The 56,471-nt window shown below is 73.4% G+C and carries 34 protein-coding genes and 49 pseudogenes (1 of these 83 running past the window's edge); 33 read left to right on the forward strand and 50 right to left on the reverse strand.

Features of this window, described 5'->3' with window-relative positions; genetic code table 11:
- Positions 1–178: transposase (locus FF86_RS67085; protein WP_199865762.1), on the reverse strand; the 178-nt coding region annotated here is incomplete at its 3' end.
- A 119-nt stretch (positions 179–297) separates the two neighbouring features.
- Here FF86_RS67085 and FF86_RS36125 point away from each other — a divergent pair.
- The 5 genes and pseudogenes from FF86_RS36125 to FF86_RS52035 form a co-directional block, all read left to right on the forward strand.
- Positions 298–501 (forward strand): hypothetical protein (locus FF86_RS36125; protein WP_206778980.1); only part of this gene is annotated, 204 nt, incomplete at its 3' end.
- A 43-nt stretch (positions 502–544) separates the two neighbouring features.
- A pseudogene (locus tag FF86_RS52020) lies at positions 545–838 on the forward strand (aspartate aminotransferase family protein); the annotation flags it as partial.
- Between the two features lies 1 nt (position 839).
- Positions 840–974 (forward strand): annotated as a pseudogene (locus tag FF86_RS52025) (hypothetical protein); the annotation flags it as partial.
- 1 nt (position 975) lies between these two features.
- Positions 976–1,479 (forward strand): annotated as a pseudogene (locus FF86_RS52030) (aminotransferase class III-fold pyridoxal phosphate-dependent enzyme); the annotation flags it as partial.
- Between the two features lies 1 nt (position 1,480).
- Positions 1,481–1,898 (forward strand): annotated as a pseudogene (locus FF86_RS52035) (aspartate aminotransferase family protein); the annotation flags it as partial.
- Positions 1,899–2,267: 369 nt separating this feature from the next.
- Here the strand turns inward: FF86_RS52035 and FF86_RS18890 are convergent.
- Complete coding sequence (locus FF86_RS18890; protein ID WP_044885337.1) at positions 2,268–3,626, reverse strand: FAD-binding oxidoreductase; 1,359 nt, start codon at positions 3,624–3,626, stop codon at positions 2,268–2,270.
- A 189-nt stretch (positions 3,627–3,815) separates the two neighbouring features.
- On the opposite strand from FF86_RS18890, the gene FF86_RS52040 reads away from it, so the two are divergent.
- From FF86_RS52040 to FF86_RS18900, 5 genes and pseudogenes are all read left to right on the forward strand, one after another.
- On the forward strand, positions 3,816–3,953 hold a 138-nt coding region (locus tag FF86_RS52040), incomplete at its 3' end, for a hypothetical protein (protein ID WP_242419064.1).
- A gap of 1 nt (position 3,954) precedes the next feature.
- Positions 3,955–5,027: pseudogene (locus FF86_RS18895) on the forward strand (aldehyde dehydrogenase family protein); the annotation flags it as partial.
- Position 5,028: 1 nt separating this feature from the next.
- Positions 5,029–5,196: pseudogene (locus FF86_RS52045) on the forward strand (aldehyde dehydrogenase family protein); the annotation flags it as partial.
- Position 5,197: 1 nt separating this feature from the next.
- Positions 5,198–5,246, forward strand: a pseudogene (locus FF86_RS62740) (hypothetical protein); the annotation flags it as partial.
- A 12-nt stretch (positions 5,247–5,258) separates the two neighbouring features.
- Positions 5,259–6,251 (forward strand): annotated as a pseudogene (locus FF86_RS18900) (alpha/beta fold hydrolase); the annotation flags it as partial.
- Between the two features lie 1,178 nt (positions 6,252–7,429).
- Here FF86_RS18900 and FF86_RS18910 read toward each other — a convergent pair.
- The 6 genes and pseudogenes from FF86_RS18910 to aroA all read right to left on the reverse strand — a co-directional run bounded on the left by FF86_RS18910 (position 7,430) and on the right by aroA (position 11,597).
- Positions 7,430–8,149, reverse strand: coding sequence for a glycerophosphodiester phosphodiesterase (locus FF86_RS18910; protein WP_044885340.1), 720 nt, complete (start codon positions 8,147–8,149; stop codon positions 7,430–7,432).
- Between the two features lie 92 nt (positions 8,150–8,241).
- A partial coding sequence (locus FF86_RS52050) for an inositol monophosphatase family protein (RefSeq protein ID WP_304438160.1) occupies positions 8,242–8,667 on the reverse strand: 426 nt, incomplete at its 5' end.
- Between the two features lies 1 nt (position 8,668).
- Positions 8,669–9,081: pseudogene (locus FF86_RS52055) on the reverse strand (inositol monophosphatase family protein); the annotation flags it as partial.
- 99 nt (positions 9,082–9,180) lie between these two features.
- A partial coding sequence (gene rsgA / locus FF86_RS52060; protein ID WP_242419048.1) for a GTPase RsgA occupies positions 9,181–9,588 on the reverse strand: 408 nt, incomplete at its 5' end.
- A 1-nt stretch (position 9,589) separates the two neighbouring features.
- Positions 9,590–10,167 (reverse strand): annotated as a pseudogene (rsgA, locus tag FF86_RS52065) (GTPase RsgA); the annotation flags it as partial.
- A gap of 107 nt (positions 10,168–10,274) precedes the next feature.
- A complete protein-coding gene (aroA, locus tag FF86_RS18925; RefSeq protein ID WP_044885343.1) occupies positions 10,275–11,597 on the reverse strand; it encodes a 3-phosphoshikimate 1-carboxyvinyltransferase in 1,323 nt (440 codons plus the stop codon).
- Between the two features lie 54 nt (positions 11,598–11,651).
- Between aroA and FF86_RS18930 the strand changes: the two genes are divergently transcribed.
- A partial coding sequence (locus FF86_RS18930) for an amidase (RefSeq protein ID WP_242419049.1) occupies positions 11,652–12,888 on the forward strand: 1,237 nt, incomplete at its 3' end.
- A 49-nt stretch (positions 12,889–12,937) separates the two neighbouring features.
- On the opposite strand, the pseudogene FF86_RS52070 reads toward FF86_RS18930, so the two are convergent.
- Positions 12,938–13,289 (reverse strand): annotated as a pseudogene (locus FF86_RS52070) (methyltransferase type 11); the annotation flags it as partial.
- 1 nt (position 13,290) lies between these two features.
- Positions 13,291–13,726: pseudogene (locus tag FF86_RS52075) on the reverse strand (class I SAM-dependent methyltransferase); the annotation flags it as partial.
- Between the two features lie 179 nt (positions 13,727–13,905).
- Here FF86_RS52075 and FF86_RS52080 point away from each other — a divergent pair.
- The 5 genes and pseudogenes from FF86_RS52080 to FF86_RS52090 form a co-directional block, all read left to right on the forward strand.
- Positions 13,906–14,595, forward strand: a pseudogene (locus FF86_RS52080) (alpha/beta family hydrolase); the annotation flags it as partial.
- A gap of 41 nt (positions 14,596–14,636) precedes the next feature.
- On the forward strand, positions 14,637–15,446 hold the full coding sequence (locus FF86_RS18945; protein WP_242419050.1) for a sigma-70 family RNA polymerase sigma factor: 810 nt from the start codon (positions 14,637–14,639) through the stop codon (positions 15,444–15,446).
- A complete protein-coding gene (rsrA, locus tag FF86_RS18950; protein ID WP_044885346.1) occupies positions 15,443–15,727 on the forward strand; it encodes a mycothiol system anti-sigma-R factor in 285 nt (94 codons plus the stop codon). Before FF86_RS18945 ends, rsrA begins: the two co-directional genes overlap by 4 nt.
- Positions 15,728–15,891: 164 nt before the next feature.
- Positions 15,892–16,323: NAD-dependent epimerase/dehydratase family protein (locus tag FF86_RS52085; RefSeq protein ID WP_242419066.1), on the forward strand; the 432-nt coding region annotated here is incomplete at its 3' end.
- 1 nt (position 16,324) lies between these two features.
- Positions 16,325–16,845, forward strand: a pseudogene (locus FF86_RS52090) (NAD-dependent epimerase/dehydratase family protein); the annotation flags it as partial.
- A gap of 81 nt (positions 16,846–16,926) precedes the next feature.
- On the opposite strand, the gene FF86_RS67090 reads toward FF86_RS52090, so the two are convergent.
- From FF86_RS67090 to FF86_RS52100, 3 genes and pseudogenes are all read right to left on the reverse strand, one after another.
- Positions 16,927–17,001 (reverse strand): 50S ribosomal protein bL37, encoded by a 75-nt coding sequence (locus FF86_RS67090; protein WP_369299096.1) that lies wholly within the window; start codon positions 16,999–17,001, stop codon positions 16,927–16,929.
- 428 nt (positions 17,002–17,429) lie between these two features.
- A pseudogene (locus FF86_RS52095) lies at positions 17,430–17,638 on the reverse strand (DUF5317 family protein); the annotation flags it as partial.
- A 1-nt stretch (position 17,639) separates the two neighbouring features.
- Positions 17,640–18,035, reverse strand: a pseudogene (locus tag FF86_RS52100) (DUF5317 family protein); the annotation flags it as partial.
- Between the two features lie 138 nt (positions 18,036–18,173).
- Here FF86_RS52100 and FF86_RS18965 point away from each other — a divergent pair.
- Positions 18,174–18,387, forward strand: a pseudogene (locus tag FF86_RS18965) (biotin/lipoyl-binding carrier protein); the annotation flags it as partial.
- Positions 18,388–18,876: 489 nt separating this feature from the next.
- Here the strand turns inward: FF86_RS18965 and FF86_RS62745 are convergent.
- From FF86_RS62745 to FF86_RS18980, 8 genes and pseudogenes are all read right to left on the reverse strand, one after another.
- Positions 18,877–18,937: hypothetical protein (locus FF86_RS62745; RefSeq protein WP_255355843.1), on the reverse strand; the 61-nt coding region annotated here is incomplete at its 5' end.
- Position 18,938: 1 nt separating this feature from the next.
- Positions 18,939–19,041: pseudogene (locus tag FF86_RS52105) on the reverse strand (biotin synthase BioB); the annotation flags it as partial.
- Position 19,042: 1 nt separating this feature from the next.
- Positions 19,043–19,145: pseudogene (locus tag FF86_RS52110) on the reverse strand (biotin synthase BioB); the annotation flags it as partial.
- Between the two features lie 15 nt (positions 19,146–19,160).
- Positions 19,161–19,280 (reverse strand): annotated as a pseudogene (locus FF86_RS52120) (biotin synthase BioB); the annotation flags it as partial.
- 1 nt (position 19,281) lies between these two features.
- Positions 19,282–19,557, reverse strand: a pseudogene (locus FF86_RS52125) (radical SAM protein); the annotation flags it as partial.
- A 1-nt stretch (position 19,558) separates the two neighbouring features.
- Positions 19,559–19,944 (reverse strand): annotated as a pseudogene (locus tag FF86_RS52130) (biotin synthase BioB); the annotation flags it as partial.
- A 437-nt stretch (positions 19,945–20,381) separates the two neighbouring features.
- Positions 20,382–21,098, reverse strand: coding sequence for a dethiobiotin synthase (gene bioD, locus FF86_RS18975; protein ID WP_044885349.1), 717 nt, complete (start codon positions 21,096–21,098; stop codon positions 20,382–20,384).
- On the reverse strand, positions 21,095–22,164 hold a 1,070-nt coding region (locus FF86_RS18980), incomplete at its 5' end, for an 8-amino-7-oxononanoate synthase (RefSeq protein WP_242419051.1). The genes FF86_RS18980 and bioD, both read right to left, overlap by 4 nt.
- Positions 22,165–22,466: 302 nt before the next feature.
- Here FF86_RS18980 and FF86_RS52140 point away from each other — a divergent pair.
- The 5 genes and pseudogenes from FF86_RS52140 to FF86_RS52155 form a co-directional block, all read left to right on the forward strand.
- The coding region (locus tag FF86_RS52140; protein ID WP_242419067.1) for a histidine kinase N-terminal domain-containing protein at positions 22,467–22,734 on the forward strand (268 nt) is incomplete at its 3' end.
- A 1-nt stretch (position 22,735) separates the two neighbouring features.
- Positions 22,736–23,235, forward strand: a pseudogene (locus FF86_RS52145) (histidine kinase N-terminal domain-containing protein); the annotation flags it as partial.
- A gap of 1 nt (position 23,236) precedes the next feature.
- Positions 23,237–23,574 (forward strand): annotated as a pseudogene (locus FF86_RS62750) (histidine kinase dimerization/phosphoacceptor domain -containing protein); the annotation flags it as partial.
- A gap of 1 nt (position 23,575) precedes the next feature.
- Positions 23,576–23,640, forward strand: a pseudogene (locus tag FF86_RS67095) (hypothetical protein); the annotation flags it as partial.
- A gap of 1 nt (position 23,641) precedes the next feature.
- Positions 23,642–23,927 (forward strand): annotated as a pseudogene (locus FF86_RS52155) (ATP-binding protein); the annotation flags it as partial.
- 367 nt (positions 23,928–24,294) lie between these two features.
- On the opposite strand, the gene FF86_RS18990 reads toward FF86_RS52155, so the two are convergent.
- A partial coding sequence (locus FF86_RS18990; protein ID WP_242419052.1) for a WhiB family transcriptional regulator occupies positions 24,295–24,516 on the reverse strand: 222 nt, incomplete at its 5' end.
- Positions 24,517–25,090: 574 nt separating this feature from the next.
- On the opposite strand from FF86_RS18990, the gene FF86_RS18995 reads away from it, so the two are divergent.
- Complete coding sequence (locus FF86_RS18995) at positions 25,091–25,915, forward strand: glycerophosphodiester phosphodiesterase (protein WP_044885351.1); 825 nt, start codon at positions 25,091–25,093, stop codon at positions 25,913–25,915.
- Between the two features lie 386 nt (positions 25,916–26,301).
- Here FF86_RS18995 and FF86_RS19000 read toward each other — a convergent pair.
- A partial coding sequence (locus tag FF86_RS19000) for a diacylglycerol kinase family protein (protein WP_242419053.1) occupies positions 26,302–27,190 on the reverse strand: 889 nt, incomplete at its 5' end.
- Between the two features lies 1 nt (position 27,191).
- Positions 27,192–27,393: pseudogene (locus FF86_RS52160) on the reverse strand (diacylglycerol kinase); the annotation flags it as partial.
- 295 nt (positions 27,394–27,688) lie between these two features.
- Here FF86_RS52160 and FF86_RS19005 point away from each other — a divergent pair.
- Complete coding sequence (locus tag FF86_RS19005; RefSeq protein ID WP_044885353.1) at positions 27,689–28,216, forward strand: hypothetical protein; 528 nt, start codon at positions 27,689–27,691, stop codon at positions 28,214–28,216.
- Positions 28,217–28,322: 106 nt separating this feature from the next.
- Here FF86_RS19005 and FF86_RS19010 read toward each other — a convergent pair.
- The 15 genes and pseudogenes from FF86_RS19010 to FF86_RS19040 all read right to left on the reverse strand — a co-directional run.
- On the reverse strand, positions 28,323–29,169 hold an 847-nt coding region (locus FF86_RS19010; RefSeq protein WP_242419054.1), incomplete at its 5' end, for an RNA polymerase sigma factor SigF.
- 121 nt (positions 29,170–29,290) lie between these two features.
- Positions 29,291–29,499: pseudogene (locus tag FF86_RS52170) on the reverse strand (anti-sigma factor); the annotation flags it as partial.
- A 1-nt stretch (position 29,500) separates the two neighbouring features.
- Positions 29,501–29,612 (reverse strand): annotated as a pseudogene (locus FF86_RS52175) (anti-sigma factor); the annotation flags it as partial.
- 1 nt (position 29,613) lies between these two features.
- A pseudogene (locus FF86_RS52180) lies at positions 29,614–29,827 on the reverse strand (anti-sigma factor); the annotation flags it as partial.
- Positions 29,828–30,191: 364 nt separating this feature from the next.
- Positions 30,192–30,833, reverse strand: a complete 642-nt coding sequence (locus FF86_RS19020) for a GNAT family N-acetyltransferase (RefSeq protein WP_044885354.1) — start codon at positions 30,831–30,833, stop codon at positions 30,192–30,194.
- Positions 30,830–30,912, reverse strand: a pseudogene (locus tag FF86_RS67100) (dTDP-4-dehydrorhamnose 3,5-epimerase); the annotation flags it as partial. The pseudogene FF86_RS67100 and the gene FF86_RS19020, both read right to left, overlap by 4 nt.
- A gap of 1 nt (position 30,913) precedes the next feature.
- Positions 30,914–31,401 (reverse strand): annotated as a pseudogene (locus tag FF86_RS19025) (dTDP-4-dehydrorhamnose 3,5-epimerase family protein); the annotation flags it as partial.
- A gap of 1 nt (position 31,402) precedes the next feature.
- A pseudogene (locus tag FF86_RS62755) lies at positions 31,403–31,456 on the reverse strand (hypothetical protein); the annotation flags it as partial.
- A 180-nt stretch (positions 31,457–31,636) separates the two neighbouring features.
- A complete protein-coding gene (locus FF86_RS19030) occupies positions 31,637–32,389 on the reverse strand; it encodes an amino acid ABC transporter ATP-binding protein (protein ID WP_082121893.1) in 753 nt (250 codons plus the stop codon).
- A gap of 17 nt (positions 32,390–32,406) precedes the next feature.
- Positions 32,407–32,673 (reverse strand): annotated as a pseudogene (locus FF86_RS52190) (amino acid ABC transporter permease); the annotation flags it as partial.
- A 1-nt stretch (position 32,674) separates the two neighbouring features.
- A pseudogene (locus FF86_RS52195) lies at positions 32,675–32,727 on the reverse strand (hypothetical protein); the annotation flags it as partial.
- A 1-nt stretch (position 32,728) separates the two neighbouring features.
- Positions 32,729–33,408: pseudogene (locus FF86_RS52200) on the reverse strand (ABC transporter permease subunit); the annotation flags it as partial.
- Positions 33,405–33,505, reverse strand: a pseudogene (locus FF86_RS62760) (ABC transporter substrate-binding protein); the annotation flags it as partial. The pseudogenes FF86_RS62760 and FF86_RS52200, both read right to left, overlap by 4 nt.
- Positions 33,506–33,538: 33 nt before the next feature.
- Positions 33,539–33,650: pseudogene (locus FF86_RS52210) on the reverse strand (ABC transporter substrate-binding protein); the annotation flags it as partial.
- A 7-nt stretch (positions 33,651–33,657) separates the two neighbouring features.
- Positions 33,658–34,388 (reverse strand): annotated as a pseudogene (locus FF86_RS19040) (ABC transporter substrate-binding protein); the annotation flags it as partial.
- Positions 34,389–34,759: 371 nt separating this feature from the next.
- Here FF86_RS19040 and FF86_RS19045 point away from each other — a divergent pair.
- A complete protein-coding gene (locus FF86_RS19045; RefSeq protein WP_236706482.1) occupies positions 34,760–35,938 on the forward strand; it encodes an NADP-dependent malic enzyme in 1,179 nt (392 codons plus the stop codon).
- 72 nt (positions 35,939–36,010) lie between these two features.
- On the opposite strand, the gene FF86_RS19050 is transcribed toward FF86_RS19045, so the two are convergent.
- On the reverse strand, positions 36,011–36,253 hold the full coding sequence (locus FF86_RS19050; RefSeq protein ID WP_236706479.1) for a hypothetical protein: 243 nt from the start codon (positions 36,251–36,253) through the stop codon (positions 36,011–36,013).
- 182 nt (positions 36,254–36,435) lie between these two features.
- Between FF86_RS19050 and FF86_RS19055 the strand changes: the two genes are divergently transcribed.
- Positions 36,436–37,410: a zinc-binding dehydrogenase gene (locus FF86_RS19055; RefSeq protein ID WP_044885359.1), complete on the forward strand. Its 975-nt coding sequence runs from the start codon at positions 36,436–36,438 to the stop codon at positions 37,408–37,410.
- A 13-nt stretch (positions 37,411–37,423) separates the two neighbouring features.
- Here the strand turns inward: FF86_RS19055 and FF86_RS19060 are convergent, their stop codons facing one another.
- The 7 genes and pseudogenes from FF86_RS19060 to FF86_RS19070 form a co-directional block, all read right to left on the reverse strand.
- A complete protein-coding gene (locus FF86_RS19060; RefSeq protein ID WP_009742177.1) occupies positions 37,424–37,603 on the reverse strand; it encodes a DUF6104 family protein in 180 nt (59 codons plus the stop codon).
- A gap of 127 nt (positions 37,604–37,730) precedes the next feature.
- A pseudogene (kgd, locus tag FF86_RS52215) lies at positions 37,731–38,217 on the reverse strand (multifunctional oxoglutarate decarboxylase/oxoglutarate dehydrogenase thiamine pyrophosphate-binding subunit/dihydrolipoyllysine-residue succinyltransferase subunit); the annotation flags it as partial.
- 1 nt (position 38,218) lies between these two features.
- A pseudogene (kgd, locus tag FF86_RS52220) lies at positions 38,219–38,780 on the reverse strand (multifunctional oxoglutarate decarboxylase/oxoglutarate dehydrogenase thiamine pyrophosphate-binding subunit/dihydrolipoyllysine-residue succinyltransferase subunit); the annotation flags it as partial.
- 1 nt (position 38,781) lies between these two features.
- Positions 38,782–40,212, reverse strand: a pseudogene (locus FF86_RS52225) (thiamine pyrophosphate-dependent enzyme); the annotation flags it as partial.
- Between the two features lies 1 nt (position 40,213).
- Positions 40,214–40,334 (reverse strand): annotated as a pseudogene (locus tag FF86_RS52230) (hypothetical protein); the annotation flags it as partial.
- 1 nt (position 40,335) lies between these two features.
- Positions 40,336–41,537, reverse strand: a pseudogene (locus FF86_RS52235) (2-oxo acid dehydrogenase subunit E2); the annotation flags it as partial.
- 544 nt (positions 41,538–42,081) lie between these two features.
- Positions 42,082–43,050, reverse strand: coding sequence for a thiamine-phosphate kinase (locus FF86_RS19070; protein ID WP_044885361.1), 969 nt, complete (start codon positions 43,048–43,050; stop codon positions 42,082–42,084).
- A gap of 322 nt (positions 43,051–43,372) precedes the next feature.
- Between FF86_RS19070 and FF86_RS52240 the strand changes: the two are divergent.
- The 3 genes and pseudogenes from FF86_RS52240 to FF86_RS19075 all read left to right on the forward strand — a co-directional run.
- Positions 43,373–43,587: pseudogene (locus tag FF86_RS52240) on the forward strand (acetamidase); the annotation flags it as partial.
- Between the two features lies 1 nt (position 43,588).
- Positions 43,589–43,898 (forward strand): annotated as a pseudogene (locus FF86_RS52245) (acetamidase/formamidase family protein); the annotation flags it as partial.
- A 77-nt stretch (positions 43,899–43,975) separates the two neighbouring features.
- Positions 43,976–44,896 (forward strand): acetamidase/formamidase family protein, encoded by a 921-nt coding sequence (locus FF86_RS19075; protein ID WP_396229947.1) that lies wholly within the window; start codon positions 43,976–43,978, stop codon positions 44,894–44,896.
- Position 44,897: 1 nt separating this feature from the next.
- On the opposite strand, the gene FF86_RS52250 is transcribed toward FF86_RS19075, so the two are convergent.
- A partial coding sequence (locus tag FF86_RS52250) for an AAA domain-containing protein (protein WP_242419055.1) occupies positions 44,898–47,357 on the reverse strand: 2,460 nt, incomplete at its 5' end.
- Position 47,358: 1 nt separating this feature from the next.
- A pseudogene (locus FF86_RS63715) lies at positions 47,359–48,977 on the reverse strand (AAA domain-containing protein); the annotation flags it as partial.
- Between the two features lie 1,195 nt (positions 48,978–50,172).
- On the opposite strand from FF86_RS63715, the gene FF86_RS52260 reads away from it, so the two are divergent.
- Positions 50,173–50,468, forward strand: a 296-nt coding sequence (locus tag FF86_RS52260; RefSeq protein WP_242419056.1) for an endonuclease Q family protein, incomplete at its 3' end; no start/stop codon positions are given.
- A 197-nt stretch (positions 50,469–50,665) separates the two neighbouring features.
- Positions 50,666–53,859: pseudogene (locus FF86_RS19085) on the forward strand (UvrD-helicase domain-containing protein); the annotation flags it as partial.
- A 190-nt stretch (positions 53,860–54,049) separates the two neighbouring features.
- Here the strand turns inward: FF86_RS19085 and FF86_RS19090 are convergent.
- A partial coding sequence (locus FF86_RS19090; protein WP_242419057.1) for a class I SAM-dependent methyltransferase occupies positions 54,050–54,781 on the reverse strand: 732 nt, incomplete at its 5' end.
- Between the two features lie 1,148 nt (positions 54,782–55,929).
- On the opposite strand from FF86_RS19090, the gene FF86_RS67105 reads away from it, so the two are divergent.
- Together FF86_RS67105 and FF86_RS52270 are read left to right on the forward strand one after the other, a co-directional pair.
- Positions 55,930–56,129: aminotransferase class I/II-fold pyridoxal phosphate-dependent enzyme (locus tag FF86_RS67105; protein ID WP_396229948.1), on the forward strand; the 200-nt coding region annotated here is incomplete at its 3' end.
- A gap of 1 nt (position 56,130) precedes the next feature.
- Positions 56,131–56,471: pseudogene (locus FF86_RS52270) on the forward strand (aminotransferase class I/II-fold pyridoxal phosphate-dependent enzyme) (its annotated part continues 280 nt past the right edge of the window); the annotation flags it as partial.

Consider the following 56,471-nt stretch of genomic DNA (forward strand, 5'->3'; position numbering starts at 1 on the left):
GCCACGAACACCCCGCTCCCAGCACGTACAGAATCGAGTCGATCACCAGGCGTCGGTCGTACTTCAACGGGGCACCACCGCGGCACGGGTCCCGCACGGGCAACAGCGGTCCGATCACCGCCCACTGCCCGTCCGTCAACGACGTGTCGTAGGCGGCCTTACACGAACAGACACACACCGGTCCGATCGTGNCCGGAANCTCCCCGCGGGCACCCCACGACACGCCATCCCACCANNACCATCACATTCCGAACATCCCCAGTTACCCAACACCCTCTGAGGCGGAGCGCTGGCCGGGTGTCCGTCGAGACCGCACCCGGCATCCTCCTCGTCTCGCCCGGCGGTGCGCCGGTCCGATCGCCGGCCGGGGCGTCGGGCCGCGCCGGCCCGGACCGCTCGGAGGGCGTCCCGTTGTCATCGTATGGCTACGAGCGAATGAACGGGGAAGCGATACCTGAATCCGCTTTTGTCTACGGATTCGCTCGCCCGATGGCCAGTCGANCTACGCTTTCGGTAGGCGCTTGGCTGAAGGGATGCGTGGACGGTGTCGAATCTGATCGTTACCGAGGCAAGTGTGACCCAGGCCGCACTTCACGCCAGGGCGGCGGAGCTCACCGATCGGGAGGAGGCCCGCCTGCAGAACCGGACCCGTGGTTCCGAACGGCTGCACGCGCGGGCGACGCGGTCGATGACGTCGGGGGTGCCCTCGTCCTACCAGGTCCGCGACCCGTGGCCGATCTACCTCACCCACGGGCGCGGTTCGCTCGTCTGGGATGTCGACGGCAACGAGTACGCCGACTTCCACAACGGCTTCGGCTCGATGGTCCAGGGCCACGCCNACCCCGCGATCGTGCGGGCGGTGACCGAGCGGGTCGCCCTCGGCACCCATTTCGCCATGCCGACCGAGGACTCGGTCATCGTCAGCGAGGAGCTCGCCCGCCGGTTCGGGCTGCCGCAGTGGCGCTACGTCAACTNCGGCTCCGAGGCGACGATGGACGCCATCCGCATCGCCCGCGGGGTCACCGGCCGCGACACGATCGTCAAGATCTTCGGCTCGTACCACGGCCACCACGACTACGTGATGGTGTCGATCGGCACGCCCTACGACGACATCGGTCCGGCCGACAACATGAACTCCCTCGGCTACGGCGCGGGCATCCCGCAGGCCGTCATCGACCTCACCGTGCCCGTCCCGTTCAACGACGCCGCCGCGATGGAGCGCCGGATCGAGGCCCTCGCCGCCGAGGGCCGCCTGCCCGCCTGCGTCATCATGGAGGCGGCGATGATGAACCTGGGCGTCATCCTGCCCGAGCCCGGCTACCTCGAGGCGGTCCGGGAGATCACCGCCCGGCACGGCATCATCCTGATCTTCGACGAGGTCAAGACCGGCCTGTGCGTCGCGGCCGGCGGCGCCACCGAGCGCTTCGGCGTGCGACCCGACATGATCACGCTGGCCAAGGCCCTCGGCGGCGGCCTGCCNTCGGGCGCCATCGGCGCGACCGCGGAGATCATGGAAGTCGTCGCCTCGGACAGGGTCAAGCAGGTCGGCACGTTCAACGGCAACCCGCTGACCATGGCCGCGGCCCGGGCGAGCCTGCTGGAGGTGCTCACCCCCGAGGCCTACGCGCACCTGGACCGCCTCAACGACCGCCTGATCGCCGGCTGCGACGAGATCCTGGCCCGCCACGGCATCCCCGGCTACACCGTCGGGATCAGCTCCAAGGGCTGCGTGCACTTCACCGACGCGCCCATCCGCGACTACACGTCCTTCATGGCCCACCAGAACGCCGAACTGCCCGAGCTCGCCTGGCTCTACAACGCCAACCGCGGCGTCCTGATGGCCCCCGGCCGCGAGGAGGAGTGGACCCTGTCGGTCCAGCACACCGACGCCGACGTCGNCCGCTACCTCGACAGCCTCGACCAGCTCACCCGCGACCTCACCGCCTGACCCGCCTGGCACGCCTGGCCGGGGTCGCTGATCATCCCTAGAGGGATCGCAACCAGCAACGCCGCCTGGTTGGAGCGGCGATCCGATCGCGGGATGTTGGTGTTCCGCGGAACCGCGCTGCGCGCCTCAGCCCCAGTTTCAGCCCCCAGCTCCGGCGATCGTGGTGTTCCGCGGAACCGCATCGCGCGACCGGGTGGATCCCGTCCGGCGGAGATCGCCGCTGAGTTGTGTACCGGCGGGCTGAGTGCCCACCCGTCGCTGATGATCCGCGGGGCGATCGGAGACGGCGTTCGGCCGGCCCGTTCGGGCTTGAGGAGGGTCAGTGGCCGGTGAGGTGGTCGAGGGCGGGACCGAGGCGGGAGGGGCGGCCGGTGCGGTTCTCGCGGGTGTCGGCGGCCGCGGCGAGCAGGCGGCCGGCGTTGATGCCGAGCCAGCGGGCCGGTTCGGGTTCCCAGGGGCGGCGGCGGTCGACGACCCAGGGGAGCTCGGTGCGAGGGGAGTGCTGGCCGCGGATCAGGTCGGCGAGGGTTCGTCCGGCCAGGGCGGCGGCGGCCACGCCGTCGCCGACGTAGCCGCCGGCCCAGGCCAGGCCGGTGTCGGGGGCGAAACTGACGCCGGGGGTCCAGTCGCGCGGGACGGCGAGAGGGCCGCCCCAGCCGTGGGTGATCCGGGCGTTCGCGGCGGCGGGGAACAGGGTGACCAGGGTGCGGCGGAGGTGCTCGAAGACGGCGGGGGAGGAGTCGAAGGCCGGGCTGGTGCGCGAGCCGAAGTGGTACGGCGCGCCGCGACCGCCGAGGACGATCCGGCCGTCCGCGCTGCGCTGGGCGTAGATGAGCAGCCGGCGCCCGTCGGACAGGGTGACCCGGCGATCCCAGCCGATCTCCGCCCAGACCGACTCCGGCAGCGGCTCCGTGGCGATGATGAGCGAGTAGACGGGGGCGAGGTCGCGGCGCAGGCCGGGCAGGGTGGGGGTGTAGCCCTCGGTGGCCCGCACGACGACGCCTGCCTGGATCTCGCCGTCGGCCAGCACCACCCGACCCGGTTCGATGCGCTCGGCGGGGGAGTGCTCGAACAGCTCGGCGCCGTGGCGCTGCGCCGCCGTCGCGAGGCCGCGGACCAGCTTGACCGGGTGTAGCGCGGCGCACTGCGGATCGAGGATTCCGCCGAGGGCGCCGGGCACCCGGACGAGGCGGGCGGCCTGGTCGGCGTCCAGCCAGCGCGGTGCGGAGTCGACGGCGGGCACGCTCGGGAGGGTTGCGCGGAGGCGGGTGAGCTGGGCGGGGGTGGTGGCGAGTTCGAGGAAGCCGTCCTTGACGAGGTCGCAGTCGATGCCCTCGGCGCGGCAGACGGCGTCGATGTCGTCGATGGTGGCCGCGAGCGGCCCCCGCATCGCCGGCGCCATCGACTGGACGGGGAACAGCGCCGAGCACCAGCCGCCGTTGCGCCCGGACGCGCCGAATCCGGCGATCTCCCGCTCGACGACGGCCACCCGCAGGGTCGGGTCGTCGCGGCGCAGGTGGTAGGCGGTCCACAGGCCGGTGAAGCCGGCGCCGACGATGGCGACGTCGGCGGTGAGCCGGCCCAACAGACGCGGCCGGGGCGTGGGGGCGGGGCCGGCGGTATCCAGCCACAGGGACGGGACGGCGGCTGCGGCGGCGGGACGTCGGCGGCCCGGCATCGTTTCGACCTGCCTTTCTCCGGGGCCGTGCGCCCTCCGCTGGACGGGGCGCGGGTAGCGTGTTTCCGTGGCGTCACGGTCCTTTGTTCACGCTATCCGTGGCCTGAAGTTCGTGTAACCATCGTAATCGTTGTGGTGACATGTCGGGCGGTCGGACGGTCGGGAGACCATCAGCACGAGGAGAGACGTATGGACAAGATCCTCGCCAACTTCGTCAGCGGTGTCTCCAGTCAGACCGCCGGCGGCGAGACGATGTCAATTCTGAACCCGTCGACCGGCGAGCTGTTCGCCGAGGCCCCGCGGTCGGGTCCCGCCGACGTCGACGCCNCCGTCCGCGCCGCGTCCACGGCGTTCGAGACCTGGCGCGACACCACCCCGGCCGAGCGTTCCCGGGCGCTGCTGCGCCTCGCGGACGCGCTGGAGGATCGCGCCGACGAGGTCGCCGCGGTGGAGAGCGCCAACACCGGTAAGCCGCTGCAGCTCACCATCGACGAGGAGATCGGGCCGTCCGCCGACCAGATTCGCTTCTTCGCCGGGGCCGCGCGCCTGCTGGAGGGCCGGGCCGCCGGGGAGTACCTCGCCGGGCACACCAGCTACGTCCGCCGAGAGCCTGTCGGGGTCTGCGCGCAGGTCACGCCGTGGAACTACCCGCTGATGATGGCGGTATGGAAGATCGCCCCGGCGATCGCGGCCGGCAACACGGTCATCCTCAAGCCGTCGGACACGACCCCGGCGTCCAGCCTGCTGCTCGCCGAGATCGCCGCCGAGTTCCTCCCGCCCGGCGTGCTCAACGTCGTCTGCGGGGACCGGGATACCGGGCGGGCGCTGGTCGCGCACCCGGGGCCGGCGATGGTGTCGGTGACCGGCAGCGTGCGGGCCGGCATGGAGGTGGCGCGGGCGGCGGCGGACTCGCTCAAGCGGGTGCATCTCGAGCTCGGCGGCAAGGCGCCGGTCATCGTCTTCGACGACGTGGATCCGGCCGCCGTCGCCGCGGAGATCGCCGGCGCCGCCTACTTCAACGCCGGCCAGGACTGCACCGCGGCGACCCGGGTGCTGGCCGCGCCGGGGATCCACGACGATCTCGTCGCGGCGCTGGCCGAGGCGGCCCGGGGCACCGCGACGGGTTCGCCGGACGAGACCGACGTCGACTACGGCCCGTTGAACAGCGCCGGCCAGCTCGACCGGGTGGGCGGGTTCGTCCAGCGGGCGCCGGAGCACGCCGAGATCCTTGCCGGCGGGGCGCCCCTCGACCGGCCGGGCTACTTCTACCCCGCCACGGTTGTCGCCGGTCTGCGCCAGGACGACGAACTCATCCAGTCGGAGGTCTTCGGCCCGGTCATCACGGTGCAGCGGTTCGACGCGGAGGACACTGCGGTGGCCTGGGCCAACGGCGTGGAGTACNGCCTGGCCTCCAGCGTCTGGACGCGCGATCACGGCCGGGCCATGCGGGTCGCGCGCCGCCTGGACTTCGGCTGCGTATGGATCAACACTCATATCCCGATCGTCGCGGAGATGCCGCACGGCGGATTCAAGAAGAGCGGCTACGGCAAGGATCTGTCCGTGTACGGCCNGGAGGACTACACCAGGATCAAGCACGTGATGAGCAACATCGAGTTCTGAGCTGGGGTGGCCATGACCGTCGGTGCGCCGAGTGCGGGGGCTGGGGGGCTGACCCCGCGGTTCGTCACGGTCCACGGGTATCGGCGCTGCTATCTGCGCGCCGGCCGCGGACCGGTGCTGCTGCTGATCCACGGCATCGGGGACAACGCCCGCACCTGGGGGCCGATCATTCCCGAGCTCGCGCGGCGCCACACGGTGATAGCCCCCGACCTGCTCGGACACGGGGAGTCGGACAAGCCGCGCGGTGACTACTCGGTGGCCGGCTATGCCTGCGGCATGCGTGACCTGCTCACCGTGCTCGGCATCGAGCGGGCGACGGTCGTCGGGCATTCGCTCGGTGGCGGGGTCGCGATGCAGTTCGCCTACCAGTTCCCGGAGCGCTGCGAGCGGCTCGTCCTGGTGTCCACCGGCGGGGTCGGGCCCGATCTGCACCCGGCACTTCGGGCCGCGGCGCTGCCGGGCGCCGGCACGGTGATGTCGCTGATGGGCATCCCGCCGGTGCGGCTCGCCGGCTGGGCCGGACTGCGGACACTGCGGGCACTGCACACCGCCCTCGGCCGCGATGCCGAGGACATCCTGCACGTCTGCGACTCGCTCGGGGTGCCGACGGCGCGGGCGGCCTTCCTCCGGACGCTACGAAGCGTCGTCGACGCCCGCGGGCAGGCCATCACGATGCTCGACCGCTGCTATCTGGCCGCCGGGATGCCGTCGCTGATCGTCTGGGGCGACCGGGACGCGGTGATCCCGGTCGATCACGCCCGGATCGCGCATGCGGCCATGCCCGGAAGCCGGCTGGAGATCTTCTCCGGTGCCGGGCATTTTCCCCATCACAGCGATCCCGCGCGCTTCCGGCGGGTTCTCGAGGATTTCCTGGCCACGACCAGGCCGGCGAGCCACTCGCCACGCCAATGGCGGATGCTGCTGCGCGAACACGGCCGGGAGGAGCGCACCCCCCGGCCGATGGACGATCCCGGCATCCCGGCCTCGCCCACGGCGGCTGCCACGACCGGCACCGAGAGCACCGGCACCGAGACGAACACCGGCACCGAGACGAACACCGCGATCGAGACGAACACCGCGATCGAGACAAACTACACGATCGAGACGAAAACCGGCACCGTGAACGCCACCACCGCCGAGTCCCCCCGTTCGGGGACGTCGCGGGTGGGGAAGCCGCGGGTGGGGGCGTCGCGGGTAGGGGAGCGGCCGTCGCGGGGCACCGGCCGGGGCGGGCCGCCCGATCCGGGCGCACCCGTCGGCTGAGGGCTCGCGGGCCGGTATCAGGCCGTTTCGGGTTCGACCTGGCCGGCGTCGCGCACCGCGGTTCGGTCTATGCCCTCGCGGCCGCGGATGGACGGCTAAGCGATGGGTGGGCCGGAAGGCCCCCGGACAGATGCGGTCATGCCTTCTCGGCTGAACCGCTCTCCTCGACGCTCTTCGTCACCGGGAAGTTCCCGGGGTCGACGGAGATCCTGCCCACTCGTACCTTGTGCATGGTCGCCTGTTCGGGCCACCCGGCGTTCGGATGATGCACAGCCTTCGGCGCGGGTCTGCATTAACAGGTCGCCACCCGCTATCGTGGAGTTCNACGGGCAGGCCGACGTCAATATGGCCTATCCTTGGTGGCGTAACACCAAAGTCCTCAAATCTCGGAGGTCGACCCTTGGCACGCCGTGCACGACTCAGCTGGCCGCAGGAACGGCACCAGGCGAGTGAAGTGGTTGTCAGCCGGGTTGACCCCGGGCGGGGCTGGACGCTGGAGCAGGCCCGTGACCTGGTGCGACAGGGTTACTCCGTCGANCATGTGGCGGAACGCACCGGGTTTCCGGAGCAGATGCTGAAAGTCGCCGAGGAGGACTGAGCGGAGTCGCCCGTCATCCGGGTGTCAGGAAAGTGCCACGGTGAGCCATGGTCGCCCACCGTCGTCAACCGCGCGGTAATCGCTTCTGCGGGCCAATCCATCGGGCCGGTCGGCCGATCTTTCGTGGCCACTCTCCGTCGGTGGTCCCTATAGCTACCTCAAGCCAACCTAACCGTCGACGATATGACGGTGCGCCGGAGTCAGGTCACGCTGCGCACAACGCAATGGGCGACTACGTCGGCTTCGTCAACCAATTCGCCCCGATGCGCCGCCCGTGCTTCCGACTCATCCGCTGGTCCGACGCTATGCTGCTGGTCCGGCGCTATGCCGCAGCGGAACCGGTGACCCGCACCAGCCGCGCCAGATGGTCGCTGTAGACCGCGTCGAGCCCGTATCCGGCCAGGCGTACCAGCGTGCTTGTGCTCTGCGCATCCCAACCGAACGCGGCGATACCGAGGTCGTGCAGAACGCCGACGATCCCGGCGCGCGGGGGCGTCCATTCCCGGGTCCGGAGGTTCAGCGCGGCCACCCCGGCGGCGCGCAGCCGCTCGCCGTAGGTGCTGATCCCGCCACCATCCATCACGGTGCGCATCGACGTGGAATTCACCAGGCGCACGTCCGGGTCACGATCCCGGAAGGCGGCGAGCTCCGGGAGGTTCCCGCACAGCCACAGCCGCCGGGCCGCCGAGCTTCCGCCCGCCCGCCGGGCCACGGCGACCACGGCGTCCGCCGCGGGCGCCCAGCCACCGGGCGGCCCCTTCAGATCGAGGCTGAACTCGAACGACGTGCCGAGTTCGGCGTAGAACGCGGTCAGCGACGGCACCCAGCCGGGCAGCCGGTCGGCGGTCAGATCGCTGATCCGCCGCCGCCGGCCAGGCGGTCCGAGCACCCCGTCGTGGTGCAGCACCGCCACCCCGTCCGCGGTCAGCCAGGCGTCCGACTCCAACCCGCTGGCCCCGCCGGCCAACGCACGGCGGAACGCGGGCAGGGTGTTCTCCCGTTGGTGCGGGGCCGGCGCCCCGCGATGCGCGAAGCCGATCACCGGCCGCCACTCATCTCCGTCATCCGACTGTCAGGACCGTCCGGTGTAACCCGGCGGGGCGCCACCGGGGCGCCCCGTGGCTGCGCGGGGACTCAGGGGTTGAAGGAACGCAGCGCGACGTCGTGCAGGTGGCCGTTGGTCGTCAGCACGGTGCCGTGGCCCGGGCCGCGGCGGCCGGCCAGGTCGGTGAACCGGCCGCCGGCCTCCTCGACGATGACCTGCAGCGCCGCCATGTCCCACAGGGACACCTCGGGTTCGCAGGCGAGGTCCACCGCGCCCTCGGCGACCATCATGTGCGACCAGAAGTCGCCGTAGGCCCGGGTCCGCCAGACCTGGTCGGCCAGGTGCAGGAACTGGTCGAGCCGGTCCGCGGTCCGCCAGCCCTCCACCGAGGCGAAGGACATGAACGCGTCCGCCAGCCGGCCGACCGAGGAGACCTTGAGCGCCCGGGTGTCGCCGGTGGCGTCCCGGGTGAACGCGCCGGTGCCCCGGGCTCCCCACCAGCGCCGGCTCATCGCNGGTGCGCTCGCCACGCCGACGACCATCTGGCCGTCCACCTCCAGGCCGAGCAGAGTGCCCCAGACCGGCACGCCACGCACGAAGTTCTTCGTCCCGTCGACGGGGTCGAGGATCCAGCGCCGCCGGGCACCCGCGCCGACGAGCCCCTCCTCCTCGCCGAGGACGGCGTCCCCCGGCCGGGCGACGGCAAGCCGCTCACGGATCATGGATTCGACGGCGGTGTCGGCGTCGGAGACCGGGGTGTTGTCCGGCTTGGATTCGACGTGCAGATCGACGGCTTGGAAACGGGAAAGAGTAATCCGATCGGCAGCGTCCGCGAGACTCAGCGCGAGCGCGAGATCGTCGGCGACGGCAACGGCGTCGATGTCCTCGGTCGATTCGGTGCCCACGGAGGTGGGGTTAGGCGGGGTCACGCCTGCGAGACTACGAGCCGAGCCCCCTGGCGCGTCGGTGACGCGGACGGCAGGCCCCGCGTGGCGGGAAGAGTGTGACGAATCTCGCGAGCTGCATTCTCATAGGGGGGTTCCGCGGGCCGCCAGCAAGCGGCGAAGGCTCGCGAGCCGGGCGGCGTCGGCCTCGCCGTCGCGCACCGCCGAGTCCAGCGCGCAGTCGGGCGACGGGGCGAGATGCTCGCAGCCGGGCTGGCAGTGCTCGGCCGCGGCGGCGAGGTCGGAGAAGGCCCGCAGCACCCGGTTCGGTGCCACCGCGCCGAGGCCGAACGACCGGACCCCCGGTGTGTCGATCACCGTCCCGCCTCCCGGGAGCAGCAGCGCCACGGCCGCCGACGACGTGTGCCGGCCGCGGCCCGTCACGGCGTTGACCTCGCCGATCGCCAGGTCCGCGGCCGGCACCAGCCGGTTGACCAGGCTGGACTTCCCGACCCCGCTGTGGCCGAAGAACACGCTGACCCGGTCGGTCAGNAGCGCCAGCAGCGGGTCGAGGTCGCAGTCCGGCTGGGTCGTCAGCACCGGGAATCCCAGCGGCCGGTACAGCTCGATCAGCGGCGCGGGGTCGGCCAGGTCGGTCTTGGTCAGGCACAGCACCGGGGACAGTCCGCCGTCGTAGGCGGCGACCAGGCAGCGGTCGATGAGGCCCGGCCGCGGCACCGGATCGGTCACCGAGCAGACGATGACCAGGATGTCGGCGTTCGCGACGATCGGCCGCTCCGCCGGGTCGGTGTCGTCGGGCGTGCGCCGCAGGACGCTCGTGCGCTCCTCGCGGCGCACCAGCCGGGCCAGCGCCCCGGACGTCCCCGAGACGTCGCCCACCAGCGCGACCCGGTCCCCGACGACCACCGACGTGCGGCGCATCGACCCGCCGCGCACCGCGGCGACCAGCCGCTGCGGCGTCGGGCCCGGCCGGCAGGTGTAGCGGCCACGGTCGACGCCGACCACCACCGCCGGCACCGCCTCGGCGTGGTCGGGCCGCTCCCGGGTCCGGGGACGCGAGCTGCGCCCCGGTCGCACCCGGACATCGTCCTCGTCCAGTTCGCGGGCCATCGGCTAGCCCCTAGCCCGGTTCGCCGCGTCGCTCAAGCTGTCAGGGCTCAAGCTGTCAGGGCTCAAACTGTCAGGGCTCAAACTGCCAGGGCTCATTCCGCCAGGGCTCATCCGGCCAGCATCGCCGTCCACATGCGGGGGAAGTCCGGCACCGTCTTGCCGGTCGTCGCGATGTCGTCGATGACGATCCCCGGCACGACCAGGCCCACCACCGCGTACGCCATGGCCAGCCGATGGTCGCCGCGCGGGTCGAGGCGCGCGCCGCGCAGGGGCGCCGGCTCGATCGCCAGCCCGTCGTCGGTCACCGTGATCCGTGCCCCCAGACTGCCGAGCTCCTGGGCGAGGGCGACGAGCCGGTCGGTCTCGTGCAGGTGCAGGTGCCCGATGCCGCGCAGCCGGGACGGCGAGTCGGCGAGGACGGCGAGCGCGGTCAGGACGGGCGCGGCCTCCCCGAAGTCGCCGAGGTCGACGTCGATCCCGTGGATCCCGCCGCCGCCGCTGACCGCCAGCCCCGCTGCGGTGCGCTCGGTCGTGGCGCCCATCGCCGCCAGCAGCGTGGGGAGCATCCGACCGGGCTGCTCCGTCGCCTCGGGCCAGTCCGGCACCACCACCCGCCCCCCGGTGGCGACCGCGGCCGCGAGGAAGGCCGCGGCGCTGTTCATGTCCGGCTCGATGGCCCGGTCGGCGGCGGTGAGCTCGCCGGGCTCCACCCGCCAGCGCCGGCTGCCGTCGGTGCCGGGCGGCGCGACCTCGACGACCGCGCCCGCCGCCCGCAGGTCGGCGACCGTCATGTCCAGGTAGGGGCCCGACGGCAGGCGCGCCCCGCGGTGCACGACCGTGACCCCGGCGTCGTAGCGGGGGGCGGCGAGCAGCAGGCCGGAGACGAGCTGGCTGGAGTCGGAGGCGTCGACGGTGACCTCGCCGCCGGGCAGCCGACCGCGGCCGCGCACGGTGAAGGGCATCCGGTCGCCGTCGATGTCGGCGCCGAGCCGGCGCAGCGCGCCGAGCAGCGGAGTGAGCGGCCGGTCGCGCATGCGGGCGTCGCCGTCGAACTCGACGTCGCCCTCGCGCAGGGTGGCCAGGGCCGGGGTGAACCGGGCGACGGTGCCCGCGTTGCCGCACTCGGCCCGCGTGCCGGCGGCGAGGCGCGCGGCCGGCACGGGTCGCACGACCCAGTCCGGCCCGTCGGTGCTGATCTCGGCACCCAGCGCGCGCAGCACCCCCGCCATCAGCAGGGTGTCGCGCGAGCGCAGGGCGCCGCGCAGCCGGGACGGCCCGTTCGCCAGGGCGGCGAGAACGAGCGCCCGGTTCGTGCCGGACTTCGCGCCGGGCACCGGGACGACAGCCGTCACGGGGCGCTGCGCGGTCGGGGCCGGCCACGGGTCGGACTGCGTGCCCGTGGCCTCGGGGCCGGTCAGGATGCTCACCATGACAGCATGCCGGATGGTCGGCCGCCCCCGGCGCCGGCGGTACCGGACGGGCCGATGAATCATGTGCGCCGTGAGTACCCGGCGCTCGGCGCCACCGAGCTGGCCGCGCTGGTCCGCGCCGGGCTGATCGCCCCGCAGGCCCCGGTCGAGGCGGCCCTGACCCGGCTGCGGGAGACCGACGGCGCGCTGCGGGCCTTCACCTCCTGTTGGCCGGCCTGGGCCGCGTACCGGGCCAGCCTGGTCAGCCGGGCGCTCGCCCGCGGCGCCGAGCTGCCGCTGGCCGGTGTGCCGATCGCGGTCAAGGCGGGCAGCGACGTCACGGCGCCCACGACCCGCCGGCTGCTCGCCGCGGGGGCCATCGTGATCGGGGCGACGGCGGTGCCGATCCGAACGGCGCATCCCTGGCAGACCTGGGGGCACACCACCCGCGGCCCGACGGTGAACCCGTGGCGGCCCGATCGGGTGCCCGGTGGATCGTCGGCGGGCTCGGCGGTCGCCGTGGCCAGCGGAGTCGTTCCCCTCGCGACCGCCGCTGACGGCGCCGGCTCCACCCGCATCCCCGCGGCCTGGTGCGGCGTGGTCGGGCTCAAGCCGACCAACGGCCGCTTCCCCGGCCCCGACCGCGCCGGCCTGACCGTGCCCGGCCCGATCGTCCGCCACGCCGCCGACGCGGCGGCCTGGTGGGCGGTCGTCGCCGGCGCCAGCGAGGTGCCGCCGGTGGTGCCTCCCGGGGGCAAGCGGGAGGGCGGGCGGCTCGGAATCGCCGTCTGGTCGTCGACGCTTGGCTTCGCCAGGCCCGAGCCGGAGGTGGTCGCCGTGAGCCGGGCCGCCGCCGACCGGCTTGCCGCCGCGGGCGTGCTGGCCTGGACGGACGTGCCCGTCGAGCTGCTTGACCCGGAGGCGGCGTGGACCGCACTGAGAGCGGCGTCAGCGGGCCCGGGGACGGCGGCTGCCGGGACTGCGGCCGCTGGGACTGCGGCTGTCGGGACTGCGGCCGCTGGGACTGCGGCCGCGTCAAACGCCGCGGCGGTGCGCGCGCATAACGACCGATGCCTCGCGGGCGTGCTTGCTCGGGCGGACGTGCTGCTCACGCCGACAACGCCTAACCGGCCGCATCCGCATGCGGGCCCCGGCGAGGTCCGCAGCGTGAGCCTGACCTGGGCATTCAATCTCAGTGGGCAGCCGGCGGTGAGCGTGCCCGCGGGTTTCACCGCCGACGGCTGCCCGGTCGGGCTGCAGATCGTCGGCCGTCATGGCGAGGAGGGCCGTCTGCTGCGCCTCGTCGCCGCACNGGAACGGCTCGTCCCCTGGCCGTCGCCGGCACCGGACCGGTGGACCGGTTAGGCGGGCCGGCGGGCCGAGGCGATCAGGTGGATGCCGATGGACTCGCCCTCGCGCTCGGCGGAGAGCTCCACCTCCGTGCGCACGAGGGTGGGAAAGCAGGAGACGTCCTCGGCCACGGCCCGCTTGACCGCCTCGGCGGACAGCACCGTGCGCGGCCGGATCCAGTCGACGACGAAGCCGGCGCTGGTCAGCAGCGCCCGCAGCTCCTCCGGCCAGAAGCAGCGGGTGATGGTGCCGTCCTCGGCGGGAACGAGCACCACGTCGGCGCGGGGGACGTCGGACAGCTCCGCCCAGCGATGCTGCTCGGCGAGGCGGGCGAGGCCGAGCAGCAGCGAGTCGACGCAGAGCNGCAGCCGCCCGCCCGGGCGCAGCATGCTGTGGATCTCGTCGAGGGTGGTCTCCGTGGCCAGGCAGAACGACAGTGCCCGTGCCTCGGCGAGCACCGCGTCGAACGAGACGGGGGAGAACCAGTCCAGCGAGCGGGCGTCGCCCACGACCGGCAGCAGCGCGCCCGGGCCGGCGGCCGGCTCGGCCGGCTCGGCCTGGGCCACCACCCGCACGACCTGGTGACCCGCGGTCACCATCTGGCGGGCGAAGCGGGCCCGGGGGCCGGAGACGTCAAGCACCCGCGCCGGCTGCGCCGGCAGCCACTCCCGCAACTGGGCCGACGCGACCTCCTCATAGAAGGCCCAGTACGGATCGTCACTGTCGGCCGGAGCCTCGCAGACCAGGGTGTTTGCTCGTCCACGGGGCGGGCCTGGGTCGGCGTCGAGGCCAGGCAGCATGAAGCTTTCCTACCCTTCGGGAGGCAATGATGCGAGGCAAGTCACACACTCAAGGTGGAAGTCTGACAGATTCTGCGCCCGACCACGCCGTGTCCTTCCCTGCTGTGTCGGATCGATGCGCGCCGGTCCCGCCACCCCCTGACGCCGGCCCCGGACCTACGTCCGGTGACGGTGCCTGNGGGGCTGACGGTGCCTGCGGAGCTGATGGTGCCTGCATAGCTGTGGACGGCGGGCGGCTGCGGGTGGTTCCCGGGATCGGCGAGTCGACCGTCGTGTTCCTGCACGGGGCCGGCAGCGGCGTCGACACGCCCCTGTTCGACGCGCTGGCCGCCCGGCTGGGCGCCGCCGGGGTGCGGGTCGCCCGGCTGGAGATGCCCTACCGGGTGGCCGGGCGCCGGGCGCCGGACCGACCGGCCCGCCTCGACGCGGTGGCCACCGCCGCGATCGAGGCGCTCGGGACGCCGCGCCCGCTGGCCCTCGCCGGGGTGTCGATGGGCTCGCGGGTCGCCATGCGGGTCGCCGCCGGGTCCGGCGCGTGCGGGGTGCTCGCCCTCGGCTTCCCGCTGCGGCCGCCGGGCACCACCGCGAATGGCGGTCCGAAGCCGTCGCGACAGGGGGAGCTCGACGGCGCCGGCGTGCCCGTCCTCGTCGTCCAGGGCGACCGGGACACCTTCGGCCGACCGGAGCCGGATCCGGCGCTTGACCGGCGGGTGCACCTCGTCGCGGGCGGCGACCACTCCTTCCGGACCCGGGTGCGGGACGGCCGGCCGGCCGGCGAGGCCGTCGCCGAGGCCGCCCGGATCGGTGCCGCATTCCTGCTCGACCGAATGGGCCCGTCGGGCCCGGGGCGGGAATCAGCCGCGGGGTGATCGGCGTTGACGTCGTTGTCTCACGAGGTCACGGAGGTCTCATGACTCCTGCGAACGCCACGCACCGGCAGCCGTCGGCGCAGTCGCGACATGTCCCACAATGGCCCCCTGTGGCCGTCGTGCCGATGCGCGCCGAGACCGTGGTCGGGGTATCGTCCGCTCCGGAGAGACGGTCCGGTTCCGTCCGACCCGAAACCCGGAACGCGGAGTGGGCCGTTGCACAGCGTGACGGTGAGGGAGTGATCCTGGTCGACGAGACCACCGAGGAGCGGGGCGCGCGGTTCGAGCGCGACGCCCTCCCGTACCTCGACCAGCTTTATGCGGCCGCCCTGCGGATGACCCGCAACCCGGCCGACGCGGAGGACCTCGTCCAGGAGACCTTCGTCAAGGCGTTCGCGGCCTTCCATCAGTTCCAGGAGGGCACGAACCTCAAGGCGTGGCTCTACCGGATCCTCACCAACACCTTCATCAACACCTACCGCAAGCGGCAGCGGCAGCCGTTGCAGAGCCCGACCGAGCAGGTCGAGGACTGGCAGCTCGCCGAGGCGGAGTCGCACACGTCCAGCGGCCTGAAGAGCGCGGAGACCGAGGCGCTGGAGCACCTGCCCGACAGCGACATCAAGGACGCGTTGCAGGCGTTGCCGGAGGATTTCCGGATGGCGGTGTACCTCGCCGACGTCGAGGGCTTCGCCTACAAGGAGATCGCGGAGATCATGGGAACGCCGATCGGGACCGTGATGTCCCGGCTGCACCGTGGACGACGCGGTCTGCGCAAGTCCTTGGAGCAGTACGCGGCGGGTCGTGGGCTGGTGGGCGCCGGGTCCGCCGACGGCGAGGGTGGTGCGTCGTGAGCTGCGGTGGTGAGCACGAGATCGACTGCCGGAAGGTGTTGGACGCGGTCTTCCTGTACCTCGACGGTGAGTGCGACGGCGGCCAGCAGAACCTCATCCGGTCGCATCTCGACGAGTGCTCCCCGTGCCTGCGCGAGTTCGGCGTGGAACACGAGGTGAAGATGCTCGTCGCCCGCAAGTGCGGCGGGGAGCGAGCGCCGGACTCGCTGCGGACCAGTGTCCTGGCCCGGCTCCGGTCGGCCCGGGTGGAGGCGGACGCCACGGAGTTCCGGCCCGAGTAGGGCGCCGGTAGCCCGGCCGCGAGGCCGCCCCGCTTCACTGCCCCGCTTCACTGCCCCGTTTCATCGAACGCGAGCACCCGCCGTGACGGCGCCTGGCCGCCACGGCGTTCGCGGTCACCTGGTGTACAGGAAGTGCACAGGAGTGCGGGCTAGTGTCCTGTCTCGTGCGCATCCTCGTCACCGGCGCGGCCGGCTTCATCGGTTCCACCGTCACCGACCGGCTGCTGGCCGACGGTCACAGCGTCGTCGGCGTCGACGACCTGTCCACCGGCCGCCTGGCCAACCTCACCGCCGCGGCGGCGGACCCCCGCTTCTCCTTCGAGCAGCTCGACGTCACCTCGCCCGAGCTGCTCGCCCTTGCCGACCGGGTGCGACCCGAGGTGGTCGCCCACCTGGCGGCCCAGATCGACGTCCGGGTCAGCGTCGCAGACCCGCTGCGCGACGCGCGGCAGAACGTGCTCGGCACGATCAACGTCCTCGAGGCCAGCCGCCTCGCCGGCACGTCCAAGGTCATCCACACGTCGTCCGGCGGGTCGATCTACGGTTCGCCCGCGCGGTTGCCGGTGGACGAGACCGCGCCGGTGGCGCCCGAGTCCNCGTACGCCGCGGGCAAGGCCGCCGGCGAGCTGTATCTCAACGTCTACCGGGCCACCCACGGCCTGGCTTCGACCGCCCTGGCGCTGGCCAACGTCTACGGGCCGCGGCAGGATCCGCACGGCGAGGCGGGCGTCGTCGCCATCTTCGGCACGGCCATGCTGGCCGGCCGGCCAGCGAAGATCTTCGGTGACGGCACCGCGAGCCGGGACTACGTGTTCGTCGGCGACGTGGCCGAGGCGTTCGCCCGGGTGCTGCCGGTGGACGCCGCCGCCGGCAGCCGGCTCAACATCGGCACCGGCGTCGAGACCAGCGTCCGGGAGCTGCACAGCCGGATTGCCGCCATCATCGGCGCGCCCGACACCCCGCTGCGGGCGCCGGCGCGTCCCGGCGAGCTGGCCCGCATCGCCCTGGCCGTGGGCCTGGCCGAGCGGCTGGTGGGCTGGCGACCCGAGGTCGACCTCGACGCGGGCCTGGCGCGGACCGTCGCCTGGCTGCGCCGGCAGACCGTCGCCGCGGCCTGAGCGGCGCCTGGCGGCGGGCCGTGCGCGCACGGCCCGCCGAGCTGGTCAGGTGTTCAGCGCTGCCTCGGTGTCCGGGGCTGCTCAGGTGTTCGGGCGCTTGCCGTGGTTGGCCTTGCTCTTGGCCCGCGCGCGCCGCTTGCGCTTCTTCTTCGCCATGGCGTCCTCCCCTCCGTCAATCGAATGTGGAGTCATCGTGCCAGCCCGGGCCGGCGGGTGGTGACCGACCTGCCCGCGGGGCCCTCACCCCCGCCGTCCGTGTCGCCGTCCGTGGCGTCGTCCGCGTCCCGCCTGTTGGCCGCGTCCCGCCTGTCGGCCGCACGGTGGCCGTCGCCCCCGCCGTCGCCGACCTGCCCGACCAGGTGGACGTTCCCGGCGGACCCGGCCTCGGGGACCACCACGGCGCCCCTGCGTGAGCCGCCGTCGAGCACGTCGTTCGCGTAGGGATGAACGTCGGGCTCATCCCAACCAGCGTGGTCGTCGTGACCTGGCTGGTCGTCGTCGGCGAGGCGCTCGTCGTGGCCGAGCCGGTCGTCCTGACCGAAGTGGTCGTCGGAGCCGATCAGGCCGTCCGCACCGCCGTACCNCGCCGGCGGCGCGCCGGCCAGCGCCGCCTGGCGTCGGGCTCGCAGCGTGCGCCAGGCCCGCACCGGGGTCACGGCACCGAACAGCCCGAGCGCCGCGGCCATCGCGACGTCGCCGATGCTCACCACCGCCGGCGCCCCCGGAAAGGGCAGCGGAATGATGTCACTGAGCAGCCGCAGGCTCGTGCCGTCCCCGGCGGGGGTGTGGAAGGNCGAGGTGAGGATGTCGTCGATCGAAACGCCGGCCCGGCCCGCGCCCCACAACGACACCGGCATCTGCCCGCCGTTCGCCGTGATGACGGCGGCGTTGGCGATGATGCCGGTCACCAGCAGCCCGAGCCCGGGCAGTCGGTTGTTCATGCCGGCGAACAACGCGGCAAGCACCGCCGCCACGATCCAGGCGGGGCTGTGCAGCGCCGGGACGAGCCCGCCCACCGCCAGTACCAGGACCACCGCGGCGAACAACCACGGGCGCAGGACGTGGACGCGGGCGAGGGCGCCGAGGGTTCCGCCGCGGGCCAGGCCGACGCCCAGCCCGCACACCAGGGTCAGCACGAGAAGTACAAGCACATCCGTAGTCTGCGGGGTTACGCCGGACAGTCCCAACACCGGGCGGTCGAGTCGCCTCTGTGCTGCGGTGCGAACACACCTGTGGGCGCAGGGCAGTTGGTCCGGGTGACCGGGGGCACTAGGCTCTTGCCAGGTTCGACCCGCCGCTGAAGGGAGCCCGATGGCCGAGGAAGTCCNCGCGGAGATGGTGGCCAACGTCTGGAAGGTCGTCGTCGGTGTGGGTGACCCGGTGGCCGCCGGTGACGCCCTCGTCATCCTCGACTCCATGAAGATGGAGATCCCGGTGATCAGCGAGGATGGCGGCACGGTCGCCAGGATCGCGGTCCAGGAGGGCGATGTCGTCCAGGACGGCGACCTGATCGCCGTGGTCGAGCCGGTCGCCGCGGGCTGAGCCCCGCCCGGTTTCATCCGGGGTTGAAGTACCCGGGCCGGTCCATCCGGCCCGGTTCATCCCGGTTCATGCCGGCCCGTTCGGGCCGGCCCGTTCCGCCCGGCGCCCGGCGTGACCATCGGGCCCGCCGGGATCCGCGGCGAGCCGCTTGCGGGTCGGCCCCGCCGTCGGCTACGGGCTGCGTCGTGCCATGCCCTAAGCTGACGTTCGTGGACGCTTCGTTCTGTGACCGTTGCGGTCAGTTGGCCAGTGTGGGCAGTCATGAGGCGTGCGNGCGGGCCCGTGAGCTCGAACCCCCGCGTTACTGCCGGGTCTGCCGGCGGCGGATGGTGGTGCAGGTGACCCCCGCGGGCTGGTCGGCGCGCTGCACCGAACACGGCCTCAAGACGGCCACCAACGCCTGATTCCGCCCCGCCCGCCCCCCGCCAGCCCGCCCCCGGCCAGGGCCCGCGCCGCGCGCGAGCCGGCCGGCCGGAGACGGGCGCAGTCCTACAGCGTGGCCTGCAGCGACTTGATCGGCATGCTCAGGTCGGCGAGCATCTTCAGATCCNACTCGGCCGGCCGGCCCAGCGTCGTCAGGTAGTTGCCGACGATCACGGCGTTGATGCCGCCGAGCATCCCCTGCGCCTCCAGATCGCCCAGGGTGATCTCCCGNCCGCCCGAGTAGCGAAGGATCGTCCGGGGCAGAGCCAGCCGGAACGCGGCGATGGCGCGCAGCGCGTCGCGCGGCTGCACCGGCGGGTAGTCGCCGAAGGGGGNACCCGGCCGCGGGNTGAGGAAGTTCAGCGGCACCTCGTCGGGCTCCAGCACGGCGAGCTGGGCGGCGAGCTCGGCCCGCTGCTCCAGCGACTCCCCGACCCCCAGGATCGCGCCGCAGCACAGTTCCATGCCGGNCGCGCGCACCATCTCGCAGGTCTCCCAGCGCTCCTCCCAGCTATGGGTGGTGACGACCTTGGGGAAGTGCGAGCGGGACGTCTCGAGATTGTGGTTGTAGCGGTGCACACCGATCGCGGTGAGCTCGTCGACCTGTTCCTGGGTCAGCATGCCCAGCGAGCAGGCGACATTGATCTCGACGGCCGCGCGGATGGCCGCGACCCCCTCGCGGACCTGGGACATGAGCCGGGCGTCGGGTCCGCGAACGGCCGCGACGATGCAGAACTCGGTGGCGCCNGTGGCCGCGGTCTGGCGGGCCGCCTCGACCAGCGAGGGCACGTCGAGCCACGCCGAGCGCACCGGCGAGTCGAACTTGCCCGACTGCGAGCAGAAGTGGCAGTCCTCCGGGCAGCCGCCCGTCTTCAGGCTGATGATGCCCTCGACCTCGACCTCCGGCCCGCACCAGCGCATCCGGACCTCGTGGGCGAGCGCGAGGGCGTCGCCCAGGTACTCGTCGGGCAGCCGCAGGACGGCGAGCACGCCAGCCTCGTCGAGCCCCCGCCCGGCCTCGAGCACCTCACGCCGGGCGTGGGCAAGCAGAGCGGCCGGGTCCTGCCCGGCGGCGGCCGGCGCCGGCGGTGGCACCGTCGCCGGGGCGGTGTGCGCGGTCACGGGTGCGGTCACGGGGGCCTCCAGGCGGGACGTCGGCAGAGGAGATGCGCTCGGTGGTGGTGGGTCGGCTCGTCGTCGGGTGGGCTGATCGAACCGGTGTCTCGGTTCGGCTTGTCCGGTTTGCTAGTTGTATTGGGATTTGTCGATATTCGCGGGTGGGCTTGTCGTCGGATCGGTCGGAGCGCGCCCTCCATTGTCGAACCCGCGCCCGTTGCGCCGCCCGGTTTTCCCGCGCGACGTCGGGCACGTTCGTCACCCGCGTCCGTCCTCCGTGCATCCAGCGGGCCGGCAGTCGGCAGCCGCCGCCGGCCTCCGCCGGCCATCGGCTCCGCCAGCCATCGGCTCCGCCAGCCATCGGCTCCGTCGCCGCCTACCGCCTCCTACGCTCCCTTGCCTTTCTACAGGGACAATGCGGACGGGTAGGCCTGTGGAAACGCAAGGGAATCGCCCTATAGGGGGTGGCGTGCACGGAACTGCCGTGCACGGAAGGTACCGCCGAGGGCGGGTTCGAGTGACTGCCGGGCCGTCGCCAGGAACTCGGGCCGGCTCAGCAGGGCGGCGCCCGCCGGCAGGGCCCCGGCCAGCGGTCGGCCGGCCAGGTCGGTCAGGTCGGTCAGGTTGCTGCGGCAGGCCAGGTCCGGCTCGCGCGGCCAGGATCCGATGACGACGCCGGCGAGGTCGAGGCCGCGGTGGGCCAGCGCCTCCAGGGTCAGCGCGGTGGCGTTCAGCGCGCCGAGTCCCGCCGCCGTCACGACGAGCACCGGCGCCGCGAGCAGCCGGGCGAGATCGGCCAGGGTCGCGCCGTTGTCGTCGTAGCGCACCAGCAGACCGCCGGCCCCCTCGACGAGGACGAGGTCGTGGTCGGTGGCGAGCTTGCCGATCCGGGCCGCCACGTCGCCGAGGTCGACGGCGGGTCGTCCGGCCCGGCGGGCGGCGGCCGCCGGCGCGAGCGGGTCGGGGTAACGGGCCAGCTCGTGGACGTCGCGGATGCCCGCGAGCCCGGCGACCAGATCGACGTCTCCCAGCTCGTCGGGCCGGACCCCGGTCTGCGCCGGCTTGACCACCGCGACGGCGTGGCCGCGGTCGTGGGCGAGCGCGGCCAGCGCCGCGGTCACCACCGTCTTGCCGACCTCGGTGCCGGTACCGGTGATCACCAGCAGCGTCACCGGGCGGGCACCTCGGCGGCGAGGACCCCGGCGGCGGCGAACGCCTCGGTCGCGAGTGTCAGGTCGGCGTCGCTGAGATCGGCGCGGGCGGCCAGCCGCAGCCGGCTCGTGCCCGCGGGCACCGTCGGCGGCCGGAAGCAGCCGACCGCCACCCCGTGCGCCAGGCAGGTCGCCGCCGCGGCCACCGCCGGCTCCGGCTCGCCGACGAGGACCGAGACGACCGCGCCGGCCGGGCGCGGCGCCCCGGTGAGCGCGGCGAGCTCGCCGGCGCGGCGCCGGACCGCGGCGGGCAGCTCCGGATGGGCCCGCAGGTGCGTCAGCGCCGCCAGCGCCCCGCCGACGCTCGCCGGGGCGAGGCCGGTGTCGAAGATGAAGGCGCGGGCCGTGTCGATGAGGTGCTCGCGGACGGCCGCCGTGCCGAGGACCGCGCCGCCCTGGCCGCCGAGTGCCTTCGACAGGGTGACCGTGGCCACCACGTCCGGCTGGCCGGCGAGCCCGGCGGCGGCCAGCGCGCCGCGTCCGGCCGGGCCGACCACGCCGAGCCCGTGCGCCTCGTCGACGACGAGAACCGCCCCGTGGGCGCGGGCCGTGGCGTGCAGCTCGGCGAGGGGAGCGGCGTCGCCGTCGGCGGAGAACACCGACTCGGTCACCACGAGCGCGCGGCGCCAGCCGCCGGCGGCGAGGGCGGCGGTCACGGCGGCGACGTCGCCGTGCGGAGTGATGGCCACCCGCGCCCGGGACAGCCGGCAGGCGTCCACGATCGAGGCATGGTTGAGCGCGTCGGAGACGATCAGGTCGCCGGGGCCGGCCAGCCCGGTCAGGCAGCCCAGGTTCGCCGTGTAGCCGGAGGAGAAGACCAGCGCCCCGGCGAAGCCCACGTGGTCGGCGAGCGCCGCCTCCAGCTCGCCGTGCAGGGCGGTCGTTCCGGTCACCAGCCGGCTGCCGGTGGATCCCGTGCCCCACTCCCGCAGGGCGCGCGCCGCCCCCTCGACGATCGCGGGATGGCGGCCGAGGCCGAGGTAGTCGTTGCTGGCGAGGTCGACGCGAACCTGGGAACCATCCGCGGNGGGCGTCAGGGTGCGCGGGCGCAGCCGGCGGCGCAGGCCAGCCACCTCGCGGCTCCAGGCATGATCGGCAAGCCAGGCCAGCGGATCGGCCGCGGGCGGGTCGCCGGTGGGCTCGGTGGTGGTCTTCGCTACGCTTGCGGCGGTTTGTGGCTCCGTGCGCGTACCGGGAACCACGGCCGCGGCGGCGTTGTCGACGGTCACGACGGCGAGCGTACGGGCCCGGAGGGTCCCGCGGGGGTGCCCGCCANCTCGCAGCCCCGGTCCGTCTGGCAGTCTGCGACCCGTGGGAACCCTCGCCGACATGCTGCGCGCGAGCACGGATCTCAGCGACGACGACATCGACCACCTGCACGCGCTCGTCGCGGACTGGGCTCTGCTCGCCGACCTCTCCTTCGCTGACCTGCTGCTCCTCGTGCCCGTCCGTTCCGGTTCGGGTTCGGGCCGGGGCCATACCAGCGGGACGGAGTTTCTCGTCGTGGCCCAGGTCCGACCCACGACCGGCCCGACCGCCTACCACAACGACGAGGTCGGCAGCGTCGTCATCAACCGGTGGGTGGTCCAGAACGCCTNGCGGGAGCACCGCATCGCCCGGGAGGGCGAGCCCGAGTGGGACGGCGGGGTGCCGGTGCGGACGGAGGCGATCCCGGTCCGCCACGGCGACGAGGTGATTGCCGTGCTCGCCCGCGACACCAACCTGGTCAATCCCCGCACCCCCAGCGATCTGGAGTCCTCCTACCTGCAGGGCGCCAACAACCTGGCCCTGATGATCGCCGAGGGTGCCTTTCCGTTCCGCGGGAGCTCGGCCGAGCTGCCGGAGTCACCCCGGGTCGGCGACGGGATGATGCGGCTCGACGGTGCTGGCAAGGTCATCTTCGCCAGCCCGAACGCGCTGTCGGCGTACCGCCGCCTCGGCTACACCGGCAACGTCACCGGGGAGGACCTGCGCACGGTGCACCGGGCGCTGAACCTGCCCGCGACCACGCCCGCCGTCTGGCATGCGATCGGCCGGCGCCGGCCGGTGGAGGTCGAGGCCGGGGTCGGCAGCACGGTGGTGATGTTGCGGGCGATCCNGCTGTTCCCCGGGTCCACCCGGGAGGTGCTCGTCCTCGTCCGGGACGTCTCGGATCTGCGTCGGCGGGAGGCGCTGCTGCTGAGCAAGGACGCCACCATCCGTGAGATCCATCACAGGGTCAAGAACAATCTTCAGACGGTGGCCGCGCTGCTGCGGCTGCAGATGCGTCGGACCAAGGTCGACGAGGCACGATCGGCCCTGCGGGAGTCGGTGCGCCGGGTGACCTCGATCGCGGTTGTGCACGAGACGCTCTCGCAGAGCCTGGGCGAGAGCGTGCCGTTCGACGAGATCGCCGACCAGATCACGTCGGTGACCGTCGACCTGGCGTCCACCGGTGNGCGGGCGAACACCCGCAGGTCGGGTTCCTTCGGGCGGCTGCCCGGTGAACTCGCCACGCCGCTGGNCCTTGTGCTTTCAGAGCTTCTGCAGAATGCTGTAGAACATGCGTTCGATGGCTCGGCGGGTTCGATCGAGATCCGCGTGCAGCGCCTGGTGGACCGGCTGGACGTCGTCGTCGCCGACGACGGGGCCGGCCTGCCGGAGGACTTCCAGCTCGAGCACTCGCCCCGGCTGGGGCTGCAGATCGTCCGTCAGCTCGTGCTCGGTGAGATGCACGGCACCATCCGGCTGCAGGCCGGTCCGGAGCGCGGCACCGAGGCGCTGCTGTCCATCCCACTTTCTGAAAGTTGAGTGTTTAGGGCGCGCGCGGGGGTATCCCCCAGGTTGTGTCCCTCGCTCGCGGNTGGTGTGGCGATGTCCCGCGCCCGTGGGCGGGGGGCGAAGGGGTCGTGGCGGGGGCCGAAAACATTACGGCCGCCCCGTCCGCGTCGCGCCGCATCGCTGCGGCGGACGCGCGGACAGAACGGCCGATGCTGCTGCCAGCCACCCCCGTGCCCGGGCACGGGTCATGGCATGGCGTCGTGCGGGGACCGCTGTGGTCCGCCGATAGTGCGAGGTCCGGCGGNCAGGATCTACCGCGGGTGGTTGGGGTGATGCGGACGTGGCACGTCCTTGGAGCCCCCCGGTCCTCGGCGCTGGGCCACCGGGGGTCGTGCACTCAGGCGGTTCGCACCCGCAGACGGACCTGGCGCTTGAGCGCCCGGCGTTCGTCCTCGCTCAACCCGCCCCAGACCCCGGAGTCCTGCCCGGTGTCCAGTGCCCAGTTGAGGCAGTCACTGGTGACTGCGCACCGCGCGCAAACGGCCTTTGCCTCTTCGACCTGGCGTTCCGCCGGACCGGTAGTACCGATCGGGAAGAAGAGCTCGGGATCCTCGTCACGNCAGAGCGCTCTGTGGCGCCAGTCCATGCGTCCAACTCCCTCTCTCGTCTCGGGCCACACTGCACATGAGACGCTTTGCGAGCCGCTACGGTTGNGCCGCGGATGAAAATTAAGTGAGCAGGTTGTCTGCTCGGCCCCGTCGGCGGGCCGTGGAGCGGGTTCCTGGCTGTCGGTGAGCCCGGGTGCACGTGNATCCACCTCGGACATTCGCCACCCTCCCACCGGAACGGGCAGGGGCGCAAGAACCTGCAACCGTCTTCACACCCTGCCTGGCCTGCACTTGTCCGGCAGGGACACAGATGGGCCACGGGGTGCGACCGTCTCCGACGGTTGCTGAAGCGCCACAGAAGTCCTGGTTGACAGGGGATGNGGTGNCATGGGCCGGCTGTCGTCGGGTCGGTTTGCGAGGCACACGGCGGGTTCTTCCCGATCAAGCGGCCGGCTTCATGCCATCTGGGCATCGGCGTTCGTCTGTGCGCATCCGGGTTACTCCGGTTACTCCGGCCGCGGCTGGGCGGCGTCCTCCCCGCCTGCCGTGACACGCTCGGCCCGCCGGAGATGGCAGGGTTGGGCCATGGAGGTTCTCGGTCATCGCGGTAGCAGGGTTCCTGGCCCGGAGAACACGGTCGAGGCTGTGGACGCGGCGCTGTGTGCCGGGGCGGACGGCGTCGAGATCGACGTCCGCCGCAGCGCCGACGGGGATCTGGTATGCGTGCACGACGCCCGGCTGTCCAAGCCGGCCGGGCGGGCGATCGTCCGGCAACCCACCGAGGCGCTGCGCGCCCGCGGCATCCCGTTGCTCGACGAGATCCTCGACGTCTGGGCCGGCCGCGGCCGGCTGATCTGCGAGATCAAGAACCAGCCCGGCCAGCCGGACTTCGACGCCCCCCGGGAGCGCACGGCGCGGGCCCTCGCCGAGCGGCTGCGTGCCCGGGGCTGGACGGGGCCACGGCCCACCGTGGCCGACCTCGACGCCGGCGCCGGCGGCATCACGGTGTCGTCGTTCGACTGGTTCGCCATCGAGGCCCTGCGCGACGCGGAGCTGGCCGTCACGACGGCGTTCCTGACGATGCCGCGGATGTCCGTCAGCGGCGGCCTCGCCTACGCGCGGTCCGCGGGCCACGCCGAGCTGCATGCCCACACCAGCGCCGTGCTCGGCTCGCCGGACGCGGGCGCCCGCGCCCGACAGGCCGGCGTACGCCTGGTGACGTGGACAGTCACCGCCGTCGACGCCGCCCGCCGGCTACAGGACGCCGGGGTCGCCGGGGCGATCTGCGACGACCCGGTCGAGATCCGCCGAGCCCTCGGCGCCCCGCCAACCCCGGGCACCTCGCCCGCCCCGGGCATCTCGCGTGGCGCGGACACGCCGCACGGGGTGGAAGCCCCCCAGGACGACTGAGGCGAGACGGGAACCACCCCTCCCCACTCCTGATCGTCCCGGCAGGGATTACGGCCGAAATGCGGCCACATCGTGTCGAGGAACAAGGGCGNCATTCCGGGCGCGGACCGTGNTCGAGCCTCGGCGCGATTCCGTACACGATCGATCACAGCGGCTGGCGGGCGCCCGAACGGTGCCCGGAATCCGGACCGTGGACGGCGGGTCGCCCGTCGGCGTGGGCTTCGGACGTACTCGTCCGACTCGTCTGACTCGTCCGAGAAATCGCGACACCTGCCGCCAATGCGGGCGGACCTGCGCAGGCCGGACCGTGTCGGCGGAGCCGCCGGGTGGGGTGGCCGGCGGGCAGGCCGGTCGGCGGGCAGGCCGGTCGGGGCCGAGGCGGCTGGTCAGGCGATGACGCGCAGGGCCCGCGGGTGGTGGGTGAGCGTGACGTCGACGTACTCGCCGAGGTACTCGCCGTCCATCTGCAGCGGCAGCGGGTGATCCGCGAGGAACCGGATCACGGCCGCGTCGTGGCGGCGCACGACGTTGCGCCCGTGCGGACCGCGCCCGTCTCCCAGGATCTGCGAGGCCGTGCGCAGCACGCTGGACAGCCGCACCCGGCGCAGCGCCAGCAGGTCCAGCCCGGTGTCGAACGACGCCTCGGGGCAGGCCAGCACCGGACGGGAGTTCAGGTAGGTCCACGGGCGGGTGTTGCAGACGATGCCGAGGGCGATGCGCTCCTCGGCGCTCCCGGCCGCCTCGGCGTCCGCCTGCCCGGAATCGGCCGGCACGCTGGCGTCGGCGGGGAGAGCGGCGTCGGCGGGGAGAGCGGCGTCGACGGGAAGGCTGTGGGCGTCGGTCGTCTCCAGGGTGATGGGCGGGGCGCCCCGATCGGCGCCGCGGGTCACCTGGCCCGCCGCCGTCCGCAGGAACAGGCCGGCGCTGTTGCGGCGCCCCTTGCGCCGCTTCTCCTCGGCCTGCGCGACCACCCGCGCGTCCAGCCCGATGCCGAAGCAGAACGTGAACCAGCGGCCCTCGTCGCCGTACTCGGCGCGACCGATGCTGATCCGGCGGCTGCGCCCCTCGCGCAACGCGTCCAGCAGCTCGCCGGTCGCCTCCACCGGCGAGGCCGAATATCCCAGGGCCCGAGCGAACACGTTCGTGCTGCCACCCGGCACCACCGCGAGCGCTGGCCCGTCGTCGATCGGGCCGTTCTGAAGCAACCCGTTGGTGATCTCGTTGACGGTGCCGTCCCCGCCGAGCGCGATCACCACGTCGACGCCGAGCTCGACGNCCCGCGCCCCCAGCTCGACCCCGTGGCCGCGGCCTTTGGTCAGCACGGTCTCCATCGCGACGTCCGCCGCGAGCGCGCTGGCGAGGACGTCACGAACACGTTCGGTTGTGGTGGTGGCGACGGGGTTGACGACCAGCAGCCCTCGCATGCCTCTACCGTAGTCCGCCCGCCCATCCCGGGCGGCGGCTGGGAAAACTCTCACATCGGTGAAACCGGGGGGCCCGGGTGTCAGCGTCGTCGCGATCGCCGGATCCCACACTCGGTCGCGAATCGGTACAAATCCCCTGCAACGGGCGCACGGGGGAGTCGGGTGACGGCGGAGTCGTGTAACGGCAACGGCGACCCCGTCCGCGCCCGGCTGGGCAGCGGGGCGCCGGGTCCGGGTCCGGGGCCGGGAGACCGGTCGGGCCGCCTGGGAGACCGTTCTGGTCGCCTGGGAGACCGTTCTGGTCGCCTGGAAGACCGGTCTGGCCGCTGGGAGACGTAGTGTCGGAACCATGGGATCCACGAGCCGTCCCGGGCAGCCGGCCGGCGGCCGGTTCGACGAGCTGCGTGAGGCCGCGCGCACGGCGTCCGTGCCGGCCTGGGTGGCGAGCGTTCTGCTTGCCGCCGAGGCGCTCGTCCTGTTGGCGCTGGGCGTCCTGCAGGTGCTGCGCGGATTCGGTTCCGACATCGACGACGTCGGGCGCGCCGAGACCGGTGGGGTTCTCGCGATCCTCGGCGCCGTGGGCGTGGCCGTGCTCGCGGCGGGAGTGCTGCGGCGCGGGGCGTCCTACCGGTCGCCCACGCTCGTCGTGCAGATCCTCTGCCTGCCCGTCGCCTGGGGGCTGGTGCAGGCCGGCGACTACGGCTACGGCATCCCGCTGTTCGTCGTCCCACTCGTGATTGTCGTGGCCCTGCTGGCCTCGGTCGGGTTCGGTCCGTCGGCCGCCAGCGCCCGCGGCCCCGCCACCCACGCGGGGCAGGACGAGGACGCCGGACGCGGCGACGGCAGGCAGGTGCCGCGGGGGCCGCAGCGTCCCTGAGACAGGCGCGGTACGCGTTCGTGAGGTTGTGGCGGTCCTGCGGCGGTACGCGACCTGGCGAGGCCAGATGACCGGAGCTCCACCAGATGACCGGAGTCGGAGGGGTCTAGCCGTCCTCGAGCAGGCCGCGGCGTAGCTGGGCCAGGGTCCGGGCCAGCAGCCGGGACACGTGCATCTGGGATATTCCGAGCTCGGTGGCGATCTGCGACTGGGTCATGTTGCCGAAGAAGCGCAGGAGCAGGATGCGCTTCTCCCGCGGCGGGAGCTTCTCCAGCAGCGGCTTGAGCGACTCGCGGTACTCCACGCCCTCCAGGGATTCGTCCTGGACGCCCAGGGTGTCCGCGACGGCGGGAGCCTCGTCGTCACCGGAGTCCGGCGCGTCGAGGGAGACCGCCGAGTAGGCGTTGGCCGATTCGAGCCCCTCGAGGACGTCCTCCTCACTCATCTGCAGATGCCGGGCGATCTCGCTGACGGTGGGGGAGCGGCCGAGTGTCTGGGACAGCTCGGACGTCGCCTTCGTCAGCGAGAGCTTGAGCTCCTGCAACCGGCGGGGAACCCGGATCGCCCAGCCCTTGTCGCGGAAGTGACGCTTGATCTCGCCGACGATCGTCGGGGTGGCGTAGGTGGAGAACTCCACCCCGCGCTCCGGGTCGAACCGGTCCACCGACTTGATCAGGCCGATCGTGGCGACCTGGACGAGATCGTCGAGCGGCTCACCGCGGTTGCGGAAGCGCCGGGCGAGGTACTCCACCAGCGGCAGGTGCATCCGGACGAGCTGGTCGCGGATGGCGGCGCGTTCCGCGTCGCCCTCGGGCAGCTCGGCGAGGCGCACGAACAGCGCCCGGGCCATCGCCCGGTCGGGAGAGTGGGTGCGTTCGGTGCCCTCGCGCTCGGGTTCGGCGCTCGGCGCCGGCTGGGCCGCGACCTCGGTGCCGAGGTCCGGCTCCTGGCCGNGCTCGGCGGGATGTTCGTCCAGGGCAGCCCCCCGCTGGCTCAGCGCGGCCACCGGGTCCACCGCGGGGGTGTCATGGGCGGCTGCCGTACGGGGCGGAGTCGGAGTTCTGCCGGTTGACGTCACGGTGTACCTACCGCGTCACCCAATGGTGTCTGGTCGGCCGCACCCGATCCGCGGACGTGTCCCGCCGGCGGCTCGCCGAGATCCGCCCGCACGCCCCGGCGTTTCTGCAGCGTGATGCTCACCTTGTTGCCCGGGCCGGTGGAGGTGTCCACATCCCCCGCGAGGGCCTTGAGCACCGTCCAGGCGAAGGTGTCCTCCGACGGGGNCTCGCCGTCGAGGCTCTCGACCGTCACCAGCACGTGCATCACCCCGGGCGAGAGCGTGAACGTGCAGTCGAGCGACGACCCGGGCACCGCCGAGACGAGCAGCAGCGCGCACNCCTCGTCCACGGCGATCCGCAGGTCCTCGATGTCGTCGAGGGTGAAGTCGAGCCTGGCCGCGAGGGATGCCGTGGCGGTGCGCAGGACAGTCAGGTACGCACTGGCCGCGGGCAGGGTGAGCGCGACGACGTCGCGCAGTCCGCCGGAGTGGGCGGTTTGGCTGTCGATGGTGTCGGAGTTCTCCGCGCCGCCGGTCGAAGGCGTCGGATCCACGTTCCTACCCCCAAAGAGCCTGCATAGTGCGAGGAGGAACCCTCGCGGGTGGTCCGCCGGCCGGAGCCGGCCGAACGATGATGTTGTGAATGACTGCCTTCCCGCTCACCGACGGCATCATGCATCTCCGCGGCGGCCGTGACGTCCCTCATGGCCGGTCGCGATCCGCTCCGTCGGCGGCCGGCGACGGCCACCGCCTCCACCGTACCCAGCCGCCGGTGGGTCCCGCAGGTCGGGTGATCGTAAGCCCTCGCCGTCGGCGCCCTTCCGTGCCTGGCCGGCGCCGGTGCCGACCAGGCACGCGGGGCCCAGAAACGGGGACGAACCGCCGGGTCGGGCCCCGATCCGGGCCGAAGCGGCGGGATCAGGCCGGATCGGCGGTGCCGGCGCCGGGGCGAGGGCGGCCCAGGGCGGCGAGATCGGTGAGGGCGTCGCCGTCCACCCGCCAGGTCGACCACCCGGTCAGCGGCCGCGCCGCCAGCGAGCGGTAGAACGCCTGCGCCGGCGTGTTCCAGTCGAGCACGGCCCATTCGAGCCGCCGGTAGCCGCGCTTGACGCAGACCGTGGCGAGTGCGGCGAGCAGCGCCCGGCCATGGCCGCCACGGCGGTGCTCCGGCCGCACGAACAGGTCGATCAGGTGCATGCCGGACTGGCCGGTCCAGGTGGAGAAGGTCGGATGCCAGATCGCGAAGCCCACGACGGGGGGTGGATGCGCCACCCCGGCCGGAAGCGCACCGCCGGTCGGGAGTGGGCCCCCGGACGGGAGCGGCCCCCCGGTCGGAAGTGGTCCCCCGGACGGGGGTGGTCCCCCGTCCGGGGTGGCACCCGCGGGTGGTTGGTCGGCCGTGGCCACGAGGCAGTAGGCGGCCGGGATCGGGCCGAACAGGGCGGCCTGCAGATCGGCCGGGGTCATGGCGACCCGGTCCGCTTCGCGCTCGTAGCCGGCGAGCGCCCGGACCAGCTCCAGGACGACCTCGACGTCCCCGGGGCCGGCCACCCGGATCATCGTGATCCGCCCGCCACGGCGCCGGCGGCGCGTAGCTCGTCGTAGAAGGCCAGGCAGTCGCGGTAGGCCGGCAGCAGGCNCGCCGACTCTGCCTCCTTCAGCGAGGGGGCCGAGTCGTCCTTCTCCGACAGCAGCGGCGTGAGATCATCGGGCCAGGGCAGCGCCAGATCGGGGTCGAGCGGGTTGACGCCGTGCTCGCGACCGGGGGTGTAAGGCGTCGAGCACAGGTAGGAGATCGCCGCGTCGTCGGTCAGCGCCATGAAGGCGTGCCCCAGGCCCTCCGAGACGTACAGGCCCCGCCGGTCGACGTCGTCGAGCAGGACCGAGGCGAAGGTGCCGAACGTCGGCGATCCGGTGCGGATGTCAACGACGCAGTCGAGCACCCGCCCGCGCACGCAGGTCACGTACTTCGCCTGACTGGGTGGCACCTGAGCGTAGTGCACGCCGCGAAGGGTTCCGGCCCGGCTGACGCTGTGATTGGCCTGCGACAGGGTCAGCGGATGGCCCACGACCTCGGCAAGCGCGTCGGAGCGGAACCACTCCAGGAAGGTCCCGCGGCTGTCGGAGTNCTGACGCGGGGTGAACACCCAGGCGTCTGGAACCGATAGTTCGCTGATCTCCACGACAGCGAAGGTACCGGTTCGACCAGTTGCCTCCCCNCAGGCCGGACCGTCGGGTCGGCGCGCGTTGGNGCGCAGGGGTGGCTCGTGCGGAGCGCCGGCTCCGATGATGCGGCCGGTGTCGTGCGCCGACGTCCACGGTGGGGGCAGCGGCGACGGTGGGGGCAGCGTCCACCGTGGGGTCTAGAGCACCTTGGACAGGAAGGCGCGGGTGCGCTCGTGCGTCGGTGCGGTGAGCAGGGTGGCCGGCGGCCCGACTTCGACGACCCTGCCGGCGTCCATGAAGACGACGGTGTCGGCCGCCTGGCGGGCGAACCCGAGCTCGTGCGTGACCACGATCATCGTCATCCCCTCGGTGGCGAGCTGGCGCATGATCTCCAGTACCTCGCCGACCAGCTCGGGGTCGAGCGCGGAGGTCGGCTCGTCGAACAGCATCAGCTTGGGGCGCATCGCGAGCGCCCGGGCGATCGCGACCCGCTGCTGCTGCCCGCCGGAGAGCTCGGCGGGGTAGGCGCCCGCCCGATCGGCGAGGCCCACTCGGGCCAGCAGCGCCCGGCCCCGTTCGACGGCCTCGGACCGCCGCTCGGCGCGCACCCGGACCGGGGCCTCGATGATGTTCTCCAGGGCGGTCAGGTGTGGGAAGAGGTTGAACCGTTGGAACACCATCCCGATCTCCCGGCGCTTGCGCGCGATGTCGCGGGGCCGCAGCTCCCGGATCCGCCCGCGGTGCTCGCGGTAACCGACGAGCTCCCCGTCGACCTCCAGCCGGCCACCACTGATCTGCTCCAGGTGGTTGATGCAGCGCAGGAATGTGGTCTTCCCGGAGCCGGATGGCCCGATCAGGCAGGTCACCTCGCCGGGGACCACGGTCAGGGAGACCTCCCGAAGGGCGACGTGCTGGCCGAACGACTTGCGCACCCGCTCGGCGCGGACCATCGGCACCGCGGTGCCGCTCACCGGCGCTCCCCGACGCGGGCCAGGGTTCCGCGGGCGAAGCGGCGCTCGAGCTGGTGCTGCCCGACCGTGAGCACCGAGGTCAGTGCGAGGTACCACAGCGCCGCCACGATCAACAGCGGGATTGTCTGGAAGTTGCGGGCGTAGATGAGTCGAGTGGCGTTGAGCAGCTCGTTGTAGGAGATCACGCTCACCAGGGAGGTCGTCTTGAGCATCGAGATGGTCTCGTTGCCGGTGGGTGGAATGATCGTCCGCATGGCCTGNGGNAGCACGATGCGCCGCAGCGTCAGCGCCCGGGACATGCCGAGCGCGGACGCCGCNTCGGTCTGGCCCGCATCGACGCCGTTGATGCCGGCGCGCACGATCTCGGCCATGTAGGCGGCCTCGTTGAGGCCGAGCCCGAGCACCGCCGCGGCGAACAGCGGCACGATGTGGTTGGCGTCGCCGGAGACGAAGCTCGGCCCGAACGGTATTCCGAGCGAAAGCCGGGGGTACAGCGCGCCGATGAAGCTCCAGAACAGGATCTGCACCAGCAGCGGTGTGCCCCGGAAGAACCAGATGTACAGCCAGGCGGCGCCGGCCACGACCGGGTTCGGCGACATCCGCAGGATGGCCAGCACGATTCCGCCGACGATCCCGATCGCCATCGCGATGACCGTCAGGTAGACGGTGGCCCACAGGCCGCGGAGCACCGGCTCGGCGAACAGGTAGTCGCCGACGGTGCCCCACTGGAAATTCCGGTTGGTGACGAGGGAGTGCACCCCCATCGCGGCGAGGACGCCGATGGCCACGCCGGCCGCCCACCGGCCGGGATGGCGTAGCGGCACGGCGTCGACGTCCACCCCGACCCCCGTCCCGGGCGCGGCGCCGGCCGCCGGCGCCGGCGCGGGATCGGTGGCGAGGGCGGGATCGGTGGCGAGGGCGGGATCGGCGGCAGGGGTGGGGTCGGTGGCGGGGGTGGTGGCGCCGCGCGGGGGCGGCGAGGCGTCCGCGGTCGTCATCCGGTCGCGCCGTTGATCCGCGGGGCACTGATGGCCCCGTCCCGGACCCCCCACCGGTCGAGGATCTTCGCGTAGGCGCCGTCGTCGATCAGCTTTGNCATGGCGGCGCGCAGCGCAGCGGCCAGGCCCNAGTTCTTCGGCACGGCGATGCCGTAGGGCGCGGTCCCGTAGGGCTTCCCCACAATCCTGATCTTTCCGCCGGACAGCTTCGCCTGGTAGTCGGCGACCGGCGAGTCCGCCATCGACACNTCGGCGCGGCCCGCGGTGAGGGCCAGGTTGGCGCCGTTCTGGTCGTCATAGTTCTGCACGGTGACCTTGGGCCTGCCCGCCGCCGTGCACCGGCCGCTCTGGTCGCCGGCGTCGGTCTGCTGGGTGGTGCCGGTCTCCACCGCCACCGTGCGCCCGCACAGGTCGGCCAGCGTGGCGATCTCCACCCCACCCTGGCCGCGGGTCATGAAGGAGGTGCCCGCGGAGTAGTAGGTCACGAAGTCGACCTGCTTCTGGCGCTCTTTGGTGTCGGTGAAGGACGACATACCGACGTCATATCGGCCGGAGGCGAGACCGGGCAGGATCGAGTCGAAGACCACCTGCGTGGGCTGGACCTTGAGACCCAGGACACCGCCGAGCGCGCGGGCCAGGTCGATATCCATTCCGATGATGGTTTTTCCGTCCGTGTCGAAGAACTCGTTCGGTGCGTAGGACGGGTCGGTGGCGACCGTGAGCGTCCCCTTGTCGCGGCTGCTTTGGGGTAGTTGACCTGCGATGACGTGGTCGGTGGCGGTTGTCGTCGCCGACGTGGCCGTGGTGTTGGAGTTGTCATCGCCACAGCCCGCCACGATCGTCAGCAGCGCGAGGCTCATGACCAGGGCAGATATCCTCGCACCATGACGAAAAACGCCGCTGTGCACTGATGACCTCCAGGATTCGGGTGGAGCGTTATGTGATGTGGGCGGTGTCCGAGTGCACCAAACCCTGATCATGTGACGTCTCCGCTACGCTCGCGCACCCGCTCCGTGTCGACATGTTTCGTTTGCGTTGCGATGGGGTTCGTCCGAGGTTCACCGTGGGCGAACCTTCGGCGAGAGCCCGACCGGGTCGGCGTGCGATATTGGAAGTAACCCCGGGCAACCCCCGGGCGCTCGTCCCGCTTCACGATCACCAAACATCGTGGAGTGGGGCCGCTCAGGCCCGCCCTCCCGCGGACACGGCACGCACGGAGGGCGGGCGTCTTGTAGCGCCGCCCAGGTGGTACCACGATCGCCCACGGGGCCACCGGCGGCATGTCCGAGGAGCAATCTCCGTGACCGCAACCACTGACCACTCGACCCTCGACTCCACCGCCGCGTCGGAACTGGCCGGGGTCAGCCCGCGCCCGTCCGACGACGATCCCGCCTTCGCCCTGCACCGCGGCGGTAAGATCGGCATCGCGCTCACCGTCCCCCTGGAGAACCGCGAGGACCTCTCGCTGGCCTACACTCCCGGGGTCGCGCGGGTGTGCACGGCGATCGCCGAGACGCCGGCACTCGCCGACGACTACACCTGGCGGTCCAACACCGTCGCAGTCGTCACCGACGGAACCGCCGTGCTCGGCCTCGGTGACATCGGCCCCCTGGGTTCCCTGCCGGTCATGGAGGGCAAGGCGGCCCTGTTCAAGCACTTCGGCGGCGTCGACGCCGTCCCGCTCGCGCTCGCCTGCACCGACGTCGAGGAGATCGTCGAGACCGTCGTCCGGCTCGCGCCGAGCTTCGGCGGGATCAACCTCGAGGACATCTCGGCGCCGCGGTGCTTCGCGATCGAGCGCCTCCTGCAGGACCGCGTCGACATCCCGGTCTTCCACGACGACCAGCACGGCACCGCGATCGTCGCCCTGGCCGCGCTGGAGAACGCCGCCAAGCTGACCGGGCGCACCCTCGGCGACCTGCGTGCCGTGGTGTCCGGCGCGGGTGCGGCCGGAGTGGCGGTGACCCGCATCCTGCTGGCCGCCGGCATCGGCGACATCGCGGTCGGTGACAGCCGTGGCATCATCTACCCCGGCCGCGACGCCCTCACCCCGGTGAAGGCCGCGCTCGCCGCCGAGACCAACTCCGCCGGCCTGACCGGTTCGATCACCGACGCGCTGCGCGGCGCCGACGTGTTCCTCGGCCTGTCCTCCGGGCAGGTGCCGGAGGAGGCGGTCGCCACCATGGCGCCCGAGGCGATCATCTTCGCGATGGCGAACCCGGACCCCGAGGTGGAGCCCGCGATCGCCCACAAGTACGCCCGCATCGTCGCCACCGGGCGCAGCGACTACCCCAATCAGATCAACAACGTGCTGGCGTTCCCCGGCGTGTTCCGCGGTGCGCTCGACGTGCGGGCCAGCCGGGTGACGGAGGGCATGAAGCTCGCCGCCGCCACGGCGCTCGCCGACGTGATCGCCGACGAGCTGGCCGAGGACCTCATCATCCCGAGCGTGTTCGACCCCCGGGTGGCCCCGGCCGTCTCGGCGGCTGTCGCCGCGGCCGCCCGGGCCGACGGGGTCGCCCGGCGCTGAGGAAGGTCCACGACGGTCGGGAACCCCGCAGGTAGCCGCCTGCGGGGTTCCCGGGCCCGCAGGCGGGCGGCCTCAGACTCGACCGCACCCCTGGCACGGCCGGTGCTCGACGGCGTCGTCGAGCGGGCGCAGCGTCCCGCAGCCCTTGTAGGAGCAGCAGACGAAGTCCGCCGACATGACGGTGATGACCGGCGTGCCGTCGACCATGACCGTGGCGGGTGCCTCCGGGATCGGGATGATGCTCCGGCGGCGAAAGCTCAGCCGCCGGTGCGCCCCGCGCCGAGGGGGCGTCTCTGACGGGTCGTCCCGGGTCACCACGGTTTGTTCACCGCACCGTCCACGCTTGTCGTACCCACGGCGATGAGTTCAGCACAACGGACCGTGGGACGCGCGGCCCGGGGCGGATGATCCCTGTTCGTCGGAAATGGCCTCGGCATCCCCCTTGCGGCCGCCTTGAGTTGCTCGCGCCCGCGGCCGGGCGGCCGTAGGTTCGTGGGGTGCTCGCAGCCGCCGCGATCTCCCTGCATCCCGATGCCCCTCTCGATGGTCTGTCCATCGGCGAGCAGCCTGAGCCCGCGCCGCCGGAGGAGTGGGCCACCGTCACGGTGCGGGCCGCCTCGCTGAACCATCACGACCTCTTCAGTCTGCGTGGAGTGGGTCTGCCGGCCGACCGTCTCCCGATGATCCTCGGCTGTGACGCCGCCGGGGTGACCGCCGAGGGGGAGGAGGTCGTCGTGCATGCGGTGATCGGTGATCCGGCTGCGGGGGCCGGCGACGAGACGCTGGACCCGCGGCGAACCCTACTGTCCGAGCTGCATCCGGGCACCCTCGCCGAGCGGGTCGCGGTGCCCCGGCGCAACCTCGTGCCGAAGCCCGCCGGGCTGACGTGGGAGGAAGCGGCGTGCCTGCCGACGGCCTGGCTCACCGCCTACCGGATGGTGGTGTCCCGGGCCGGCCTGCCCGCGGGCGGCGGCGGGACGCTGCTCGTCCAGGGAGCCGGCGGCGGGGTGGCGACCGCCGCCCTGCTGATCGGCAAGGCCGCGGGGCACACCGTCTTCGTGACCTCCCGGGACACCGGCAAGCGGGCGCGGGCCACTGCCCTCGGTGCCGACGGGGTGTTCGAGTCCGGCGCCCGGCTGCCGAAGCGGGTCGACGCCGTCATCGAGACCGTCGGTGCGGCCACCTGGAGCCATTCGGTCAGGTCCCTGCGGCCCGGCGGGCGCATCGTCGTCTCCGGCGCGACCAGCGGCCCGAATCCGCCGGCCGAGCTCACCCGGATCTTCTTCCTGCAGTTGTCCGTGGTGGGCTCCACGATGGGCAGCCGGGAGGAGCTCGTCGATCTGCTCGCCTTCCTGGAGCGCACCGGCATCCGCCCGCCGGTGCAGGAGGTACGCCCGCTGTCCGCGGCGCGCGCGGCGTTCGAGCAGCTCGCCGACGGGGATGTCTTCGGCAAGCTGGTGCTCACGCCCTGAGCGCCCGGCCGGCTCAGAGGTCGGCGTCGTCGTCGGGGCGGGCCAGCCAGGTGGCAAGGCGTTCGACGGCTTCTTCGAACTCCGGGTGGACGTCGACGAACGCCCGCAGCGAGTCGGCGAGTCCCTCGTAGGTCACCGTCTCCGCGCCGCGGCGGTCGGCGAGCTCCTCGATGCCTCGGTCGGTGAAGTACATCCCCGCTCCCGTCGTTCCCGGCGGCGTCTCGGGTCCCGCCGTCCGGCCGGATCAGCGGACAGGACGGCCCCGGCAGAGCCGGGACCGTCCGTCATCCTCGTCGATCTGTCGGTGCGTGCCCGGTCGCTCAGTCCTCGAACGCGGCCTCGACGAGGGCCTGCTGCTCGCGCTCGTGCACCCGCGACGAACCCGACGCCGGGGCCGCCGCCGCCCGCCGGGAGATCCGGCGCAGGCGGATCCCGCCGGGCAGGAACTCGCCGAGGTTGAGCGCCATGTGCGGGTAGGCGCCCTGGTTCGCCGGCTCCTCCTGCACCCAGACGACGTCGGTGAGGTTCGGGTAGCGCTCGAGTGCCTTCGCCAGCTCCGGCCCGGGAGTCGGGTAGAGCTGCTCGACCCGCAGCAGCGCGAACCGCTCGGCGTCGTCGTGCCTGCCCCGGGCGGCGGCCAGGTCGTAGTAGACCTTGCCGGCCGAGAGCAGCACCCGGCGGACCGTCGACGGGTCGGTGACGAAGTCGTCGGGGATCACCGGCTGCCAGCCACCCTCGGTCAGTTCCGCCACCGTCGAGGTGGCGGCCTTGAGCCGGAGCATCGACTTGGGCGTGAAGACGACCAGCNGGCGCCGCACCGGCGAGAGGGTCTGCCGGCGCAGGAGGTGGAAGTAACTGGCGGGGGAGGACGGCGCCGAGACCGTCATGTTGTTGTCCGCGCACAGCGACAGGAACCGCTCGATGCGGGCGGAGGAGTGGTCCGGCCCCTGGCCCTCGTAGCCGTGCGGGAGCAGCAGCGCCAGCGCCGAGCGCTGGCCCCACTTCGCCTCGCCCGCGCTGATGAACTCGTCGATGATCGACTGGGCGCCGTTGGCGAAGTCGCCGAACTGGGCCTCCCAGAGCACCAGCATGTCCGGCCGGGCGACCGCGTAGCCGTACTCGAATCCCATCGCCGCGAACTCGCTGAGCAGCGAGTCGTAGACGTAGAAGGTGCCGACGCCCTCGTTGTTCTCGGTCCCGTCGACGCCGTACCGCAGCGTCCGCAGCGGGGTGTGGTCCTCGGCGCTGTGCCGGTCGACCAGCACGGCGTGCCGCTGGCCGAAGGTGCCACGGCGGCTGTCCTGCCCGGTCAGGCGGACCGACCGGCCGTCGAGGATGAGCGTGCCGAACGCCAGGGTCTCGGCGAGCGCNCAGTCGATCGCGTCGGTCTCGACCATCTGGGTGCGCCGCTCGATCTGGGGGCGCAGCCGGGGGTGGACGGTGAAGCCGTCGGGCAGGTTGACCTGCGTCTCGACGACCTTCTTGACGGCCTCGGCGGAGACCGCGGTGCTGACCGCGGCGGCCGCGGCCGCCTCCTCCGGGGTGGTGACGATCCGCGGCTGCGGCGCGGTGCCCGACGGGGTGGTGTCCCGGGTCTGCGCGAACGCCTTCTCCAGCTCGGCGCGGTAGGACTTCATCGCCTGCTCGGCCTCGTCGCGGGTGATGTCCCCGCGGCCGATCAGCGCCTCGGTGTAGAGCTTGCGCACCGAGCGCTTGCTGGCGATGGTGTCGTACATCAACGGCTGGGTGAACGACGGCTCGTCCATCTCGTTGTGGCCGCGCCGACGGTAGCAGAGCAGGTCGATGACGACGTCCTTGTTGAACGCCTGGCGGTACTGGAAGGCCAGCGCCGCCACCCGCACGCACGCCTCGGGGTCGTCCCCGTTGACGTGGAAGATCGGGGCCTGCACCATCCGAGCGACGTCGGTGGCGTACACCGAGGACCGGCTCGACTCCGGCGAGGTGGTGAACCCGACCTGGTTGTTGATGACCAGGTGGATGGTGCCGCCGGTGCGGTAGCCGCGCAGCTGGGAGAGGTTCAGCGTCTCGGCGACGACCCCCTGCCCGGCGAACGCGGCGTCACCGTGGACGAGGATCGGCAGGACGGTGAAGCCGGCCGTGCCCTTGTCCAGGATGTCCTGCTTTGCCCGGACGACGCCCTCGGTGACCGGGTCGACGGCCTCCAGGTGCGACGGGTTCGCCACGACCGAGACGGGCACCTTGCGCCCCTCGCGGCCGGTGTACACGCCCTCCGCGCCCAGGTGGTACTTCACGTCGCCGGAGCCGTGCGCCGTCTGCGGGTCGAGGTGACCCTCGAACTCGGCGAAGATCTGCCGGTAGGACTTGCCGACGATGTTGGCGAGCACGTTCAGCCGGCCGCGGTGGGCCATGCCGATGACGACCTCGTCGATGCCGGCGTCGGCGGAGCGCTCCAGCACCTCGTCGAGCGTCGGGATCGTCGACTCGGCGCCCTCCAGCGAGAAGCGGCGCTGGCCGACGTACTTCGTCTGCAGGAAGGACTCGAACGCCTCCGCGGCGCCGAGGCGCTCCAGCACGTGCAACTGCTCGGCCGGGTCCGGACGCTCCGCGGACCGCTCGACCCGGGCCTGGATCCAGGCCCGCTCGTCGGGCTCCTGGATGTGCATGTACTCGATGCCGACCCGGCGGCAGTACGAGTCGCGCAGGACGCCGAGCACGTCGCGCAGCGACATCGTCCGCTGGCTCGCGAACCCGCCGACGGCGAACTCCCGGTCGAGGTCCCACAGCGTCAGCCCGTGGCTGATGATGTCCAGGTCGGGGTGGNTGCGGATGGCGAACTCGAGCGGGTTGGTGTCGGCCATCAGGTGACCGCGCACCCGGTAGGCGTGGATCAGCTCCAGCACCCGGGCGTTGTGGTCGAGGTCGCCCTCGTGCACCACGGGCATNTCCGCGACCCAGCGGATGGGTTCGTACGGCACCCGCAGCGACTGGAAGATCTCGTCGTAGAAGCCGTCCTCGCCCAGCAGGAGCTGGTGCATCCGGCGCAGGTACTCGCCGGACTGGGCGCCCTGGATGATGCGGTGGTCGTACGTGCTGGTCAGCGTGATCGTCTTGGAGATCGCGAGCCGGGCCAGCGTGTTGGCCGCGGCGCCGGAGAACTCGGCCGGGTACTCCATCGCGCCGACGCCGATGATCGTGCCCTGGCCCTCCATCAGCCGGGGCACCGAGTGCACCGTGCCGATGCCGCCGGGGTTGGTCAGGCTGATGGTGACGCCGGTGAAGTCGTCGGTGGTCAGCTTGTTGGACCGAGCGCGGCGGACCAGGTCCTCGTAGGCGACCCAGAACTGGCTGAAGTCCAGCGTGTCGGCCTTCTTCACCGCGGCGACGACGAGCTGGCGGCCCTTCGGGGTCACCAGGTCGATGGCCAGCCCGAGGTTGACGTGCTCCGGCTGGACGAGCGCCGGCTTGCCGCCGACCTCGGCGTAGGAGGCGTTCATGGCCGGGTTGCTGGCCAGCGCCTTGACCATCGCGTAGCCGATGATGTGCGTGAACGACACCTTGCCGCCGCTGGAGCGGGCCAGGTGCCGGTTGATGACGATGCGGTTGTCCGCGAGCAGCTTCGCCGGGAACGCCCGCACCGACGTGGCGGTCGGGACGTGCAGCGACGTCTCCATGTTGCTGACCACGCGGGCGGCCGCGCCGCGCAGCGGCGTGGTGGCCGAGCCCTCCGCGCCGGCGGGGGCGGGTGCCGGCTGCTTGGCGGCCGCGACGGGCTTGGCGGCTGCCGGCTTCGCAGGCGCGGAGGGTGCGGGCGTGGCGGGCTTCGCGGGCGCCGCCGCGACGGGCTTCGCGGGCGGGGCCGGAGTAGGCACGGACGCCGGAGCCGCGGGCGGGGTAGGCTTCGCCGCAGACGGCGCCGTGTGGGAGACCTCACCGTCGGGTGAGATCCCGCTTGGTGCCACCTCCGCGGCGGGTGCATCCGCGCCGGGGCCGGCCGGCGGCGCGGTCGGCCGGTAGTCGGAGAGGAACTCCTGCCACTCCGGCGACACGCTTTGTGGATCTTCGAGAAACTGCTGGTAGATCTCGAAGACCAGCCATTCATTGGGTCCGAAGTCAGGTCCTGACGCAGGAACCGTCGGTGCTGTCACGGGGCCATTCGCCTCTATCCACGGTCTCACTTCACGGCCTCCGAAAGGCCCTTCTGCCACCGTCTGCTCAGGCTACCCNCTCTGGACACCCAGGGCAGGGGCGGGCCTGCCCGGTCGGGTCATAGGCACGGTGCGTGCCGGTTCGATGCCGCCCTGCCGCCCACGTGGCCGGTATGTGCGTGGGCGGTCGGCAGCGGAGGGTGACTCGCCCGGCCTTGGTGGCCCCTACCCGATGCGGGCCGTTCGTCCGGTTTCCCGCGCGGGGAACACCCGGGGCGGTCCATCCGTTAAGCTAAGTGTCNCCGGCCCGCATCATGGCCCCCGGACCCAATAAAAGTCGCTTCGAGCGACCTACGCCCGTGAGGCGACCTGGCGGGCCGGCGTCTACGTGGTTCGGATAATGCAGCTCGCCCCGGCGGATCGCCGGGGCGATATCTGCTGTTCGGACCTGCTCACCTGCACCGAGGTGGCCTCCTGCCCGCCCGGCGAGACCGTCCGCCAAGATGCGGTGGCCGGCCGGGCGGTTACGCCGCCGAGCCCTCGGTCACCTGAAGTGATTCCATCCTCCTCGGCCGGCGGTCGGCTGCCCGGCCAGGGTCACGCCCGTTCCGGGCAGCACCAGCCCGATCCGTTCACAGCCCCCGGGGATGGCCGCGGACGGAGGCAGGCAGGCGACGAGCGCGTGGTCCTCGCCGCCGGTGAGCACCCAGTCCAGCGGGTCCGCCCCCAGCTCGGCGGCGGCCGAGCGCAGCGGAGCACCGCCGGCCAGGGCGGTCAGGCCGGCCAGGTCGAGATCGATTCGCATCCCCGAGGCGGCGGCGATGTGGCCGAGGTCCTGGACCAGGCCGTCCGAGACGTCGCACATCGCGTGCGCGCCCGCCGCGGCGAGCGCCGGGCCGAGCGGGTAGGGCGGCCGGGGCCGCCGGTGCGCCGTGACCAGCCCCGCCCAGCCGGCGTCCGCGCCCTGGCCCAGGCCCGCGGTGAGCAGGGCCAGGCCCGCCTCGGCCCGCCCGAGGGAGCCGGCGAGCACGACCACGTCGCCCGGTCGGGCCCCCGAGCGCAGCACCGGCGCCCGGCCCTCGAGATCACCGAGAGCGGTCACCCCCAGCATGATGGAGTCGGCGGAGCTGATGTCGCCGCCGGCGACGGTGGCCCCGGCCCGGGCGCACTCGGCGGCGAGCCCGTCGGCCAGCGCCAGGGCCCAGTCGACGGTGAGATCACCGGGCGCGGCGAAGCCGACGAACAGCCCGGTCGGTCGGGCGCCCATCGCCGCCACGTCCGCGAGGTTCTGCGCCGCGGCCTTGTGCCCGACGTCCAGGCCCGACGACCAGTCCCGCCGGAAGTGGCGGCCCTCCAGCAGCAGGTCGGTGGTGACGACCACCCGGGCGTCCGGCGCGGCCAGCACCGCGGCGTCGTCGCCCGGGCCGACGAGGACGTCCCGGCCGCGGGCGAAACGGGCGGTGATCGCGCGGATCAGCTCGAACTCGCCGAGATCCCGCAGCGTCGCGGTCACGGCGCGCCGGCGCCGCGCAACGACCGGGCGCCGCGGAGGGTGGCACCGAAGCGCCGGTGCCGCCTGCCCGACCGCCTCCGCACGCCCCTGGACCTCCCACTCACCGGCCCAGCACCCCCTCCCGACGGAATGACCGTGATCGCAACATCCACGTCACCTTTTCGTCATGTGCCACTGAAAATCTGACGCGCGTGCATGACCAGCCCTGTCCTTCTGCATGTCGCGTCCGGCCCACCGGGACTCCGGGGGCCGGTCGCCCGCGCGTCCAGGCTCGTCACGGCGGGAGCCCGCCCGGCCGGCATCGGGCCTGGTAGGCCCGCCTGTGGCGCTGCAGCCAGGCCGGGGCAAGATCGAGGGAAAGCACTATCTGCCCTCCACCCCCGAGACCGTCACATGGGGCGAGCTGCCCAACGCACTGACCAGGCCCGTGCTCAGCGTCGACTCCGGCGCCGCGGTCACCTTCGACACGGTCAGCCCGGAGGGGATCCTCGGCGACCAGGGCCGTGACCCCGACGCCTTCCTCGCCGACCTCGGCGTNCCGGCATCGGAGGTCCTCGCCGACGCCCGGGCCATCGCCGCCTCCGGCCTGCCGCACCGGTTCGGCGTGGACGCCCCGCACATCGTGACCGGGCCGGTGCTCATCCGTGGTGCCCAGCCCGGTGACGTGCTGCGCGTCGACGTCCTGTCGCTGCACCCGCGGGCCCGGTACGGGATCATCTCCTCCCGCCATGGCGCCGGCCTGCTCGCCGGGGAGTTTCCGGAGGGCAGCCCGCCCGAGCCGGACGCCGACGCGCGGCACTGGCAGCGCTTTCGCACCGTCACCACCTTCTGCGCCGTCGAACGCCGCCNCGGTCGCCTCTTCGGCTCGCTGACGAGCACGAGCGGCGGACGAGCCCGCTTCCCGCTGGCTCCGTTCCTGGGCGTCATGGCGGTCGCGGTGGACAGTACCACCGAGGTCATTCCCTCCACCTCGGTCGGCCTGCACGGCGGCGCTCTGGACTGCCGCGATCTCGGCACCGGCGCCCGGCTCTACCTGCCCGTCCAGGTCGCCGGCGCGCTGTTCGCCGTCGGCGACCCGCATTACGCCGTCGGGGACGGGAAGATCGGCGCGACGGCCCTGGAGGGCCCGCTGCGCGCGACGCTGCGCCTGACGGCGCTGCGGGAGGCGGCCGCCCGCGCCGCCCTGGGCGCGCTGCGTGAGCCGTTCGTCGAGACCGACACCGTGTGGGTCACCGTGGGTCTCGACGCCGACCTGACCGAGGCGATCCGCCGCGCGACCCGTTCGGCGGTGCTGTTCCTGCAGAGCCGGGTCGGGCTCGAACGCGCGGAGGCACTGGCCTACCTGTCGGCGGCGGCGGACATCGGGGTGTGCCGGATCGGGCCCGGGGCCCAGACCGCGTTCTGCCGCATCCACCGGGCGGACTTCACGGAGCCGACGGCGGCGAAGCCCCGGTTGCACCGGCCGCCGTTCGCCCGCATCGTCGGCGCCGCCGGCGTGGAGGAGGCTGCCGGCGTGCAGGACGTTGCCGGCGAGGGGGACGTGGGCGGCGTGCAGGACGTTGCCGGCGAGGGGGACGTTGCCGGCGAGGGGGACGTGGGCGGCGAGGGGGACGTGGGCGGCGTGGCGGACGTGGGCGGCGAGGGGGACGTGGGCGGCGACGGCTCCGAGCGCGCCCCCGAGCCGGTCGGCGTGGCGGACGGGTCTGCGCAACCGGTAGGCGGCGAGCGGCCTGCCGGCGAGCCCGGCGGGGTCGAGCCGCAGCAGGCAGGTGCGCCCCGATCCCCCCGGGCCGGGACGACGCGCCCGGGGCCGGCCGACCGGCGGGGCCGACCGCCGGGCCGATGAGTCAGTCGGTCGAGGCGCCGGTACCCGGAGAGCGCCGGGCACCCGCCGGATCGCGCCGCTCGGTCGGCGCCGGCGCGTCGTCGAGGCCCTCCAGCTCCGAGAGCGCGATCGGGCGCCAACGGTGCAGCAGTTCGTCCGCGCCGGCGCGGACCGGTCCGCGGGCGGCGGCCGGGCCGCCCGGCGTTCCTTCATCGTCGCGGCCGGCCCGCTCGACCGGGGCCGGGGCGATCCCGGCGGCGGCCAGCCGCGGCCACAGCGAGGCCAGCGCCGCCTCGGGGTCGAGCTCGAAGTCGGACTGGCGGACCCGCCAGAACCGCCACCCCGCCCGGCGCAGCTCCCGTTCACGGTCGAACTCGCGGGCGATCTCCGCCGGCCCGGGGCCGACGTCGCCGTCGCACTCGACCGCGAGCCGGGCCCGCCCGCCCGCCACGACCAGGTCGACCCGCCGGCCGTTGACCTCCACCTGGGGCGTGACGAGATAGCCGCGGCCGGCGAGGTGGCGGAACACCCGCTGCTCGAACAGCGAACCGAAGGCCGGATGGGGGCGGTCCGTGGCCACCTCGGCGAGCGGCGGCGCCAGGCCGGGCAGCGGCGCGACCGGGCGCGCCGCCGACAGCACATAGCTGAGGTAGCTGTGGCGCAGATCCTGGTGGTCGAGGTCGGCCGGCGACACCGAGTGGAACAGCCAGACCTGGTCGCGTGCCCGGGAGGCCGCGACGTTGAACCGTCGCTGGTACTCCAGGCGGGTCAGCGGGACCGGCTGGTCGCCCGGCGCGACGACCAGCGACAGGAACACGACGTCGCGTTCGTCGCCCTGGAAGTCGGCCGGCGTGCCCACCCGCAACCGGCGGCGCAGGTGCTCGGCGGCCGACATCCGCTCGGCGAGCTGGTCGCGGATCAGCGTGGCCTGCGCGGTGCCCTGGGTGACCACGACCCCGAAGCTGAGCCCGGTGTAACGCGGGTCCTCGGCGCAGGCCAGGACCTGCGCGACGAGCGCCTCGGCCTCGGCCGGGTTGCGCGGTCCCGCCGGGGTGGCAGTGGTGAACCCGTGCGGGACGAACCGCGCGACCAGCGGCGTCAGCCGGTCCGCGCCGAACTGGCGCAGCGGCAGCAGCGGCGCGTCCCGGTAGAACATCGCCGACGACCACTCGATGATCTCGGGCATGCAGCGGAAGTGCTCCCGTAGCCGGATCACCTCGCCGAAGCGGGTCCGCAGCAGGCTGAACAGGCTGGACCGCGGGGTGAAACCGACGCGCAGCCAGGCCGGCACGTCCGGCAGCAGGGCGTCGAGCCGGTCGAGGACCGGGTCGAGCTCCTGCGCCGGGTCGACCGGCGGGGTGCACTGGCGGTCGTCGCCGACGACGATCACGCGGGGCGCCAGCCACAGCAGGAACAGGCTGTCGAGCCCGGCCTGGCTGCCCTCGTCGACGATGACGACGTCGAAGCTGTCGCGGACCGCGGGGATGGTCGACAGCACCTCCCGGATCGGCATCACCCAGGCCGGCACCGCCGTCTGGGCGATCTCCATCGCCTCCCGGGCGGCCTGCCGGTAGCGCTCGGCGTGCCGACCGGCCAGCGTGCCGCCGGCGGCGACGGTGTCGGCGTAGGCGCGCAGCGCGGCTGACTGCTCGGCGCCCATCCGTTCCAGGCAGTGCTTCCAGGCCTTCGCCCCGGCCAGCTCCGCGGTGGCCGCGGCGAGGACATCCTCGGCCGCGTCGAGCTGGGCGTCCAGGTCGACGGGCGACGCCGTGGTCGCACCGTCGGGAACGCCGTCGCCGCGGGGCTCGCCGCCGGGAGCGCCTACGGAACCCGGGGAGCCGGCAGGGACGTCGGGACGGGCGGCTCGGGCCAGCCAGCTTGCCGCGACGGCCCAGGCCCAGGCGGCCGAGAACGACGCCAGCCGGGCCGGCCACGGATCATCACCGCCGTCCTCGCGCCCTCGCGCGCCGCCCGGGCCGCCGTCGGGTCGGGCGGATCCGTCGATCGTGGCGGCGGTCAGGAGATCCGCCAACGCGGGATGGGCCGCCCGCAGCCGGCGGAGCAGCGCGGCGCGCCGGGCGGCGGCCTGCCCCCGGGTCACCGCGGCGTCGAGCTCGGCGCGGGCGGTGGCGTAGGCGTCGGCGTCGCGGGTCCGGGTGGCGGCGGCCACGGCGCCGAGCTCGGCGGCCAGCGCGGTGGGGGCGTCCGGGGCGGCGGCGAGCCGGTCGTACTCGTCGGCGAGGTCGGCCAGCGCCCGGTCGGCCTCGGCCGCGGCCGCCATCGTTGCGAGCGCGGCCATCGCCGCGGCCAGATCCCGCGCGTCCGCGGCGGAGTCGATCGTGACCGGCTGCCCGGGCGCCGCCGTGGCGGCGAGGGCCACGACCCGGTCCCGCGCGGCCACGACGGCGTCGATTCCCTCGACGGCCTGCTGCCCCTCGACCAGTCGGGACAGTCGGACCTCGAGCGGATCATCGGGCCGCGGNGGGCGGCCCACCAGGGTCCAGCCGCGACCGGCCGCCTCGACGGCGAGCTCCGCCCGCAGGCGGGTCAGCACGACGTCGAGCAGTTCCGGGGTTGTCGGCGCGACCCCGTCGACGGTCACCTGGCGCAGCAGCGCGTCGGCCTCCCGCTGGACCTTCGGCTTGAAGCGACGCCGGAGCTCGGCGCCGCCGTTCAGATGGGCCCGCAGCGCCTCGGCGCGAGGGAGCAGGGCGGCGGGATCGAGCTCGGCGCTGCCCCGCTCGGCGCTGCCGGGTTCGCCGCTGCTGGGCTCGCCGTCGCCGTCGCCGTCGCCGTCGCCGTCGTCCGCGGCGCGGGCCGGATCCGTGGGGGCGGCGTCGGTGAAGGGCAGCACCACGGCGTGCAGGCCGAGGTCGTCGACGTGGCGGGCCGCCTGCGCGATGAGCGGCGCGGCGGCGCTCACCTTGGCCCAGAGCAGGCGGTCTCGCCCGGCGAGGGCATCGTCGAGGGCGGCGGGGATCCAGTCCCGGTCCGGTCCGCGGGCGCCGTGCGCGGCCAGGTCGTCGAGGGCGCGGACAAGCGCGGTCACTGCGGCCCGCAGTGGGTCGGTCGGCGACGGTCCGGGGCCGGCCGTGGCGATCTCGTCCAGGAGGGCGCGGGCGGTGGCGGTGACCCCGGCCCGGGCCGCCTCGGCCGCCTGCCGGGCCGCGCGGTCCGCGGTCACCAGTGCGGCGAAGCGCGCCGCGGCCAGGACCGGCGGTACCGCACCGATCGGGACGTCCGAGGCCGGGTCGTCGTCGGCGGCGCGCAGCAGGGCGTACAGCTCCACCGCCTCGGCGTCCGTCAGCGGCGCGGGCTGCTCGTCGCCGGTCCGCGCGGGCGGCACGGGCAGCGGCAACCAGCCGTAAGTCCCGCCACCGTCGCGAACCCGGGCGGCGATGCTGGCCCGGGTTCCCCCCCATCCCGCGGCGCCGACCTCGCTGTCCGGATGCACGGCGAGCTCGGCGGCCCGCGCGCCGCGGGCCCGCTCGGCGAGCTCGGCCCGGGCACGCAGCGCCTCGGCCCGCCGCCGCGCGGCCTGCTCGATCCGGCGGTCGAGCGCCTCGGGATGGTAGACCGCCTTCTCCGCGGCCAACGCGCTGACGCTCGCGGCGAGTTCGGGCGAGCCCACCCCGTCCATCGCGCCGACGTCCATCGCGCCGACGTCCATCGCGCCGACGTCCACCGCGGAGACGCCAGCGGGGCCGGACGCCTCCTCGACGTCGGTGAGCGACACGCACAGCCGCTGCAGCTCGGGCGGAAGCTTCTCCCGCAGCACCCGCAGGGCCTGCGCCTTCTGACTGGTGACGAGGACCCGTTGACCCTCGGCGAGCAGAGCGGAGATCAGGTTCGCGATCGTGTGGGTCTTGCCGGTGCCTGGCGGACCCTCGACGACGACGCCGTTGTCGTGGCGCAGCCGTTCGAGCACCCGGGCCTGCTCGGGGCTGGCCGGCAGCGGCAGCAGCGGGTCGGCGCCGAGTTCGGCGCCGCTTGTCGCGCCCTCGGCGTCGAGCCAGGCGAGCCGGTCGTCGGCGTCCAGGGTCGCGACGAGCTGGACCAGGCCCAGCGGCGGCGGCCCGTCGCCGCGCAACGCCGCCAGCATCCGCTCGTAGTAGGTCAGCAGCGAGGCCTGGTCACGCACGCGCAGCACGAGCGCGGGGGCGAAGGTCACGCGGGGGCGGGTCGTGCCGTCCGGTGGTGGTGGCGGNGCGTCCTGCGGCTCGAAGCCGTCCACCGGCACGTCCAGGGCCAGGGTCAACCAGTCCCGCAGCAGCCGCGGGTCGTCCGCGCCGAGCGGGACCGGCGGCCGGTTGTGCAGGCGTTCGTGCAGGTGGTTGGTCCGTTCCCGGCGGAAACCGGGAAGGCCGTCGAGCAGCGGGCCATCGCCCAGTCGGGTGGCGCCACCCGCCGGCACCCGCACCCGGATGTCCGAGCTGACCGGGTCGATCTCGCAGCTCACCCGGGTGGACAGCAGGTGCTCGCGGATGAGCGGGCCGCCGGGTGGCGTCCAGGTAAGCAGGCCGGTGGCCAGCACCAGCTCCAGCGCGTCGCCCTCCTGGGCCACCCGGGCGGCGACGGCGTGCAGCGTGTTGTGCAGGGCGCGGCGCTCGGCGTCGGCGCGCGCGCGCGTCGCCCAGATCCGCCAGCCGGGCAGCCAGTCGCGGTAGGCGGCCTCCAGCCGGTCGTCCTCCGGGCCCGCCGGGTCGGAACCGGCCGCAGCGTCGGCGTTTGCGCCCGCGCTCGGCCACACCGGGGGGCGGTCGGGGTCGGCCAGGGCCGCGTCGGGCAGGCGGATCCGACCGGCGAGGAGCGGCGGGAGCGGTGGGGGCGGGGGCAGCGCGGCGGCGGCGGGGGCGGTCAGCAGGACCTCGCCGGCGCCGGCGTGTTCCGACAGGGCGACGCCGGCCGGGATGTCGGCGAGCCAGACGGTGAGCGGGTGCTCCTCGACGGTCCGCACCCGCGTGGAGCGGGCCAGCGCGACCTCGTGCAGGAAGCGCACCAGCCGATGGCAGCGGTCGGCCAGCGCCGCCCGCTGCTCGGCGTCGGCGTAGCGCGCCGTCACCGGATCACCCGCCGCGCTTGCCCCGCGCCGGCGGCGGGCAGGAGGCGCCGCCCATAGGGTGCCATCCGCCGTCCCTCCCGTTCCCGTACCCCTCCGCGCCGCCGCGATCAGGGCTCCGCCACGACGAATAATGACGGTNGTCCCCGGCGGGCGGCGGGCCGGGTGGCACGTCCACGCCGGCCACCCCGCGACCTGCCGGCGGCTGGCGGCCATGGATCGGCCGTGGCCTCGGCGTATGCCTGCCGTTGGCCGGTCGACGCTCGGGGCCGCACCTTCGGCGTGCCGCCGCCGGTCGCCGCGCGCGGATGCGACAACATACGCATCCGTGAGGTCACGGTTCTATGCTGATTTGCACATCCACTCCCGCTACTCCCGGGCCTGCAGCCGCGACTGCGACCTGGAGCACCTGGCCTGGTGGGCGGCGCGCAAGGGCATCGCCGTCGTCGGCACCGGAGACTTCACCCACCCCGCGTGGTCGCAGGAGCTCGCCGAGAAACTCGTGCCGGCCGAGCCCGGCCTGTTCCGGCTGCGNCCGGATCTGGAACGGGAGGTGCTGCGCACGCTGCCGGCCTCCTGTCGGACAGTGACCCGTTTCATGATCTCCAGCGAGATCTCCACGATCTACAAGCGGGGCNATCGGACCCGCAAGGTCCATCACCTGCTCTACGCGCCGACCCGGGAAGCCGCCGGAGCCATCACCGCGGCGCTCGCCCGCATCGGCAACCTGNCCGCGGACGGGCGGCCCATCCTCGGCCTGGACTCCCGCGACCTGCTGGAGATCACCCTGGCCGGCGGGCCGGGCTGCTACCTCGTGCCAGCGCACGTGTGGACGCCGTGGTTCGCCGTCCTGGGTTCCAAGTCCGGCTTCGACGCCGTCGAGGACTGCTACGTCGACCTCGCCGACGAGATCTTCGCCCTGGAGACGGGGCTGTCCGCCGACCCGGAGATGTTCTGGCGGATCTCCGGCCTCGACCGCTACCGCCTGGTGAGCAACTCCGACGCCCACTCGCCGCCCATGCTCGGCCGCGAGGCGACGGCCTTCACCTGCGAGCTGGACTACTTCGCCATCGAGGCGGCGCTGCGCGGCGGGGACGGGTTCGCCGGGACGGTCGAGTTCTTTCCCGAGGAGGGCAAGTACCACCTCGACGGGCACCGCAAGTGCGGGGTGTGCCTGACCCCGGAGCAGACCCGCGAGGTCGGCGGGCGCTGCCCGACCTGCGGCGGACTGCTGACCGTGGGCGTGCTCAACCGGGTGGAGGCGCTGTCCGATCGCGGGGCCGGCGTGCGTCCCGCGACAGCCGCCGCGGTCACCTCGCTGGTGCCGCTGCCGGAGGTCGTCGGGGAGATCCTTGGGGTGGGGCCGAAGAGCAAGGCGGTCGCGGGCCAGGTCACCTCGCTGGTGTCCCGGCTCGGCCCGGAGCTCGGCATCCTCGGCGACGTCCCGGTGTCGGCGATCGCCGAGGTGGGCTCGGCCGAACTGGTCGAGGCGATCTCCCGGCTGCGGCGCGGCGAGGTGATCCGCCAGGCCGGCTTCGACGGCGAGTACGGCGTCATCCGGCTGTTCGAGTCGCGGGAGCTCGCCGGCGACGGCGGCACCCTGTTCGACTTCGCCCCGAGCGCCCCCGCCGAGCCGGACGCGGCCGGGCGCGGCGGCCGGATCTCGCGGCAGGCGGGACGCGGCCAGCGGGGCCGGCACAGCGCACTTGCCGTCGAGGCGGCTGCGGCGGGCGGCACGGATGTCGCCGACGGCGGCCCGACGCTCGACGAGGCGCTCGCCGCGGTGGGGGAGGGATCGCCGGCTGACCGTGCCGTCGCCGCGGGGGCGCCTGCGGTCACGTCGGTCGGTTCCGCGGAACCGGCGGGTCCGGTCGAGCCGGTGGGTGTGGCCGAGTCGGCGGAATGGGGAGCGGGTGCGGAACCGTCCGTGCTCGACGGGCTGGACCCGGACCAGCGGCGGGCGGCGGCGCATCCGGCCGGCCCCTTGCTCGTCCTCGCCGGCCCCGGAACCGGCAAGACCCGCACGCTGGTGCACGCGATCGCCCACCGGGTCGCCGAGCGCGACGTGCCCGCCGAGCAGTGCCTGGCGGTGACGTTCACCCGGCGGGCGGCGGGGGAGCTCGCCGAGCGGCTCGACGCCATGCTGGGCGAACGGGCCCGCCGGGTGCTCGCGACGACGTTCCACGGCCTGGGGCTGACGATCGTCCGCGAGCAGCACGAGCGGCTGGCGCGCGGGGCGCAGGTCCAGGTCGCCGACGACGCCGTGCGGGCGGAGCTGCTCGACGCCGCGCTGCACGGCGAGGGCGACTCCCGCGTCCGGCGCCGGGTGTCGGCCGGGATCGCCGAGCTCAAGCGGCTGCGGGCGCTCGGCCAGGCCCAGCGCGACCATGACCTGGTCGGCGTCCTTGCCCGCTACGACGCCGAACTGCGGGAACGGGACATGGTCGACCTCGACGACCTGATCGCGCTGCCGCTGACCCTGTTGCGCTCGGCACCGGAGCTGGTCGAGCACTACCGCGACCGCTGGCGCCATGTCTGGGTCGACGAGTACCAGGACACCGACGAGCTCCAGTACCGACTGCTGGGACTGCTGTGCCCGCCGGCGGCGAACCTGTGCGTGATCGGCGACCCGGACCAGGCGATCTACAGCTTCCGCGGCGCCGATGTCGGCTTCTTCCTGCGGTTCGAGCAGGACTACCCGGGCGCGGGCACGGTCGCGCTCACCCGCGGCTACCGGTCGACGCGCACGATCGTGCGGGCGGCCCTCGACGTGATCGCCCCGGCGAGCCTGGTACCGGGCCGGGCGCTGACCGCGGTGCGGGGCGCCGAGGGGGACGGCCCGGTGCTGCTGCGGCGCTACCGCAGCGAGGCCGAGGAGGCCATCGCGGTCGTCGACACCATCGACGCCGCACTCGGCGGGACCTCCTTCCACGCACTCGACTCCGGGGTGGACGGGTCGGTGGAGGCGGCCCTGTCGTTCGCGGACATCGCGGTGCTCTACCGGACCGCCCGCCAGGCGGAACCGATCATGGAGGCGCTGGCGAAGCGGGGATTCCCCTTCCAACGCCGTTCGCATCTGCCGCTGGCCGACGCCCCGGCCGTCGCCGCCCTGCTGGCCCTGTTGCGCCCGGCCGGTGCGACCGGAGCAGCCGGTGCGGTGGGTGCGGCGAGGGCGGCCGGTGCGGCGAGGGTGACCGGTGCGGCGAGGGCGGCCGGTGCGGCCGGTGCGGCCGGTGCGGTGGGTGTGCGGGCGGTGTCGGGGCTGCTGCGTGACGCGGCGGCGCAGGCGGTCGACCTGGCGGCCGCGCTCGGCACCGAACTGGGCGCGTCGCTGCCGGCGGGGTTCGTGGGCTTCCCCGGCGGACGGGTGCCCACCGAGGCCGAGCTGCGGCTGGCCGTGGAGCTGCTCTCGCCCGCCGCGGCCGCCGCCGGGACCGACCTGGACGGCTTCCTCACGTCGGTCACGATGGCCAGCGAGGTCGACGGGCTCGACCCGCGGGCGGACCGCGTCAGCCTGCTCACCCTGCATGCGAGCAAGGGCCTGGAGTTCGGTCTGGTCTTCATCGTCGGCTGTGAGGACGGGCTGCTGCCGATGCGCTTCGGCCCCGCCGGCCGCGCCTGCGCGGCCACCGGCGAGGCGACGCCGGGCGGGGAGGTCGACCCGGGCGGGGAGGTCGACCCGGCCGCGGCGGCGCTGCTTGCCGAGGCCGAGGAGCGGCGGCTGTTCTTCGTCGGCGTCACCCGGGCGCGCCACCAGCTGATCCTGACCTCCGCGGCGCGCCGCCGCGCCGGCACGGACGCGGAGACCCGGCCCTCGCCGTTCCTCGCCGACATCGGCCCGGCCCTGCTGTCGACGGGCGAGGCCGCGGGCGCGCGTCGGCGGGCCCGCCGGCCGTCGGCGGGCCAGCAGCTCAGGCTCGTCTGACCGCACGTCCCCGAGGGGATGCGTGGGCGAACGCCTTCATGGTTCTTCCACCGGGCTTGGCGTCCGATTTATCCCTGTGGAGGAGACAGGTGGCGCCGCTGCCCGGCACACCGCCTCGTCTCGGGGGCGGGGTCGCCGCCACCGCGAGCGGGGCCAGGGGACCGCTGCGCTGGGGCCGCTCGCGACGGTCTCAGCGCTTGCGTAGCACCATCGCGAGGTTCCAGGTGACGATCTCGCGGGCCCCGGGCACCTTCAGGATCACCTTCGCCCAGTCCGGCAGGTAACGCGGCATCGCGTCGAGGATCTCGACGTCGGCGCGGCGGCGTGCCCAGGACAGCGTGTCGGCGACCGACACCGGGAACAGTGTCCGGCCGTAGATGTTCTTCGGCGCCTGCCCCTTGCGGCGCTCGAAGCGGGCCGCTGCCCGGTCACCACCGAGGTAGTGCCATGGCGCCGTCTCATGGCCGCCCCAGGGCGACAGCCAGTTGGTGTAGCTGAGGAAGATCAGCCCGCCGGGGCGGGTGACCCGGACCAGTTCCGAGCACATCCGCCACGGGTCGGGGACGTGCTCCAGGACGTTGGACGTGTAGCACAGGTCGACGCTGCCGGACAGGAACGGCAGGTCCAGCGCGCTGCCCCGGACTCGGCCGGGGACCTCGATGCCCCCGGCCTCCATCTCCGAGACGTCCGGCTCGACCCAGACGTAGCGGGCGCCGGCGTCGAGGAACGCCGAACGGAAGTAGCCCGGACCGCCGCCGACGTCCAGCACGAGCTGGCCGGTCAGCGAGGTGTACCGCATGAGCTGGCGGACGGAGTCCGCGGCGATCAGCGAGTAGAACCCCGCCGGGTCGACGGGCTCCTTGCGGTGGGCGAGGAAGAGGGTCTTCGACCGGCTAAGGCCCCAGCCGGAGTACGGCAGCGTNCGCACGAGGGGCGCCTCGCCGTCCGGGTCGGAGGGCCCCGCTGTCGCCGTCGTGGGCTCGGCGGAAGTCGCCGCGGATGCCGCCGTGTCAGACATGGCGGGGACGATAACACTCCGGCCGCGGGGGGCAGCCGGCCCCGGGCGAGGGTCGGTCGATGCCTCGCGGGTCGGGGTCCGGCGGGCCTGTGCAGGGGCGGGAGGGCATCCCCGGTGGGGCCTGGCGGGGAGTGGGAGGGCATCTCCGGTGGGGTCGGCGGGAGCGGGCGCAAGCCCTCCTGCGGGGTTGGCTCGGTCGGGCGAGGCGGGATGCGCCGTCCCCGGTGTATCGCCGCGCGGGCGTCGGGTGCGGTGGACGGAGGATCTCGCTATGCGTTTGCCCAGCTCGCGCGCGATGTGTGGAATCGACGGGTCGGGAGGTTTATCGTTTACCTGCCCCACGTTCCTTTTTTCCGTTGGTTTCTCCTCGTTCCCTGACCCGGCGACGTGCGTTCCCGGTGAACCCAAGGATGGGTGATGGTAGTGGCGCGCCCGACCACCAAGTCGGATCCGATGAATTTCCGAAAACTCGGATCCCCGCGACATTCTGTGCTATCCGCGATCATCAGGCCAGGTCGCGTGATCCCCCCGAGCCCTCGACCGGCCAGGTAGCGGGCCGGATGTCCCAGACCTTTGAAACCCTGGGCCGACCCCTGCCACCTGCGCCGAGTGCATTCTCGCCGGCCTGGCGGCACGTCCTCGACCGGCCGCTGGGTATCCGCACGGAACTCGACCGCATGCGCCGGCAGGCTCCCTTTTACGACGCGACGGTCGACGAGATCGACGGCCGCCGGATACGGATCGGTGACCACTGGCTCACCGATTTCGCCTCCTGTAACTATCTGGGGCTAGATCTCGATCGGGAGATCATCGAGGCGGTTCCGGCGTACCTGGACCTGTGGGGTACGCATCCGAGCTGGTCACGGTTGATTGCCAGCCCGCGCCCCTACGACGACATCGAGCGCATGCTCGCGGAGCTGCTCGGCGCCGAGGACGCGCTGCTGCTGCCGACCATCACCCATATCCAACATTCGGTGCTGCCGGCGCTGGTCGGCCGGGGCGCGCTGTTCGTCGAGCTCCACGCCCACCAGACCGCCCACGACGGGGCCGCGATGGTCGCCAGCCGCGGCGGGACCGTCGCGCGGTTCCGGGAGGACCGGCTCGACCGGCTGGACCGGCTGTTGCGCGCGGCCCCCCATCCCCGGGTGATCTGCGTCGACGGGGTGCACAGCATGACGGGCAACGGGCCGCCGCTTGACGAGCTCCTCCCGCTCGCGCGTGCCCACGACGCGCTGCTCTACGTCGACGACGCNCACGGTTTCGGCGTTGTCGGGGAGCGCGGCCCCGACGAGTCGAGCCCGTACGGCAGCCGCGGCAACGGCATCGTGCGCCATCTCGGCGCCGGCTACGACAACCTGGTGCTCGTCGGCGGGTTCTCCAAGGCGTACTCGTCGCTGCTCGCGTTCGTCGCCTGCCCGACGGAGGTGAAGGAGTACCTGAAGTCCGCGGCCGGGCCGTACATCTTCTCCGGCCCGTCGCCGGTCGCGTCGCTGGCGACGGGCCTGGTCGGCCTGCGGGTCAACGAGCGGCGCGGGGAGGCGCTGCGGGCCCGGTTGCACCGGCTGACCAGCCGGTTCCTCGACGGGCTGCGCGG

The organism is Frankia sp. CpI1-P, assembly GCF_001421075.1.
GTDB classification, from domain to species: domain Bacteria; phylum Actinomycetota; class Actinomycetes; order Frankiales; family Frankiaceae; genus Frankia; species Frankia torreyi.

Excerpts from the sequence above, each read along its gene's own strand:
- FF86_RS19020 (WP_044885354.1), bottom strand. The coding sequence starts at position 30,833 with ATGATCCGGGTGGCCGGCCCCGGGGACGTCGAGGTCGTCCTGGAGCTG.
- FF86_RS19005 (WP_044885353.1), top strand. The coding sequence starts at position 27,689 with ATGGGATCCACGAGCCGTCCCGGGCAGCCGGCCGGCGGCCGGTTCGAC.
- FF86_RS18945 (WP_242419050.1), top strand. The coding sequence starts at position 14,637 with ATGACTCCTGCGAACGCCACGCACCGGCAGCCGTCGGCGCAGTCGCGA.
- FF86_RS18890 (WP_044885337.1), bottom strand. The coding sequence starts at position 3,626 with ATGCCGGGCCGCCGACGTCCCGCCGCCGCAGCCGCCGTCCCGTCCCTG.
- FF86_RS19060 (WP_009742177.1), bottom strand. The coding sequence starts at position 37,603 with ATGTACTTCACCGACCGAGGCATCGAGGAGCTCGCCGACCGCCGCGGC.
- aroA (WP_044885343.1), bottom strand. The coding sequence starts at position 11,597 with ATGGTGAGCATCCTGACCGGCCCCGAGGCCACGGGCACGCAGTCCGAC.
- FF86_RS19075 (WP_396229947.1), top strand. The coding sequence starts at position 43,976 with ATGGCGGTCGCGGTGGACAGTACCACCGAGGTCATTCCCTCCACCTCG.
- FF86_RS18995 (WP_044885351.1), top strand. The coding sequence starts at position 25,091 with ATGGAGGTTCTCGGTCATCGCGGTAGCAGGGTTCCTGGCCCGGAGAAC.
- FF86_RS19030 (WP_082121893.1), bottom strand. The coding sequence starts at position 32,389 with ATGGTCCGCGCCGAGCGGGTGCGCAAGTCGTTCGGCCAGCACGTCGCC.